Source organism: Pseudomonas sp. SED1 (assembly GCF_034044025.1).
In the GTDB taxonomy this organism is placed as follows: Bacteria; Pseudomonadota; Gammaproteobacteria; order Pseudomonadales; family Pseudomonadaceae; genus Aquipseudomonas.
In genome coordinates, this window is sequence record NZ_JAXCIS010000051.1 from 57,330 (window position 1) to 112,617 (window position 55,288).

General features: G+C 59.4%; 59 protein-coding genes and 1 tRNA gene (2 of these 60 only partly in view). 22 read left to right on the plus strand and 38 right to left on the minus strand.

Annotated features, from left to right (window positions below):
* Positions 1–6, plus strand: the final stretch of a protein-coding gene (locus SNL23_RS07190) for a TerD family protein (RefSeq protein WP_318301917.1). 1,707 nt of this gene lie to the left of the window's left edge; 6 of the gene's 1,713 nt are visible here — the last part of the coding sequence; its start codon lies off the left edge, out of view; it ends in the stop codon at positions 4–6.
* A gap of 161 nt (positions 7–167) precedes the next feature.
* Here SNL23_RS07190 and guaA read toward each other — a convergent pair whose 3' ends face one another.
* The 4 genes from guaA to SNL23_RS07210 form a co-directional block, all read right to left on the minus strand.
* Entirely contained in the window at positions 168–1,745 is a 1,578-nt protein-coding gene (guaA, locus tag SNL23_RS07195) for a glutamine-hydrolyzing GMP synthase (RefSeq protein ID WP_076017532.1), read from the minus strand.
* Positions 1,746–1,827: 82 nt separating this feature from the next.
* Positions 1,828–3,297: an IMP dehydrogenase gene (gene guaB / locus SNL23_RS07200; RefSeq protein ID WP_076017533.1), complete on the minus strand. Its 1,470-nt coding sequence runs from the start codon at positions 3,295–3,297 to the stop codon at positions 1,828–1,830.
* Between the two features lie 250 nt (positions 3,298–3,547).
* The gene (locus SNL23_RS07205; RefSeq protein WP_003209647.1) at positions 3,548–4,096 is read right to left on the minus strand and encodes a hypothetical protein; all 549 of its coding nucleotides are present in this window, start codon (positions 4,094–4,096) and stop codon (positions 3,548–3,550) included.
* Between the two features lie 161 nt (positions 4,097–4,257).
* Positions 4,258–5,025, minus strand: coding sequence for a sulfite exporter TauE/SafE family protein (locus SNL23_RS07210; protein WP_076017534.1), 768 nt, complete (start codon positions 5,023–5,025; stop codon positions 4,258–4,260).
* Between the two features lie 99 nt (positions 5,026–5,124).
* Between SNL23_RS07210 and SNL23_RS07215 the strand changes: the two genes are divergently transcribed.
* The 4 genes from SNL23_RS07215 (at position 5,125) to leuA (ending at position 10,230) form a co-directional block, all read left to right on the plus strand.
* On the plus strand, positions 5,125–6,015 hold the full coding sequence (locus SNL23_RS07215) for a LysR family transcriptional regulator (RefSeq protein ID WP_318301918.1): 891 nt from the start codon (positions 5,125–5,127) through the stop codon (positions 6,013–6,015).
* A 10-nt stretch (positions 6,016–6,025) separates the two neighbouring features.
* A complete protein-coding gene (gene xseA / locus SNL23_RS07220; RefSeq protein WP_318301919.1) occupies positions 6,026–7,405 on the plus strand; it encodes an exodeoxyribonuclease VII large subunit in 1,380 nt (459 codons plus the stop codon).
* Between the two features lie 3 nt (positions 7,406–7,408).
* Complete coding sequence (locus SNL23_RS07225) at positions 7,409–8,230, plus strand: peptidoglycan DD-metalloendopeptidase family protein (protein ID WP_076017537.1); 822 nt, start codon at positions 7,409–7,411, stop codon at positions 8,228–8,230.
* A gap of 320 nt (positions 8,231–8,550) precedes the next feature.
* Positions 8,551–10,230, plus strand: coding sequence for a 2-isopropylmalate synthase (leuA, locus tag SNL23_RS07230; protein WP_076017538.1), 1,680 nt, complete (start codon positions 8,551–8,553; stop codon positions 10,228–10,230).
* A 193-nt stretch (positions 10,231–10,423) separates the two neighbouring features.
* Here the strand turns inward: leuA and SNL23_RS07235 are convergent, their stop codons facing one another.
* The 21 genes from SNL23_RS07235 to trmJ form a co-directional block, all read right to left on the minus strand.
* A complete protein-coding gene (locus tag SNL23_RS07235) occupies positions 10,424–11,215 on the minus strand; it encodes an amidohydrolase (RefSeq protein ID WP_318301920.1) in 792 nt (263 codons plus the stop codon).
* Complete coding sequence (locus SNL23_RS07240; RefSeq protein WP_167664529.1) at positions 11,203–12,351, minus strand: pyridoxal phosphate-dependent aminotransferase; 1,149 nt, start codon at positions 12,349–12,351, stop codon at positions 11,203–11,205. The genes SNL23_RS07235 and SNL23_RS07240 overlap by 13 nt, the downstream gene beginning before the upstream one ends.
* A 108-nt stretch (positions 12,352–12,459) precedes the next feature.
* Positions 12,460–13,929: a ribosome biogenesis GTPase Der gene (der, locus tag SNL23_RS07245; protein WP_076017541.1), complete on the minus strand. Its 1,470-nt coding sequence runs from the start codon at positions 13,927–13,929 to the stop codon at positions 12,460–12,462.
* A gap of 205 nt (positions 13,930–14,134) precedes the next feature.
* On the minus strand, positions 14,135–15,286 hold the full coding sequence (gene bamB / locus SNL23_RS07250; protein WP_167664530.1) for an outer membrane protein assembly factor BamB: 1,152 nt from the start codon (positions 15,284–15,286) through the stop codon (positions 14,135–14,137).
* Complete coding sequence (locus tag SNL23_RS07255) at positions 15,279–15,920, minus strand: YfgM family protein (RefSeq protein ID WP_010176862.1); 642 nt, start codon at positions 15,918–15,920, stop codon at positions 15,279–15,281. The genes bamB and SNL23_RS07255 overlap by 8 nt, the downstream gene beginning before the upstream one ends.
* Before the next feature lie 40 nt (positions 15,921–15,960).
* Positions 15,961–17,250, minus strand: coding sequence for a histidine--tRNA ligase (gene hisS, locus SNL23_RS07260; protein WP_318301921.1), 1,290 nt, complete (start codon positions 17,248–17,250; stop codon positions 15,961–15,963).
* Positions 17,251–17,271: 21 nt separating this feature from the next.
* A complete protein-coding gene (gene ispG, locus SNL23_RS07265; RefSeq protein WP_017478664.1) occupies positions 17,272–18,381 on the minus strand; it encodes a flavodoxin-dependent (E)-4-hydroxy-3-methylbut-2-enyl-diphosphate synthase in 1,110 nt (369 codons plus the stop codon).
* A 4-nt stretch (positions 18,382–18,385) separates the two neighbouring features.
* Entirely contained in the window at positions 18,386–19,369 is a 984-nt protein-coding gene (locus SNL23_RS07270; RefSeq protein ID WP_318301922.1) for a RodZ family helix-turn-helix domain-containing protein, read from the minus strand.
* The gene (gene pilW / locus SNL23_RS07275) at positions 19,369–20,127 is read right to left on the minus strand and encodes a type IV pilus biogenesis/stability protein PilW (protein WP_076017545.1); all 759 of its coding nucleotides are present in this window, start codon (positions 20,125–20,127) and stop codon (positions 19,369–19,371) included. The genes SNL23_RS07270 and pilW overlap by 1 nt, the downstream gene beginning before the upstream one ends.
* 12 nt (positions 20,128–20,139) lie before the next feature.
* Positions 20,140–21,288, minus strand: a complete 1,149-nt coding sequence (gene rlmN, locus SNL23_RS07280; protein ID WP_003209670.1) for a 23S rRNA (adenine(2503)-C(2))-methyltransferase RlmN — start codon at positions 21,286–21,288, stop codon at positions 20,140–20,142.
* A gap of 30 nt (positions 21,289–21,318) precedes the next feature.
* Entirely contained in the window at positions 21,319–21,744 is a 426-nt protein-coding gene (gene ndk, locus SNL23_RS07285; RefSeq protein ID WP_003175956.1) for a nucleoside-diphosphate kinase, read from the minus strand.
* A 91-nt stretch (positions 21,745–21,835) separates the two neighbouring features.
* Positions 21,836–22,036, minus strand: a complete 201-nt coding sequence (gene iscX / locus SNL23_RS07290; RefSeq protein WP_076017546.1) for a Fe-S cluster assembly protein IscX — start codon at positions 22,034–22,036, stop codon at positions 21,836–21,838.
* A gap of 14 nt (positions 22,037–22,050) precedes the next feature.
* Positions 22,051–22,392 carry an ISC system 2Fe-2S type ferredoxin gene (gene fdx, locus SNL23_RS07295; RefSeq protein ID WP_167664532.1) on the minus strand — a complete coding sequence of 114 codons (342 nt, stop codon included), beginning with the start codon at positions 22,390–22,392 and terminating at the stop codon, positions 22,051–22,053.
* A 3-nt stretch (positions 22,393–22,395) separates the two neighbouring features.
* Complete coding sequence (hscA, locus tag SNL23_RS07300) at positions 22,396–24,258, minus strand: Fe-S protein assembly chaperone HscA (RefSeq protein ID WP_318301923.1); 1,863 nt, start codon at positions 24,256–24,258, stop codon at positions 22,396–22,398.
* A gap of 51 nt (positions 24,259–24,309) precedes the next feature.
* Positions 24,310–24,831 carry a co-chaperone HscB gene (hscB, locus tag SNL23_RS07305; RefSeq protein WP_008438289.1) on the minus strand — a complete coding sequence of 174 codons (522 nt, stop codon included), beginning with the start codon at positions 24,829–24,831 and terminating at the stop codon, positions 24,310–24,312.
* A gap of 8 nt (positions 24,832–24,839) precedes the next feature.
* A complete protein-coding gene (gene iscA, locus SNL23_RS07310; RefSeq protein WP_003209680.1) occupies positions 24,840–25,163 on the minus strand; it encodes an iron-sulfur cluster assembly protein IscA in 324 nt (107 codons plus the stop codon).
* A 28-nt stretch (positions 25,164–25,191) separates the two neighbouring features.
* Positions 25,192–25,578: a Fe-S cluster assembly scaffold IscU gene (gene iscU, locus SNL23_RS07315; protein WP_003209682.1), complete on the minus strand. Its 387-nt coding sequence runs from the start codon at positions 25,576–25,578 to the stop codon at positions 25,192–25,194.
* A gap of 102 nt (positions 25,579–25,680) precedes the next feature.
* Positions 25,681–26,895, minus strand: coding sequence for an IscS subfamily cysteine desulfurase (locus tag SNL23_RS07320; protein ID WP_088423701.1), 1,215 nt, complete (start codon positions 26,893–26,895; stop codon positions 25,681–25,683).
* Between the two features lie 50 nt (positions 26,896–26,945).
* Entirely contained in the window at positions 26,946–27,437 is a 492-nt protein-coding gene (gene iscR, locus SNL23_RS07325) for a Fe-S cluster assembly transcriptional regulator IscR (protein WP_003210305.1), read from the minus strand.
* A 303-nt stretch (positions 27,438–27,740) separates the two neighbouring features.
* Entirely contained in the window at positions 27,741–28,526 is a 786-nt protein-coding gene (gene cysE, locus SNL23_RS07330) for a serine O-acetyltransferase (protein ID WP_318301924.1), read from the minus strand.
* A 2-nt stretch (positions 28,527–28,528) separates the two neighbouring features.
* Positions 28,529–29,299: a tRNA (cytosine(32)/uridine(32)-2'-O)-methyltransferase TrmJ gene (trmJ, locus tag SNL23_RS07335; RefSeq protein ID WP_010565226.1), complete on the minus strand. Its 771-nt coding sequence runs from the start codon at positions 29,297–29,299 to the stop codon at positions 28,529–28,531.
* A gap of 145 nt (positions 29,300–29,444) precedes the next feature.
* Between trmJ and suhB the strand changes: the two genes are divergently transcribed.
* Positions 29,445–30,260 (plus strand): type III secretion system regulator SuhB, encoded by an 816-nt coding sequence (gene suhB / locus SNL23_RS07340; RefSeq protein ID WP_003175971.1) that lies wholly within the window; start codon positions 29,445–29,447, stop codon positions 30,258–30,260.
* A 51-nt stretch (positions 30,261–30,311) separates the two neighbouring features.
* Here suhB and SNL23_RS07345 read toward each other — a convergent pair whose 3' ends face one another.
* From SNL23_RS07345 to queA, 6 genes are all read right to left on the minus strand, one after another.
* Positions 30,312–30,860, minus strand: coding sequence for a glycine zipper 2TM domain-containing protein (locus SNL23_RS07345; protein WP_003210309.1), 549 nt, complete (start codon positions 30,858–30,860; stop codon positions 30,312–30,314).
* 123 nt (positions 30,861–30,983) lie between these two features.
* Positions 30,984–31,898 (minus strand): protein translocase subunit SecF, encoded by a 915-nt coding sequence (secF, locus tag SNL23_RS07350; protein WP_003210311.1) that lies wholly within the window; start codon positions 31,896–31,898, stop codon positions 30,984–30,986.
* Between the two features lie 9 nt (positions 31,899–31,907).
* Positions 31,908–33,776, minus strand: a complete 1,869-nt coding sequence (gene secD / locus SNL23_RS07355; RefSeq protein ID WP_076017552.1) for a protein translocase subunit SecD — start codon at positions 33,774–33,776, stop codon at positions 31,908–31,910.
* A gap of 62 nt (positions 33,777–33,838) precedes the next feature.
* Positions 33,839–34,177, minus strand: a complete 339-nt coding sequence (gene yajC / locus SNL23_RS07360; protein WP_076017553.1) for a preprotein translocase subunit YajC — start codon at positions 34,175–34,177, stop codon at positions 33,839–33,841.
* A gap of 43 nt (positions 34,178–34,220) precedes the next feature.
* Complete coding sequence (gene tgt, locus SNL23_RS07365) at positions 34,221–35,336, minus strand: tRNA guanosine(34) transglycosylase Tgt (RefSeq protein WP_010176873.1); 1,116 nt, start codon at positions 35,334–35,336, stop codon at positions 34,221–34,223.
* Between the two features lie 5 nt (positions 35,337–35,341).
* Entirely contained in the window at positions 35,342–36,391 is a 1,050-nt protein-coding gene (queA, locus tag SNL23_RS07370; protein ID WP_167664535.1) for a tRNA preQ1(34) S-adenosylmethionine ribosyltransferase-isomerase QueA, read from the minus strand.
* Positions 36,392–36,499: 108 nt separating this feature from the next.
* Here queA and SNL23_RS07375 point away from each other — a divergent pair.
* Positions 36,500–36,584 (plus strand) — tRNA-Leu (locus SNL23_RS07375).
* A gap of 94 nt (positions 36,585–36,678) precedes the next feature.
* Positions 36,679–37,008, plus strand: coding sequence for a hypothetical protein (locus SNL23_RS07380; protein ID WP_318301925.1), 330 nt, complete (start codon positions 36,679–36,681; stop codon positions 37,006–37,008).
* An 8-nt stretch (positions 37,009–37,016) separates the two neighbouring features.
* On the opposite strand, the gene SNL23_RS07385 is transcribed toward SNL23_RS07380, so the two are convergent.
* The gene (locus SNL23_RS07385) at positions 37,017–37,652 is read right to left on the minus strand and encodes a LysE family translocator (RefSeq protein ID WP_318301926.1); all 636 of its coding nucleotides are present in this window, start codon (positions 37,650–37,652) and stop codon (positions 37,017–37,019) included.
* Positions 37,653–37,809: 157 nt separating this feature from the next.
* On the opposite strand from SNL23_RS07385, the gene SNL23_RS07390 reads away from it, so the two are divergent.
* A complete protein-coding gene (locus SNL23_RS07390) occupies positions 37,810–38,178 on the plus strand; it encodes a PH domain-containing protein (RefSeq protein ID WP_003210321.1) in 369 nt (122 codons plus the stop codon).
* A 105-nt stretch (positions 38,179–38,283) separates the two neighbouring features.
* Here SNL23_RS07390 and SNL23_RS07395 read toward each other — a convergent pair whose 3' ends face one another.
* The gene (locus SNL23_RS07395) at positions 38,284–40,038 is read right to left on the minus strand and encodes a hypothetical protein (RefSeq protein ID WP_318301927.1); all 1,755 of its coding nucleotides are present in this window, start codon (positions 40,036–40,038) and stop codon (positions 38,284–38,286) included.
* Positions 40,039–40,293: 255 nt separating this feature from the next.
* Here SNL23_RS07395 and SNL23_RS07400 point away from each other — a divergent pair, with 255 nt between their 5' ends.
* Genes SNL23_RS07400 through SNL23_RS07410 form a run of 3 tightly spaced genes read left to right on the plus strand, consistent with a single transcriptional unit; the run spans position 40,294 to position 42,315 of the window.
* Positions 40,294–41,430 (plus strand): colicin E3/pyocin S6 family cytotoxin, encoded by a 1,137-nt coding sequence (locus SNL23_RS07400; RefSeq protein ID WP_076017557.1) that lies wholly within the window; start codon positions 40,294–40,296, stop codon positions 41,428–41,430.
* Positions 41,427–41,651 (plus strand): hypothetical protein, encoded by a 225-nt coding sequence (locus tag SNL23_RS07405; RefSeq protein WP_076017558.1) that lies wholly within the window; start codon positions 41,427–41,429, stop codon positions 41,649–41,651. Before SNL23_RS07400 ends, SNL23_RS07405 begins: the two co-directional genes overlap by 4 nt.
* A 40-nt stretch (positions 41,652–41,691) precedes the next feature.
* Positions 41,692–42,315 carry a DUF3916 domain-containing protein gene (locus SNL23_RS07410; RefSeq protein ID WP_076017559.1) on the plus strand — a complete coding sequence of 208 codons (624 nt, stop codon included), beginning with the start codon at positions 41,692–41,694 and terminating at the stop codon, positions 42,313–42,315.
* A gap of 38 nt (positions 42,316–42,353) precedes the next feature.
* On the opposite strand, the gene SNL23_RS07415 is transcribed toward SNL23_RS07410, so the two are convergent.
* Entirely contained in the window at positions 42,354–43,727 is a 1,374-nt protein-coding gene (locus SNL23_RS07415) for a sensor histidine kinase (protein ID WP_076017560.1), read from the minus strand.
* Complete coding sequence (locus tag SNL23_RS07420) at positions 43,724–44,386, minus strand: response regulator (protein WP_076017561.1); 663 nt, start codon at positions 44,384–44,386, stop codon at positions 43,724–43,726. The genes SNL23_RS07415 and SNL23_RS07420 overlap by 4 nt, the downstream gene beginning before the upstream one ends.
* Positions 44,387–44,566: 180 nt before the next feature.
* Between SNL23_RS07420 and SNL23_RS07425 the strand changes: the two genes are divergently transcribed.
* The 7 genes from SNL23_RS07425 to phnX all read left to right on the plus strand — a co-directional run bounded on the left by SNL23_RS07425 (position 44,567) and on the right by phnX (position 52,884).
* Positions 44,567–45,835: a sialidase family protein gene (locus SNL23_RS07425; RefSeq protein WP_076017734.1), complete on the plus strand. Its 1,269-nt coding sequence runs from the start codon at positions 44,567–44,569 to the stop codon at positions 45,833–45,835.
* Positions 45,835–46,434, plus strand: coding sequence for a hypothetical protein (locus tag SNL23_RS07430; protein WP_076017562.1), 600 nt, complete (start codon positions 45,835–45,837; stop codon positions 46,432–46,434). Before SNL23_RS07425 ends, SNL23_RS07430 begins: the two co-directional genes overlap by 1 nt.
* The gene (locus tag SNL23_RS07435) at positions 46,434–48,452 is read left to right on the plus strand and encodes an LTA synthase family protein (RefSeq protein ID WP_318301928.1); all 2,019 of its coding nucleotides are present in this window, start codon (positions 46,434–46,436) and stop codon (positions 48,450–48,452) included. Before SNL23_RS07430 ends, SNL23_RS07435 begins: the two co-directional genes overlap by 1 nt.
* A 126-nt stretch (positions 48,453–48,578) precedes the next feature.
* Positions 48,579–49,670, plus strand: a complete 1,092-nt coding sequence (gene psrA / locus SNL23_RS07440; RefSeq protein ID WP_318301929.1) for an iron-containing alcohol dehydrogenase PsrA — start codon at positions 48,579–48,581, stop codon at positions 49,668–49,670.
* Between the two features lie 93 nt (positions 49,671–49,763).
* Complete coding sequence (locus SNL23_RS07445) at positions 49,764–51,059, plus strand: MFS transporter (RefSeq protein ID WP_076017565.1); 1,296 nt, start codon at positions 49,764–49,766, stop codon at positions 51,057–51,059.
* 36 nt (positions 51,060–51,095) lie between these two features.
* The gene (locus SNL23_RS07450; protein WP_017476113.1) at positions 51,096–51,968 is read left to right on the plus strand and encodes a LysR substrate-binding domain-containing protein; all 873 of its coding nucleotides are present in this window, start codon (positions 51,096–51,098) and stop codon (positions 51,966–51,968) included.
* A gap of 88 nt (positions 51,969–52,056) precedes the next feature.
* Positions 52,057–52,884: a phosphonoacetaldehyde hydrolase gene (gene phnX / locus SNL23_RS07455; protein ID WP_318301930.1), complete on the plus strand. Its 828-nt coding sequence runs from the start codon at positions 52,057–52,059 to the stop codon at positions 52,882–52,884.
* 50 nt (positions 52,885–52,934) lie between these two features.
* Here phnX and SNL23_RS07460 read toward each other — a convergent pair whose 3' ends face one another.
* The 3 genes from SNL23_RS07460 to SNL23_RS07470 are packed head-to-tail and all read right to left on the minus strand — an operon-like array spanning position 52,935 to position 54,226.
* Entirely contained in the window at positions 52,935–53,381 is a 447-nt protein-coding gene (locus SNL23_RS07460; RefSeq protein WP_318301931.1) for an NUDIX hydrolase, read from the minus strand.
* Between the two features lie 30 nt (positions 53,382–53,411).
* Entirely contained in the window at positions 53,412–53,795 is a 384-nt protein-coding gene (locus tag SNL23_RS07465) for a c-type cytochrome (RefSeq protein ID WP_076017570.1), read from the minus strand.
* Complete coding sequence (locus SNL23_RS07470; protein WP_167664552.1) at positions 53,792–54,226, minus strand: bleomycin resistance protein; 435 nt, start codon at positions 54,224–54,226, stop codon at positions 53,792–53,794. The genes SNL23_RS07465 and SNL23_RS07470 overlap by 4 nt, the downstream gene beginning before the upstream one ends.
* A 78-nt stretch (positions 54,227–54,304) precedes the next feature.
* Here SNL23_RS07470 and SNL23_RS07475 point away from each other — a divergent pair, with 78 nt between their 5' ends.
* The 3 genes from SNL23_RS07475 to SNL23_RS07485 all read left to right on the plus strand — a co-directional run.
* Positions 54,305–54,514, plus strand: a complete 210-nt coding sequence (locus SNL23_RS07475; RefSeq protein WP_318301932.1) for a hypothetical protein — start codon at positions 54,305–54,307, stop codon at positions 54,512–54,514.
* Positions 54,515–54,647: 133 nt separating this feature from the next.
* Positions 54,648–55,025 (plus strand): response regulator, encoded by a 378-nt coding sequence (locus tag SNL23_RS07480; protein WP_076017572.1) that lies wholly within the window; start codon positions 54,648–54,650, stop codon positions 55,023–55,025.
* Positions 55,026–55,126: 101 nt separating this feature from the next.
* Positions 55,127–55,288: the beginning of a biliverdin-producing heme oxygenase gene (locus SNL23_RS07485; RefSeq protein WP_076017573.1), read on the plus strand. 453 nt of this gene lie beyond the right edge of the window; 162 of the gene's 615 nt are visible here — the first part of the coding sequence; it begins with the start codon at positions 55,127–55,129; its stop codon lies off the right edge, out of view.

Below are 55,288 nucleotides of genomic sequence, written 5' to 3' on the forward strand. Positions count from 1 at the left end.
CTCTAATACCTCCGCCAGCCCAGCCGTACATTGAAAACGACGGCTCTTGCTTCGGAGCTTTCTACCCAAAAACAAAAATGCCAGTCAGCATAACTGACTGGCATTGGCCAAACCCCTAACTGCGCTACGAATCTAGCGCTGGACACTATTAAGTGCCGGGCGCCCTGTTACTCCCACTCAATCGTCGCCGGCGGCTTGCTCGACACGTCATAAGTCACGCGCGAAATACCTTCGATCTCATTGATGATACGACCGCTGACAGTCTCCAGCAGTTCGTACGGCAGGTGTGCCCAACGGGCGGTCATGAAGTCGATGGTTTCCACCGCACGCAGGGCAACAACCCATGCATAACGACGGCCATCACCGACCACGCCAACCGATTTCACCGGCTGGAACACCACGAATGCCTGGCTGACCTTGTGGTACCAGTCGGCCTTGCGCAGTTCTTCGATGAAGATGTGGTCGGCGCGACGCAGCAGGTCGGCGTATTCCTTCTTCACTTCACCCAGGATCCGCACGCCCAGGCCCGGGCCCGGGAAGGGGTGGCGGTAGACCATGTCGTATGGCAGGCCCAGCTCCAGACCCAGACGACGGACTTCGTCCTTGAACAGTTCGCGCAGTGGTTCTACCAGCTTGAGGTTCATTTCCTCAGGCAGGCCGCCCACGTTGTGGTGGGACTTGATCACGTGGGCCTTGCCGCTCTTGGCGCCAGCCGACTCGATCACGTCCGGGTAGATGGTGCCTTGGGCGAGGTACTTGATGTTGTCCAGGCTGTTGGACTGGGCATCGAATACGTCGATGAAGGTGCGACCGATGATCTTGCGCTTCTTCTCCGGGTCGGACTCGCCAGCCAGGTTGTTCAGGAACTGCTCCTCAGCGTTGGCGCGAATCACCTTGACGCCCATGTTCTCGGCGAACATGGCCATCACTTGCTCGCCTTCGTGCAAGCGCAGCAGGCCGTTGTCGACGAATACACAGGTCAGTTGGTCGCCGATGGCCTTGTGCAGCAGAGCCGCAACCACGGAGGAGTCCACACCGCCGGACAGGCCCAGCAGGACGTTGTCGGTGCCGACCTGGGCACGGATGTTGGCGATGGCGTCTTCAGCGATTTTCGACGGGGTCCACAGCGCTTCACAGCCGCAAATGTCGAGGATGAAGCGCGACAGGATGCGACCGCCTTGCTTGGTGTGGGTCACTTCCGGGTGGAACTGCACGCCGTAGTAGCCGCGCTCGTCGTTGAACATACCGGCGATCGGGCAGCTCGGGGTGCTGGCCAGGATGTGGAAGTCTTGCGGCATCTTGGTGACCTTGTCACCGTGGCTCATCCACACGTCGAGGCCGAACAGGCCGTCGGCGTCGATGTGGTCTTCGATGCCGTCCAGCAGGCGGCTCTTGCCGACTACGTCGACACGGGCGTAACCGAATTCACGCAGCTCGGAACCTTCAACCTTGCCGCCCAGTTGCTCGGCCATGGTCTGCATGCCATAGCAGATACCGAAGACCGGCACGCCCAGGTCAAACACCGCCTGCGGGCAACGCGGGCTGTTGGCTTCGTGCACGGACTCGGGGCCGCCGGCGAGAATGACGCCTTTTGGAGCGAATTCGCGAATCGCTTCGTCGTCCATGTCGAACGGATGCAGTTCGCAGTACACGCCGATTTCACGCACGCGGCGGGCGATCAGCTGGGTGTACTGGGAACCGAAGTCGAGGATCAGGATGCGGTGGGCGTGAATGTCGAGGGCCATGAGATCAGTCTCGTCTAATGAATCAGAAACAACTCGGGGCTGAATAAGACAGCCCCGGTTACTTAACTATTTGCTGGAAGCATCAACCTACGCGGTAGTTTGGCGCTTCCTTGGTGATCTGTACGTCGTGGACGTGGGACTCGGCCATACCGGCACCGGTGATCCGCACGAACTCAGGCTTGGTGCGCATTTCTTCGATGTCGGCGCTGCCGGTGTAGCCCATCGAGGAACGCAGGCCGCCCATCAGTTGATGGATGATGGCGCTCAGGGTGCCCTTGTACGGAACACGCCCTTCAATGCCTTCCGGTACCAGCTTCTCGGCGCCCGCGGAGGAGTCCTGGAAGTAACGGTCGGAAGAGCCTTGAGCCTGGGACATGGCGCCCAGGGAACCCATGCCACGGTAAGCCTTGTACGAACGACCCTGGAACAGTTCGATCTCGCCTGGTGCTTCTTCAGTACCGGCGAACATCGAGCCCATCATCACGCAGGAAGCACCCGCTACGATGGCCTTGGACAGGTCACCGGAGAAACGGATGCCGCCGTCGGCGATCAACGGTACGCCGGTGCCTTCAAGGGCAGCGGCGACGTTGGCGATGGCGCTGATTTGCGGCACGCCTACACCGGCCACGATACGGGTGGTGCAGATCGAACCAGGGCCGATACCGACCTTGACTGCATCAGCACCGGCTTCGGCCAGGGCCTTGGCGGCAGCGCCGGTGGCAATGTTGCCGCCGATCACTTGCACGTCAGGGAAGTTTTGTTTGACCCAGCGAACGCGGTCGATCACGCCTTTGGAGTGACCGTGGGCAGTGTCGACCACCACCACGTCAACACCGGCAGCCACCAGGGCCGCTACACGGTCACCGGTGTCTTTACCGGTACCGACCGCAGCGCCTACGCGCAGACGACCTTGGTCATCCTTGCTGGCCAGCGGGTAAGCCTTGGCTTTTTCGATGTCGTTGACGGTCATCATGCCCTTGAGGGCGAATTTGTCGTCGACGATCAGTACGCGTTCAATGCGGTGCTTGTGCAACAGCTCACGAGCGTCGTCCTTGTCCGCGCCTTCCATGACAGTGACCAGGCGCTCTTTAGGCGTCATCACTTCGCGGACGGTGATTTCAAGACGGTTCTCGAAACGCACGTCACGGGAAGTGACGATGCCGACCAGGTCGCCATCGTGCAGTACCGGAACGCCGGAGATGTTGTGCAGGCGGGTCAGGTCGAACAGGTCACGAACGGTGGCATCGGCCTCGATGGTGATCGGGTCCTTGACCACACCGGCTTCGTAACGCTTGACCTTGCGAACTTCGGCAGCTTGCTGCTCGATGGTCATGTTCTTGTGGATGATGCCGATGCCGCCTTCCTGAGCCATGGCAATTGCCAAACGGGCTTCGGTGACGGTGTCCATGGCAGCGGAAACCAGAGGAATATTCAGCTCGATGCCACGGGTTAGGCGGGTCTTGAGACTGACTTCGTTAGGAAGCACCTCGGAATAACCGGGCACTAGGAGAATGTCGTCGAATGTCAGAGCTTCTTGGCTGATACGCAGCATCGCGGGGGCTCCCGAGCGGGAAAATGGAAGCGCGCCATTATAGTCAGACACCCCCTCGGGTTCAATGTAAAACTCTGACAAACTTGGTAATACTGATAGATGGATGATTTTTTCAACACTGATCGTTCCCACGCTCTGCGTGGGAATGCCGCTTTGGGCGCTCCGCGTCCTGCAGGCGCTGCATGCCAGGGCGACGCGGAGCGTCACGGGAAGCGTTCCCACGCGGGAGCGTGGGAACGATCACATCGGATTAAAGTTCGACTTTGACCCAACTCATCTTCTGGTCCAGCCAGTCGGCAAATTCGTCGATAAAACTCTGCTTGAACCCCGCCTCCGCCCAGTTATTGAAGATAAATCCCAGGTTGGAAAAGCCGCACTCCTGCAGGAACAGGAAGCCATTGATGTCGTCTTCATGCCCACACAGCGGGCAGGTGAAGTTATCGGTGTGGCCGGGCATCCAGTCTTCCAGGCTTTCGAACAGTGCTTCGCCGACTTCCTTGAGGCATTCGGGGCAGCCGGCTTCTTCGAGAAAGCCCTTGGCAGGGGTGTAGATGCAGCGCTTGTAGATGATCTCCAGGCCGTTGATCGGCTCGTTGAACGGCAGTGCGTCGGGATGCAGCACCACGGCGCGGGCACCGTCGGCCAGGGCGTAGCCCATGCGGTTGCCGGTGCGCCCGCAGGTGGTGAGTTCTTCCTTGACGATGTTCTTGCGCACCAGCCAGCGCACAATCGCCCGGGCGCGGGGTTCGTGGACGGGCAAGGTGGAGATCTTGGGGACAAGGATGCTTTGGGAGTTCATGGTGCCTGGGTGTCCTGCGGTGTGGCTTCTGACGCCTTCGCGAGCAAGCCCGCTCCCACATTCGACCGCGTTCCTACAGGATAAATGCAGTCGAATGTGGGAGCGGGCTTGCTCGCGAAGAGGCCCTAAAGCCCGGCAGCTTAATCCCTGACACCCACAGGTCAAGTACTCAAGTAACGGGCAATCAGTGCAATGCCGCTGGCCAGCACCAGCCAGGTCACCAACCGCACGAACGCCTCGCGGGACATACGCAGTGTCAGCCGCCGCCCGGCCCACAGCCCGAGCGCCATGGCCGGCAACAGGCACACCGCCAACATCAACAAGGGTAGCTCGGCATACACGCCCGCGATCAAAAACAGGCTCAGGCGCACCACCGTGCTGCAACTGATCAAGGCACTCTGGGTCGCCCGCGCGCCATCCTTGGGTAAACGGCTGTTGAGGTAGATCGCATACAGAAAACCGCCACTGCCGAACAATGCCCCGAACAACCCACCGACAACTCCCATGGGAATCGCCCAACCGGCCGCCAGTTGCGTGGGTTTGGCCTTCACCGCCAGGCTGTAGATCGCATAGGCGCTGATAAACAGCCCCATCAGCAGCAACAATAAATCGGAGTGCAGGTTAAGCAGGAAGATCACCCCCAGGGTGCAGCCAATCGCCATGCACGGCAGCAGCCTCAGTAACTCGGGCTTCACCACATCCCGCCGCGATTGCAGGAGGTTGCCAAAGGCCGCGACAAAATCCAGCAGCACCAGCAACGGGATGATCTTCGACAGCGGCATGAACAGAATCAGGATCGGCCCCGCCACCAGCGCAGTACCAAAACCGGCGATACCAAATACGATATAGGCCAGGGCAATCGCCACGCCGATCACCAGCCAGTCAACACCGCCAAACGACCAATGACTCAACAGTTCGACCGGGCTCATGACGTATTCCTTATTGGAGATGGCCATCACTTTAGCCATTGGCGAGGGTTGCGACTAATATCTTCAAAGCTCGCCACCCATCTCGAAAAGGCATGACTTGTGATTTCTACCCGGCAGTTGCGTTACTTCGTCGAAATCGCCGAGAGCGGCAGCTTCAGCGCGGCGGCCGAGCGGCTGTTTGTAGCGCAATCGGCCCTCAGCCGGCAGATCAAGGAGCTGGAAAACCTGCTGCAAACGCCCTTATTCGAACGCACCGCACGCCAGCCACGGCTAACGGTTGCGGGCGAGGCGTTTTATCCACGGGCACGCAACCTGCTGGGCGAACTGCTCAAGGCCAGTGAAATGGCGACGCAAGTGGGCAATGGCCAACTCGGCACGCTGCGGATGAGCCATTCGAGCACGGTGCCGATGAGTGGCCGCCTGCTGCGCGGCATCGGTGCCTGGCTGGAGCAATGCCCGGGCGTGTCGATGGACATCGTCAAACTGTCCTCCGAAGCCCAGCTGGAAGAAATCGCCGACGGTCGGCTGGAGATCGGGCTGTTGCGCTTGCCGGTGTTGCGCCAGCGCGAAGGCGTGCGCATCGTGCCGTTATATAGCGAGCGGGTGTTGCTGGCCGTGCCGCCGAATCACCGGTTGGCCGGGCACACATCCGGTATCGATTTGGCGCAACTGAAGAACGAAGCGTTTATCTCGATCCCTCACCCACAGCGCGGAGGGCTGAGTTACCTGTCAGCCGAGTTGTGCATGCGTGCAGGATTTTTCCCCAAGGCCGCCCGAGTGATGTCGCGCAAGACCACGCAGTTACAGCTGATCCAGGCCGGATTCGGGATCGCCTTGCTGCCGGAGTCGATGCAGGACATTGCGCCGGCCAACATCCATTTTTTACCCCTGGCCGATCCCGATTGCCAAAGCACCGTCGCCCTCGCCTGCCAGCAAACGCCGAGCGCGCTGGTGGAGCAGTTCTGTCAAACCCTGCACGAATGCCTATAAACTGCCGCCCATGATTAAAGATCCCTTTGCCCGTCTGGGCCTGGACCGCGAAGTCCTGACTGTCAGCCAGCTCAACGGCCGCGCGCGGGTGTTGCTGGAAGACGTGTTCACCAATATCTGGGTCGAAGGCGAGATCTCCAACCTTGCCCGCCCGGCCTCCGGCCACGTGTATTTCACCCTCAAGGACAGTGGCGCCCAAGTGCGTTGTGCGCTGTTCCGGCAGAATGCCGCACGGGTGCGCCAGGCGTTGAAAGACGGCCTGGCGGTGAAGGTACGGGGCAAGGTCTCGCTGTTTGAGGGCCGTGGCGACTATCAGCTGATTCTCGACACGGTGGAGCCGGCCGGTGACGGCGCACTGCGCCTGGCCTTCGACGCGCTGAAGGAAAAACTCAGCGCCGAAGGTTTGTTCAGTGCCGAGCGCAAGGTGCCGCTGCCCGCGCACCCACGGCGCATCGGGATTATCAGCTCACCCACCGGCGCGGTGATTCGCGACATCATCAGCGTGTTCCGCCGCCGGGCACCCAACGTGGAACTGACGCTGATCCCGACAGCCGTGCAAGGTCGTGAAGCCGTGGCGCAGATCGTCCGCGCACTGAAGCTGGCCGATGCACGCGGCTTCGACGCGCTGATCCTGGCCCGTGGCGGCGGCTCGCTGGAAGACCTCTGGTGCTTCAACGAAGAAGCCGTGGCGCGTGCCGTGGACGCCTGCGTGACGCCCATCGTCAGCGCCGTTGGCCATGAGACCGATGTGTCGATCAGCGACTTTGTCGCCGACGTACGCGCCCCTACCCCCTCCGCCGCTGCCGAGCTGTTAGCGCCGGACTCCAGTCACCTGGCTCGCCAAGTAGAGAATCTGCACCGCCGCCTGGTGATGCTGATGCGCAACCGCCTGACCCACGACCGCCTGCGCCTGGAAGGCATGGCCCGTCGCCTGCGTCACCCGGGCGAACGTCTGCGCCAGCAAGCCCAGCGCCTCGACGACCTGGACATGCGCCTGCGCCGAGCCTTCGAACACAGCCTCAACACCCGTCGCGAACGGCTGATCCGCCTCGAAACCCGCCTCGCCGGCCAGCACCCTGGGCGTCAATTGGCGCTGCTGCGCCAACGCCTGGACAGCCTCGCCGAACGCCTGCCCCGCGCCATGCGCGAAGGCCTCAAGGCCCGTCGCCTGCAACTGCAAAGCCAGGTGCAAACGCTGCACGTGGTCAGCCCGCTGGCTACTCTCGGACGCGGCTACAGCATCCTGCTCGACGAGCGCGGCCAGGCAATACGCAACGCCGCGCAAACCCACACCGGCCAGCGCCTGACCGCGCGCCTCGGTGAAGGCCAATTGCAAGTGCGGGTGGAAGACAACCACCTGACGCCCGTCACCCTCTCGTTACTGGATTGATTGATGCCACGCTTTTTAAGTTTGTTGATGCTGTTGTGCCTGACCTTCAATGCCCATGCCGATAGCTACATCACTCGCTTGCTGAACAAGCCGGTACCCGGTGGCGTCGCAGTGGTCGACCTCGGCACTTCGGCGACGGCGCCCAAAGCCACCTACCTGAACCGGCCAGTGCTGGTGGTGAAGGAACAGAACAACTGGCTGGCGATTGTCGGTATCCCGCTGACGGTCAAACCCGGCACCCAACGAATCACCAGCGGTGCGCAGAACCTGCCGTTTGTCGTGGGGTTCAAGAAATACCCCGAGCAGCACATCACCCTGAAGAACAAAAGCCAGGTGAACCCGGACCCGGCGCAGCTCAAACGCATCGAGGGCGAGCTGGCGGTCCAGCTCAAGGCCTATCGCAGCTTCAGCCCGAACACGCCGAGCAACCTGCTGCTGGACAAGCCGGTGAACGGGCCGCTGTCGAGCAAGTTCGGCGTACGACGTTTCTTCAATGGCGAGGAGCGTAATCCGCATTCGGGCCTGGACTTTGCCGTGGGCGCCGGAACGCCGATCAAGACCCCGGCGGCGGGCAAGGTGATTCTGACCGGTAACTACTTCTTCAACGGCAACACCGTGTTTGTCGACCATGGCCAGGGCTTTATCAGCATGTTCTGCCATATGTCGAAGATAGATGTGAGCGTTGGCCAGCAACTGGCCCGTGGTGCGGTAGTGGGCAAGGTCGGTTCCACCGGCCGGGCGACCGGGCCGCATATGCATTGGAACATCAGCCTGAACGACGCACGGGTGGATCCGGCGATCTTTATCGGCGCGTTTCAGCCCTGACGTTCAATTGCGCACCCGGCAACGGGTGCGCAAACAAAACAACCCTGCGCACAATTATCAACCATAAAATCTCGTTTTCTTAGCCGATAGAAGAACTTCTCTCAATTTTTTTCGACTGCTTGCCATCTTTCACCCCGGCGGTTAGGGTTGGACCTATGAAAACCTCTCACACCCTCATTCAGCTCCGCCAGCACCGCAGCCTGTGCCTCGTCAGCGCACGACTGCCAGGCTGAATCGATCTGCCTCGTCTTCTGCTTTATTCCCAATAACAGTTTTACGGCAGGCCGCCTCTTCTCGGCCCCTAAACAAAGGATTTCCCGATGAGCATGCTCAAAGACCCGTCTTCGAAGTACCGCGCGTTCCCGACCATTGATATCCCGGACCGCACCTGGCCGTCGAAGACCATTACCGCCGCGCCGATCTGGTGCAGTTCCGACTTGCGCGACGGCAACCAGTCGCTGATCGAGCCGATGGACGCGGTGAAAAAGCTGCGCTTCTGGAAGACCTTGGTCGCCGTCGGTGTGAAGGAAATCGAAGCCTCCTTCCCGGCCGCGTCGCAAACCGATTTCGACTTCGTGCGTACCCTGATCGAAGACAATCACATCCCCGAGGACACCACCATCCAGGTGCTGACCCAGGGCCGTGAAGACTTGATCGCACGCACCTTCGAATCCCTGCGCGGGGCGAAGAAAGCCATCGTTCACTTGTACAACGCCACCTCGCCGTCGTTCCGCCGCATCGTGTTCAACCAAGACAAGGACGGCATCAAGGCCATCGCGGTCAACGCCGCCAAGCTGTTCGTCAAATACGCCGCCCAGCAGCCGGAAACCCAGTGGACCTTCGAGTACTCGCCAGAGACCTTCAGCGCCACTGAGCTTGAGTTCGCCAAGGAAGTCTGTGATGCGGTGATCGAGGTCTGGAACCCGACCCCTGAGCACAAGGTGATTCTCAACCTGCCAGCTACCGTTGAATGCGCCACCCCGAACATCTATGCCGACCAGATCGAGTGGTTCGGTCGCCATATCAACCGTCGTGACAGCGTGATCATCAGCCTGCACACCCACAACGACCGTGGCACCGGCGTGGCCGCTACCGAATTGGGCCTGATGGCTGGCGCCGACCGTGTCGAAGGCTGCCTGTTCGGCAACGGCGAGCGTACCGGTAACGTCGACCTGGTGACCGTGGCGTTGAACATGTACACCCAGGGCCTCGACCCTCAGTTGGACTTCTCCGACATCGACGGCATCCGCAAAGTCGTGGAAGAGTGCAACCAGATCCCGGTGCACCCGCGTCACCCGTACGTCGGCGACCTGGTTCACACCGCGTTCTCCGGCTCCCACCAGGACGCGATCCGCAAGGGCTTCACCCAGCAGAAAGACGATACCCTGTGGGAAGTGCCGTACTTGCCGATCGACCCGGCGGACATCGGCCGCAGCTACGAGGCAGTGATTCGCGTCAACAGCCAGTCGGGCAAAGGCGGTATCGCCTACCTGCTGGAGCAGGAATACGGCATCAGCTTGCCGCGCCGCATGCAGATCGAGTTCAGCCAAGTGGTACAGGCCGAAACCGACCGCGTGGGCCTGGAGATGACCGCCTCGCAGATCTACAGCTTGTTGCAGCGTGAATACCTGCAGGCCAACATTCCTTACGCGCTGGTCAGCCATCGCTTGCAGGAAGAGAACGGCAACAGCTCGGTGGAAGTTGAAGTCTCCGGCAAGGGCCAGGGCGAAACCAACCTGCGCTGGCACGGTAAAGGCAACGGCGCCCTGGAAGCGCTGGTGGCCGGCCTGCCGATTGGTGTTGAGATCATGGACTACAACGAACACGCGATTGGAGCCGGCACCAATGCCAAGGCCGCTGCTTACATTGAGCTGCGAGTGAACGGTGAGCGTCCGGTGCACGGCGTGGGTATTGATGAGAACATCACCACGGCGAGCTTCAAGGCGGTGTTCAGTGCGCTGAACCGCTCGTTGAGCCAGCTGGAAGCGAAAGCGGCGTAAACACTGACCGCAAAATGCAAAAGGCCCCGGGATGAGAATCCAGGGGCTTTTTTATTAGAGTTTGTGGTGATTTTCAGGGCCTCTTCGCGAGCAAGCCCGCTCCCACATTTTGACCGCGTTCTTTCAGGTGGCGCAGGTCGAATGTGGGAGCGGGCTTGCTCGCGAAGGCAATTTATAAGGCGACGAAAATCCTTCAGGTGAACTCGAAGCTGTCCGCATCCAGGTTCGCCGGGAAGCGTGTGCGGTAATCCGCCAATTCCGCTGCGTCCAGGCACACTTGGAACACCCCGTCCGCCTCCCCTGCGCTCAGCAGGCTTTCTCCCTGGAAGTCCACGACCTGGCTGTCGCCGGTGTAGGCAAAACCCTTCCCGTCCGTGCCAACCCGATTTACTGCCGCCACGTAGCACAGGTTTTCAATTGCCCGTGCCGGCAACAAGCGGTTCCAGTGCTGGCGCCGAGCACCCGGCCAGTTCGCGGTGTACAGCAGCAGGTCCGTGTCACGGGCGTCACGGCTCCACACCGGGAAGCGCAGGTCGTAGCAAATCAACGGACGAATCCGCCAGCCCTTGAGTTCGAACTGCACCTGGCGCTCGCCGGGGGTGTAGTGATCGTGCTCACCGGCCATGCGGAACAGGTGACGCTTATCGTAGTGCAGCACCTCGCCATCCGGGCGCGCCCACAGCAGGCGATTGCGGTGGCTGCCGTCGGCGGCCTGGATGATCACGCTGCCGGTGATCACCGCGTTGTACTTCTTCGCCTGGGCCTGCAGCCATTGATGAGTGGGGCCGTTTTCGGGCTCGGCGAGGGTTTCCGATTCCATCGAGAAACCGGTGGTGAACATCTCCGGCAACACGATCAGGTCGGCGCCCTGGGCCTGGTCCAGCAGCAGTTCGAAATGCTCCAGGTTGGCCTGGCGGTCGTGCCAGGCCAGGGTGGTTTGCACCAGGGCAATGTTCAGGTTTGGCAGTGCACTCAGATCACGCATAGTTTCTCGGCTGCTTGGCGCAGCGTCTCCTCGCGTTTGGCAAAGCACAGTCGCACCAGGCGCTGGCCCTGCGGTGGGTTCTGGTAGAACACCGAGACCGGAATGGTCGCCACGCCATGTTCGCGGGTCATCCATAGCGACATGGCGACGTCATCCAGGTCCGGGCGAATCTGTGAGTAATCCACCAGTTGGAAGTAAGTACCGGCCACCCGGGTAAAGCTGAAACGCGACGGTTCCAGCAGGTCGCAGAACAGGTCGCGCTTGGCTTGATAGAAAGCCGGCAATTGCTCTACGTGTTCCGGGTGTTCGGCCATGAAGTCTGCCAAAGCGTACTGCAATGGGGTCACGCCGCAAAAGTTGACATATTGATGCACCTTGCGCAGCTCGGCACTGAGGGCCGGTGGCGCGACTACATAGCCGGTTTTCCAGCCGGTGACGTGGTAGGTCTTGCCGAAGGAGCTGACCACGAAGGCGCGCTGGTACAGCTCTTCGTGGGCCAGCACGCTGACATGGGGCACCCCGTCGAATACCAGATGCTCGTAGACCTCGTCGCTGACCAGGTAGATGTCGCGGTCGCGGATCAACTCGGCCAACTGGTCCAGCTCGGCGCGGCTGATCAGGGCACCCGTAGGGTTGTGCGGGCTGTTAAGGATGATCATGCGGGTGCGCGGGGACAGCGCCGCCTTGATCTGTTCGAAGTCGAGGGAGAAGTCATTCAGGCCCAGTTGCACATGTATGCAGCGACCGCCCGCCAGCTCAACCGAGGGCTCATAGCTGTCGTAGGCCGGATCGAACACGATCACTTCATCACCGCTGCGGATCACCGCCTGAATCGCGCAGAAGATCGCTTCAGTCGCGCCAGGGGTGATGGTTACTTCGCTGTCGGCATTCACCGTGGCCCCATAGCTGCGGGCGATCTTGGCCGCCACTTGCTGACGCAGCACCGGTAGGCCGGTCATGGGTGCGTACTGGTTATGGCCGAGGGCAATGTGCTTGCCCACCGCATCAAGCAAACCCTGAGGCCCATTGAAGTCGGGAAAACCCTGGGACAGGTTGAGCGCACCGGTTTCGGCGGCGAGTTGCGACATGGTGGTGAAGATGGTGGTGCCGACATTCGGCAGCTTGCTGGTGATCATCGGTGCGCCCCTTGCGGTGAGCCCCAAGTTTTAAGCTGCATGCCGCGAAGGGTCAACCGCCAGGCACAAAAAAGGGCTCTATAAGAGCCCTTTTTCAACCGATCAGGATCAGCGCTTGTCGCGGCGCTTTTTGTCGGCTTTCTTGTGGTGCGTCATCATCCGGCGCTTTTTGTTTACCTGGCGGTCGGTGAGGCTGTTCTTGTTACCTTCGTACGGGTTCTCGCCCCCCTTGAACTCGATACGGATCGGCGTACCGACCAGTTTCAAGACACGGCGATAGGTGTTTTCCAGGTAACGCACGTAGGACTTCGGCACCTTCTCCAACTGGTTACCGTGAATCACGATAATCGGCGGGTTGGCACCACCCAAGTGAGCGTAACGCAGCTTGATCCTACGGTTGTTGACCATCGGCGGCGCGTGCTCGCTGACCGCATCTTCCAGAATCTGGGTCAGGCGGTTGGTCGGCCAGCGGGTAACCGCGGACTTGAACGAGTTCTGCACCGAAGCGTAGAGGTTGCCCACGCCGGTACCGTGCAGTGCCGAGATAAAGTGGATATCGGCAAACTCGACGAAGAACAGGCGACGCTGCAGCTCGATCTTGACGAAATCGCGCTCGCTCGGCGTCATGCCGTCCCACTTGTTGATAGCGATCACCAGGGCGCGACCGGCTTCCAGGGCAAAGCCCAGCAAGTTCAGGTCGTGGTCTACCACGCCTTCGCGGGCGTCCATGACGAAGATCACCACGTTGGCGTCTTTGATGGCCTGCAGGGTTTTCACCACGGAGAACTTTTCAACTTCCTCGTGGATCTTGCCGCGCTTGCGCACACCGGCGGTGTCGATCAGCGTGTACTTCTCGTCGTTACGCTCGAACGGGATGTAGATACTGTCGCGGGTGGTGCCGGGCTCGTCGTAGACGATTACCCGATCTTCACCGAGCATGCGGTTGACCAGCGTCGACTTGCCGACGTTCGGGCGGCCGATGATCGCGATCTTGATACCGTCTTTTTCGCTTGGGCCAGGAATGCGCTTGGCTTCCTCGCCTTCGGCAACGATCTCTTCTTCGCCCTCTTCTTCCTCGTCGTCATCCTTGGGAAAGGTGCTGAGGGCGATTTCCAGCATCTGGGTGATGCCGCGACCATGGGCACCGGCAACCGGGATCGCATCACCCAGGCCCATCGGGCTGAATTCGGCACGGGCCGCCTCAGGATCGATGTTGTCGATCTTGTTGGCGACCAGATAGGAACGCTTGTTGCGCTTGCGCAGGTGCTCGCCAATCATCTGGTCAGCAGCGGTGTAGCCCGCGCGGGCGTCCACCAGGAACAACACGACGTCGGCTTCTTCAATGGCCAGCAGCGACTGCTCGGCCATCTTTTCGTCCATGCCATGCTCGTCACCGGAGATACCACCGGTGTCGACAATAATGTAGGAGCGCCCTTGCCACTTTGCCTCACCGTATTGGCGATCACGGGTCAGACCGGACAAGTCGCCGACGATAGCGTCGCGAGTCCTGGTCAGGCGGTTGAACAAGGTGGACTTGCCGACGTTAGGTCGGCCCACCAGGGCGATTACGGGAACCATGCGGCTCTCCACTTCGTTATTTCAGAAAATACAAAAGCCGCTGCAAGGCAGCGGCTGGTGCTCGACTGTAGGAGCGAGCTTGCTCGCGAAAAACGCAAAGGCACCGCGTTTATCCAGACTGCTCGCGTTATCGTTGACGATTTTCGCGAGCAAGCTTGCTCCTACAGGTGAAGCTGCCTGAGGGTTAGCCCCCCAAGCATAGTTCTTACTTGATGGTCAGCGCTTCCAGTTTGCCGCTGTTGCCATACACGTAAAGCATGTTACCCACTACCAGCGGACGAGCACGCAGGCCGTCGCTGTCGATACGCTCGCGACCGACGAAGCGACCGTCCACCTGGCTCAGCAGGTGCAGGTAGCCTTCAAAGTCGCCTACCGCTACGTAGCTGGAGAACACTTCTGGTGCCGACAACTGACGGCGAGCCAGGGAGTCGTTGCTCCACAATGCAGTGGTGGAACGCTCGTCGACACTTTCAACCGTGCCAGACGCCAGGCTTACGTAGACGCTGCCAAACCCTTGGGCGACACCGGCGTAGCTGGAAGCATCACGCTGCCAGTTGATCCGGCCGCTCTGCACGTCCAGCGCCGCAACACGGCCCTGGTAAGTGGCGACGTAAAGGGTTTCACCCGACAGCAGCAAGCCACCGTCGATGTCCACTACGCGGTCCAGTTCCGAACGACCCTGAGGAATAGCAACCCGGGTTTCCCAGGCCGGTACGCCGTTCTGGGTGTCCAGGGCGACCACTTTACCGGTCGACAGGCCTGCCAGTGCGAGGTTGCTGGTCACAACCGGACCGCTGGTACCGCGCAAGGTCAGGACCGCCGGCGTGCTGTCGTACAACCAGCGCTGGTTACCGGTGGCGGCGTCGAGGCCGATCACACGGTCATCCTGGGTTTGCACGACAACGATGTCACCGTTGGTAGCCGGTGGCGAGAGCACTTCACTGGTCACGCGAGCGCGCCATTTCTCTTCACCGGTGCTCTCGTCCAGCGCCACCACATCGCCTTTCAGCGTGCCGAGCAGCACCATGCCGGAACCCACGCCTACGGCGCCGGACACAGGCAGTTCGAGATCTTTCTTCCATTTGACGTCGCCGTTCATGCGATCCATGGAGACCACAACGCCGGTGGAGTCAGCAGCGAAGATGGTGTCACCGTCGATAGCCGGAACCATCAGGTTGTACAGATCGCCCTGACCGTCACCAATGGAGCGGCTCCACTGCTTTTGCAGGACCACTTCTTCCTTGAAGCTGGTCAGCTCGGCCGGAGGCAGTTCTTTTTTGCTGTTGCTGCTGCAACCCGCGGCCAAAACGGCCAGAGCCAGCAATGCTGCATGTTTCCAACGGATCACGTCACGCATCCCCTTTGGCCAAGTCGTCGAGCTTGATTTGTAAGCCACCGACCGCCGCTTCATCAGACAGCGCCGCCTTGGCTTTTTGGTACGCAGCATTGGCTTCGTCGGTACGACCCAATTGGACCAGCAGGTCGCCCTTGAGCTCTTCACGAGTAGCCAGGAATGCCTTGTCAGCATCGCCGTCGAGCAGTTTCAGTGCGTCGTCAGCCTTGTTCTGTGCCGCGAGTACCTGAGCCAGACGCTGACGTGCGATTTCACCCAGTGTCGGGTTGGCCGGCTTGTCGGTGATGGCTTTCAGCTCGGAGGCTGCGTCATCCAGCTTGCCGTTGTCGACCGCAACTTTTGCGACGAACAGGCTGCCGTATTGCGCGTATGTGCTACCGCCAAATTCGCTCTTCAGCTTGCCGGCCAGGTCTGCCACTTGGGCGAGGTCAGGCTTGCCGTTGGGCGTCAGCGTGGTTTCCAGCAATTGCTGATAGATAATCGAGGCGCCTTGCGACTGGTTAGCCTGATACTTGTGCCAGGCTTGCCAGCCGAACACCACTACTAAAGCCAGCAAACCGCCAGTGACCAGGGGCTTGCCGTTGCGCTGCCACCAGTCTTTGAACTCGGCCAGCTGGTCATCATCAGTACTCGACACCCCAATACTCCTTAATCGCTAAATCGGCTGTTTGACAGCTTCAACCCTGCACGATGCAGGTGGCCAGGTGCGCTGCAAGCGCATCAAAGGCAATGCTTTGTTGTTCACCCTGACCACGCAGGGGTTTGAAACTTACCACTTGCTGGGCCAATTCATCATCACCCAGGATCAGTGCATACAACGCACCGCTTTTGTCGGCTTTCTTGAACTGGCTTTTGAAGCTGCCGGCGCCGGCATTGACTTGCAGGCGCAGGTTCGGCAGTTGGTCTCGCAGCTTCTCGCTCAGGGCCAGGGCAGCCAGTTCGGCCGCCTCGCCGAAGACACAGAAGTACACGTCCACCTGACGGGAGATTTCTTCGGGGACCTGCTCCAGGGTTTCCAGCAGCAGGATCAGCCGCTCGATGCCCATGGCGAAACCAACACCAGTGGTCGGCTTGCCGCCCATCTGCTCGACCAGGCCGTCGTAACGGCCACCGGCACACACGGTGCCCTGGGCGCCGAGCTTGTCAGTGACCCACTCGAACACGGTCTTGCTGTAGTAATCGAGGCCACGCACCAGTTTCGGATTGATGACGTATGGAATACCGGCTGCATCCAGACGAGCCTTGAGGCCCTCGAAGTGGATGCGGGACTCGTCGTCCAGGTAGTCGGCCATTTTCGGCGCGTCCACGAGTACGGCCTGGGTCTCGGCGTTCTTGGTGTCCAGTACCCGAAGCGGGTTGGTTTTCAGGCGACGCTGACTGTCTTCGTCCAGCTTGTCCAGGTGGCCCGACAGGAATTCCACCAGGGCTTCACGGTAGCGGCCCCGGGATTCGCTGGTGCCCAGGCTGTTGAGCTCAAGCTTGACCGCGTCGCGAATACCCAGCATGCCCCACAGGCGCCAGGTCAGCACGATCAGCTCGGCGTCGATGTCCGGACCGTCGAGGTTGAACACTTCGAGGCCAATCTGGTGGAACTGGCGATAACGACCTTTCTGCGGACGCTCGTGGCGGAACATCGGGCCGATGTACCAGAGCTTCTGCGGCTGGCCACCGCCGGTAAGGCCATGCTCGAGCACTGCACGCACGCACGCGGCAGTGCCTTCCGGACGCAGGGTCAGGGAGTCGCCGTTGCGGTCTTCGAAGGTGTACATCTCTTTTTCGACGATGTCGGTCACTTCACCGATGGAGCGCTTGAACAGCTCGGTGAACTCGACGATCGGCATGCGGATCTGCTTGTAACCGTAGTTATCCAGCAGGCGCGCGACAGTGCCCTCGAAGTAGCGCCACAGGGGCGTCTGCTCAGGCAGGATGTCGTTCATGCCACGAATGGCTTGCAGAGACTTGCTCACATCTAATCCTTAAATTCGTTCTTAGCCGCGCGCGATCAGCGCTGCGTCAGCCGCGACTTTTTCGGCCGCTTTCTGGCGGATCAGCCGTTCCAGCTCATCCACCAGATTGTCATTCGTCAGTTTCTGCGACGGCTTGCCGTCGATGTAAATCAGGTTTGGCGTACCGCCGGTCAGGCCCACATGGGCTTCTTTAGCCTCACCCGGCCCGTTGACCACGCAACCAATCACTGCAACATCCAGCGGCACCAGCAGATCTTCGAGGCGTACTTCCAGTTCGTTCATGGTTTTCACCACGTCGAAGTTCTGCCGCGAGCAGCTCGGGCAGGCAATGAAGTTGATGCCACGGGAACGCAAATGCAGGGATTTGAGAATGTCGTAACCGACTTTCACTTCCTCTACCGGGTCTGCCGCGAGGGAGATGCGAATAGTATCGCCAATCCCGTCGGCCAGCAGCATACCGAGACCCACCGCAGATTTCACTGTGCCTGAGCGTAAACCGCCGGCTTCGGTGATACCCAAGTGCAATGGCTGGACAATTTCCTTGGCCAGCAGGCGGTACGCTTCTACCGCCATGAACACGTCGGAAGCCTTTACGCTGACCTTGAAGTCCTGGAAATTCAGGCGCTCAAGGTGTTCAACGTGGCGCAACGCGGACTCGACCAGGGCGGCCGGCGTCGGCTCGCCGTATTTCTTTTGCAGGTCTTTTTCCAGGGAACCGGCGTTGACGCCGATGCGGATTGGAATCCCGCGATCACGGGCGGCATCCACCACGGCGCGAACCCGGTCTTCACGACCGATGTTGCCCGGGTTGATCCGCAGGCAATCGACGCCCAGTTCGGCCACGCGCAAAGCGATCTTGTAGTCGAAGTGGATATCGGCGACCAGCGGCACCTTGACCAGTTGCTTGATGCGGCCAAAGGCTTCGGCAGCGTCCATGTCCGGTACGGAAACCCGCACGATGTCGACGCCCGCCGCTTCCAGGCGATTGATCTGGGCGACAGTGGCCGCCACATCATTGGTGTCGCTGTTGGTCATGCTCTGTACTGCGATGGGGGCATCGCCGCCCACCGGCACCGAGCCGACCCAGATCTTGCGCGATACGCGACGTTTGATTGGAGATTCGCCGTGCATGACTTTATTGTCCCAACTTCAGGCGAGCAGTCTCGCCACTGGTGAACGGCGCCACGTCCACAGGCTGGCCGTTGTAGGCCACTTGCGCGCCACGGGCATAGCCCAGACGCAGCGTCAAAGGAGGCTTGCCGCCCTGGTCAAGTGTATCTCCCTTACGCTTCAGACCACTGAACAGCACCTTGCCGTTGCCATCGGAGACTTGCGTCCAGCAGTCAGCGACGTAGGTAATTTGTACTCGGCCATCACCGGCGATCAGCGCCGGGGTGGTTGGCGCGGAAACCGCCGGGGCAGCCGGAGCGGTTGGCGCCGGAGCCTGCGCCGGTACCACCGGGGTGTGCGCTGGAGCGGTTGGCGTGGCGGCAACGGCAGGAGCCGGGGCCACCGGAGTCACTGCCGGGGCAGTACCCGCTTCCGGAGCAGGCTGCTCGGCGCCAGGCTCTGCCTCAGGTGCCGCCTGGCCCTCGGCCACGGCCTGGTCTTCCGGTTCGTCCAATGGATGAATCTGGGTGGTGCCGTCGGCGCTTTCGACTTCGACGTGCTCCATGGCGTTGCTGGACAGGTCCTTGCCGCGTTGGGAGGTCTGGTCCTGCCACCATACAAAACCACCGCCGATCACGGCGATCAGCAGCAACAGGCTGACAATTCGCAAAATGGTGTGGGAAACACGCACAGGCTCTTCAATGCGGCCCAGGCCATGGACATTGCTGCCCTGGGAATCGGTACCGGTGATCTGGTCGAATTGCTGGACCAATGCGGCCTGGTCAATACCGAGCAACTTGGCGTAGGCGCGGATATAGCCGCGGGCGAAGGTATGCCCTGGCAGCTTGTCGAACGCGCCAGCTTCAAGGTTGCCCAATGAAGTCGTGGTCAAATTGAGCTTGAGGGCCACTTCTGCCAGCGACCAACCATTGCTTTCGCGGGCCTGACGCAAGGTCTCGCCTGGGTTTCCACGATTAGCTGCTACAACTTCCGGGTGCGCCGCTTTCATCATTGCTCCGACAGGTATTGCTGATATTCCGGCGTACCGGGATAGAGTCGTTCGAGTTGCTGGCCAAAACGTGCGGCCTTGTCGCGTTCTTCATGAACCGTCGCCAGGCGCACACCGAGCAATAGACTACGTGCATTTTGCCCGCTCAGCAGGCTAAAACGCTCGTAATAGTCACGTGCCGGCACATAATGCCTGTCTTCAAAGGACAACTCAGCCATTTCGAGCAAGGCTCGTGGCTGGCGCTGGTTCAGGTGCAGGGCTTTTTCCAGTTGCTGGCGGGCGGTGTCGCGCTGGCCGAGAAGCATTGAGGTCACCCCAAGGTTCTCGAAAACCCGCGAGCGCTCAGGATAAAGGGTATCGGCCGCAGCCTGCTGGAAATATTCGGACGCCTGGTCATAACGTTTCTGCGCAAACAAAAAACTGCCGTAGTTATTCAGCAGTCTTGGGTCGCCAGGACGTGAGGCCAGGGCCTTGTGGAAATATTGATCGGCCAATTCAGGCTCGGCCTGGGCCTGGAACACCAAGGCCAACGCAGCATTGGCGTCGGCGTCGCTGCCATCCAGCTCGAGGGCCTTCTTCAGCGGCACCTTGGCCCGTTCGGCCATTCCTTGCTGCAAGTACCCCAAGCCCAACTGCACATAGGCAGCACGCGCCTCGTCACGGCCCTTGCCGGTTTGCAGCGGGCTGTCATGGCCCGATGAAACACAGCCAGCCGCGAGGCTGGCAACAAGCAAAAGCAGCGCAAGGCGCAAGGGCATAGAGATCCTCTCTCAGGTTCGAGTCGCGGCGCTTTGCGGCATATCGTCGGCGGCACTCAGTTCACGCACGGCAATATAACGTTCGCTGCGACGGGTGCGATCCAGCACCTGTCCTACCAATTGGCCACATGCCGCATCGATGTCTTCGCCGCGTGTAGTGCGTACGGTGACATTGAAGCCTGCATGGTGCAGTTGATCCTGGAAACGGCGGATGGCGTTGTTGCTCGGCCGCTCGTAGCCAGAATGGGGAAACGGGTTAAACGGAATCAGGTTGATCTTGCACGGTACATTCTTGAGCAACTCGATCATCTCGACCGCGTGCTCGACCTTGTCGTTGATGTCCTTGAGCATGGTGTACTCGATGGTCAACACACGTTTCTCACCCAAGGTCGCCATATAACGCTGGCAAGATTCGAGCAGCATCTTAAGCGGATACTTCTTGTTGATCGGCACCAATTGGTTACGCAATGCGTCATTCGGTGCGTGCAGCGACAACGCCAGGGAGACGTCGATGTGCTTGGCCAGCTCATCGATCATCGGTACCACGCCGGAGGTCGACAGGGTCACACGGCGCTTGGAAATGCCGTAGCCCAGGTCGTCCATCATCAAATGCATGGCCGCAACAACGTTGTCGAAGTTCAGCAGCGGCTCGCCCATGCCCATCATCACCACGTTGGTGATGGCACGGTCGGCGGTTGCCGGGATGCTGCCGAACGATTTATTGGCAATCCACACCTGGCCGATGACTTCGGCGGCGGTGAGGTTGCTGTTGAAACCTTGCTTGCCGGTGGAGCAGAAACTGCAGTCCAGGGCACAGCCTGCCTGGGACGAAACGCACAGAGTGCCGCGCTTGCCCTGGGGAATGTACACGGTCTCGACGCAGCTGCCGGACGCCACGCGCACCACCCATTTACGGGTGCCGTCGGTGGAAATGTCTTCGCTGACCACTTCGGGGCCGCGAACTTCGGCAATGGCCTTGAGCTTGTCGCGCAGGGCCTTGCTGACGTTCGTCATGGCGTCGAAATCATCGACGCCAAGATGGTGAATCCACTTCATTACCTGAGCGGCACGAAAACGCTTCTCCCCGATTGAGTCGAAGAATTTTTCCATTTCCTGTTGAGTCAGACCCAGCAGGTTGGTTTTTGCAGTCAATGTAGTCATGGATTCACCTTCGCTCTTTTAAGCCAATGCTTAGCGAGCGGTTACTTCAGTAGCAGCGAAAAAGTACGAGATTTCGCGGGCAGCAGCGGCTTCGGAGTCCGAACCGTGAACGGCGTTGGCGTCGATCGATTCAGCGAAGTCAGCACGGATGGTGCCGGCAGCAGCTTCTTTAGGGTTGGTAGCGCCCATCAGCTCACGGTTCAGAGCGATAGCGTTTTCGCCTTCCAGAACCTGAACAACAACAGGGCCGGAGATCATGAAGGCAACCAGGTCGCCGAAGAAACCACGAGCGCTGTGCTCAGCGTAGAAGCCTTCAGCTTCAGCTTTGGACAGTTGCTTGAGTTTCGAAGCTACAACCTTCAGGCCGGCTTTTTCGAAACGAGTGGTGATCTCGCCGATGACGTTTTTTGCAACAGCGTCAGGCTTGATGATGGAGAAAGTACGTTGAACAGCCATGGTGTAACTCCAGAAACGGTAATTTGCGAAAAATTAAACCCGCGAATTATACGCGGGTTCTTGGGTATTGCCTAACTGCGTAAGGGAGGCTTCAGTCCTGCTCTTCTTTCCAGGCAGTCTGAATAGCTTCAAGCACCTTTTCACCGCCGCGTTCCCGGTCATCTTCGAACCCTGGCAAGGCCATGACCATGTCACGCAAAGCTACAAAGTTCAGCGAATAAGGGTTCACGTCCGGGTGACCATCGGCCAGCAGGATAGCGATTTCTTGTACATCAACCCATTTAAGACTCATGACACTTCCTTGAATCAGTGCGGCGCTTCAGCGGCATGGTTGAGCGAATATTTCGGAATCTCGACGGTGAGGTCTTCTGTTCCCACTTTTGCCTGACAGCTCAAGCGCGACGTCGGCTCAAGGCCCCACGCCCTATCAAGATAGTCCTCTTCCAGCTCATCAGCCTCTTCCAGGCTGTTGAAACCTTCACGAATCACACAGTGACAGGTGGTACAGGCGTTAACGCCGCCGCAGGCGCTTTCGATCTCGATGTGGTGGTCGTGAGCGACTTCGAGAATGGACTTGCCGGTCTCAGCCTCCACAACCATACCGTCCGGGCAATGCTCGGCGTGTGGCAGAAAAATGATCTGCGGCATCAGTTAATCCTCAAGTTCATTCAAGTTGCGGCCCGCCAGGGCGGCTTTTACCGTCTGGTCCATGCGACGGGCGGCAAAGGCATCGGTCACTTGCGACAGGCGCTTGGTCTGTTGCTCGATGGCGTAACCATCGGTGCCTTTCATCAATTCAGCCAGTTCCTGCATTTGCAGGTCGATAACCATGCGCTCTTCGGCATCCAGCAAACGCTCGCCGTCGGCTTCAAGGGCGCCCTGCACGGCTTCGAGCAGGCGCTGGGCGTCGACTTGCTGCTCACGCAGCACGCGGGCGACCTTGTCGTCACCGGCGTACTGGAACGAATCCTTGAGCATCTTGGCGATTTCGCCATCGGTCAGGCCGTAGGACGGCTTGACCTGGATGCTGGCTTCAACGCCGGAGGCCAATTCGCGAGCGGCAACGCTGAGCAAGCCGTCGGCGTCGACCTGGAAGGTCACGCGAATCTTCGCCGCACCGGCCACCATCGCCGGAATGCCGCGCAATTCGAAGCGCGCCAGGGAACGGCAGTCGCTGATCAGCTCACGCTCGCCCTGCAGCACATGAATCATCATGGCCGTCTGGCCATCTTTGTACGTGGTGAAGTCCTGAGCGCGGGCAACGGGAATGGTGGTGTTGCGTGGAATCACCTTCTCCATCAAGCCGCCCATGGTTTCCAGCCCCAGGGACAACGGGATCACGTCGAGCAGAAGCAGTTCGCCACCATCGCGCTTGTTACCGGCGAGGGTATCAGCCTGGATCGCAGCACCAATGGCCACCACTTGATCCGGGTCGATTTCAGTCAGCGGCTGGCGGCCAAAGGCTTCGGCAACGGCTTCGCGGACACGTGGCACGCGGGTCGAACCACCCACCATCACCACGGCGGCGACGTCTTCCAGCTCGATACCGGAGTCGCGCACCGCACGGCGGCAGGCTTTCAGGCTGCGGGCGACCATCGGCTCGATCAACGAATCGAAGGCTTCACGGGTCAGTTGGGCCGACCAGTTACCGTAGGAAACTTCAACCGACGCAGCGTCAGTGAGTGCTTCTTTGGCGGCACAGGCGGTTTGCAGCAGATTTCGTTGTGCGCCCGGATCCAGGTCGGCAGACAAGCCCGCGCTGGTGATGATCCAGCCAGCAATGGCGTGATCGAAGTCATCGCCGCCCAGGGCCGTGTCGCCACCGGTAGCCAGCACCTCGAAGACTCCGCCGGTCAGGCGCAGAATCGAAATATCAAAGGTACCGCCGCCCAGGTCGTAAATAGCCACCAGGCCTTCGGCGTGCTGGTCCAGGCCGTAAGCCACAGCCGCTGCAGTCGGCTCGTTGAGCAGGCGCAACACGTTCAGGCCGGCAAGTTTCGCCGCATCCTTGGTGGCTTGGCGCTGAGCATCATCGAAATACGCAGGAACAGTAATCACCGCCCCCACCAGTTCGCCGCCCAAGGTGGTTTCCGCACGCTGGCGTAGCACTTTAAGGATATCGGCCGACACTTCCACCGGGCTTTTCGGGCCCTGGATGGTGTCGATGAACGGCATATGGGATTCGCCGCCGACAAAGCGGTACGGCAGTTGGTCGCCCAGTTGCTTGACGTCGGAAAGACCACGACCCATCAAGCGCTTGACCGACAGCACGGTGTTCAGCGGGTCGGCAGACGCCGCCAGCTTGGCCGACTCGCCCACTTCGGTACGGTCAGCGTGATAGCGCACGGCAGACGGCAGGATGACTTGGCCATCCGCGTCGGGCAGCGGCTCGGAAAGACCGCTGCGCAATGCAGCGACCAGCGAATTGGTAGTGCCCAAGTCAATCCCGACCGCCAGGCGACGCTGGTGCGGTTGAGGACTTTGACCGGGTTCGGCGATCTGCAGTAGGGCCATGGTAATCAGGACTTATCTGTATATCAGGCGTGCAACCTGGGCGGCACTGGGTTAATCGTCGAGGCGCTCTTCTAACTGGCGCACTTCGTAGGTGAGCTTGTCGAGGAACTGCATGCGCCGCATCAGGCGTTCGGCCTGTTCACGTTGCGCTGCATCATCCCAACAGGCTGCGAAGCTTTCGTTGAGTTCATCCTGGGCCACTTTCAGACGGCGCTTGAACACTGCGACTCCGGCCAGATCAGCCTCGTCCTGCAGTTCTTCAAGCTCCTCGCGCCATTGCATCTGCTGCATCAGGAAATCAGGGTCCTGGACCGTGACTTCAAGCGGCAGCTCGCGACCGCCCATGGCGAGCAGGTAGCGCGCGCGTTTGGGAGGGTTCTTGAGCGTCTGATAGGCTTCGTTGAGGCTGGCTGATTGCTCCAGCGCCAAGCGTTGCTCACGCTCGGAAGCGTCAGCAAAACGGTCCGGATGCACTCCACGCGCCAGTTCACGGTAGCGCGTGGCAAGCTGTTCAAGGTCCAGTCGAAAACTCGGCTGCAGCTCGAACAAAGCGAAATGACAAGGAGTACCCACGATCAGCCTCAGATGTTGAAGCTTTCGCCGCAGCCACATTCACCGCGTACGTTGGGGTTGTTGAACTTGAAGCCTTCGTTCAACCCTTCCTTGACAAAATCGAGTTCGGTGCCGTCCAGGTAAGTCAGGCTTTTCGGGTCGATAATCACTTTTTCGCCGTGACTCTCGAACACCTGATCTTCCTCGACCACCTCGTCGACAAACTCCAGCACGTAGGCAAGGCCGGAACAGCCCGTGGTGCGAACACCCAGACGAATCCCCTCACCTTTACCGCGCCCATTCAGGGAGCGGCGAATGTGCTGCGCAGCCGCTTCTGTCATGCTGATAGCCATCGTGACTCCTTACTCGTCGCCAAATTGCTTAGATCAAGCCTTTCTTCTGCTTGTAGTCGCGAACAGCCGCCTTGATAGCGTCTTCTGCGAGTACCGAGCAGTGGATTTTCACTGGCGGCAAGGCCAGTTCTTCGGCCAGCTGGGTGTTGCTGATAGTCACAGCCTCATCCAGCGTCTTGCCTTTCATCCATTCGGTCGCCAGGGAGCTGGAGGCGATGGCCGAACCGCAACCATATGTCTTGAACTTGGCGTCTTCGATAACGCCAGCTTCGTTGACCTTGATCTGCAGGCGCATAACGTCGCCGCACGCCGGAGCGCCGACCATGCCGGTGCCGACATCAGGGTCTTCCGCGTTCATCTTGCCGACGTTGCGCGGGTTTTCGTAGTGGTCGATGACCTTTTCGCTGTAAGCCATGGTACTGAATCCTCACTCATCAGGGCCGCTCTGGAACCCTGTAAACACGCCTGCGTTTTCCGCCACGTCTTTACAGAGCCTTTTGGGTGGCGGCTTCTATAGTTAGTGTGCCGCCCACTCGATCTTGGAAATATCGACACCGTCTTTGTACATGTCCCACAGAGGCGACAAGGTACGCAGCTTGGTGACGGCCTCGCAGACTTTCTGCGCGGCGTAGTCGACTTCTTCTTCGGTGGTGAAACGGCCGAACGTAAAGCGGATCGAGCTGTGAGCCAGTTCGTCGTTGCGGCCCAGGGCGCGCAGGACGTAGGACGGCTCAAGGGAAGCCGAGGTGCAGGCCGAACCGGACGAAACCGCCAGGTCCTTGAGCGCCATGATCAGCGACTCGCCTTCGACGTAGTTGAAGCTCAAATTCAGGTTGTGCGGTACACGGGCGGTCATGCTGCCGTTGATGTACAGCTCTTCAAGGTGCTCGACCTGCTTGTAGAAACGATCGCTCAAGGCCTTGATGCGCACGTTTTCAGCAGCCATGTCTTCCTTGGCCACACGGAACGCTTCGCCGATGCCAACGATCTGGTGGGTCGCCAGGGTGCCGGAACGCATGCCACGCTCGTGACCGCCGCCGTGCATGGTGGCTTCGATACGCACACGAGGCTTGCGGCTTACGTACAGCGCGCCAATGCCTTTAGGGCCGTAGGTCTTGTGGGCAGAGAACGACATCAGGTCGACTTTCAGTTTCGACAGGTCGATATCGACCTTGCCGGTGGACTGAGCAGCGTCGACGTGCAGCAACACGCCCTTGGAGCGGGTCAGCTCGCCGATGGCGGCGATGTCGTTGATGGTGCCGATTTCGTTGTTCACGTGGATCACGGAAACCAGGATGGTGTCTTCACGCATCGCAGCTTCGATCATCGCAGGGGTCACGATACCGTCGGTGGTTGGCTCGAGGTAGGTGATCTCGAAACCTTCACGCTCCAGTTGGCGCATGGTGTCGAGGACAGCCTTGTGCTCAATCTTGGTGGTGATCAGGTGCTTGCCTTTGGTCGCGTAGAAATGCGCCGCACCCTTGATTGCCAGGTTATCGGACTCGGTGGCACCGGAGGTCCAGACGATCTCACGCGGGTCGGCATTCACCAGGTCAGCGACCTGGCGACGAGCGTTTTCTACTGCTTCTTCAGCTTTCCAGCCGAAAACGTGGGAACGGGACGCCGGGTTACCGAAGTTTCCGTCAACCAGCAGGCATTCGCTCATCTTTTGCGCGACACGCGGATCAACCGGGGTGGTCGCTGAGTAATCAAGGTAAATCGGCAATTTCATGGACTTTCTCCTAAATCAGGCTGGCTGGCGTGCCGTTAGCTCTTCGGCTGTCACTCGACGGCGGACGCTTCAATCTTGTCCAGACGCGGCGCCTTGGTGTTGCAACGGCGCTGGTCCTGACGCTGGGCTACTTCTTGCACCTCACGGCGAGTCACAAGATCAGCCAAGCTGATACCACTCAAAAACTCATGGATCTGCAGGCTCAGGTCACACCACAAGTGGTGTGTGAGGCAGGTGTCGCCGGCGTGGCAATCACCCAGGCCCTGGCATTTGGTGGCATCGACGGATTCATTCACCGCATCGATCACCTGGGCTACCTGGATGCCCTGCATGTCGCGGGACAGTTGATAGCCGCCGCCTGGACCACGAACGCTGGAAACCAGATTGCTGCGGCGCAACTTGGCGAACAACTGCTCGAGGTAAGACAGGGAAATGCCTTGGCGCTCGGAGATATCGGCCAGGGACACCGGCCCATTTTGCGCGTGCAAGGCCAGATCAAGCATGGCGGTTACCGCGTATCGGCCTTTTGTAGTCAGTCTCATGGACAAGTACCAAGGTGTTTCAGAATGGGAGCAAGTATGCGATTCCCGAGTATTTAAGTCAACTATAAGACCTAGTACTTTAGTCAGGATTACCCGTAAAAAGGGCGCGCGAATCATAGCAGGGCGGGACGGGATGGACCAGCGGGAACAGGGCCAAGCCGGGAATGCGGGACCAATGGAGGTCAAAATGTGGGAGCGGGCTTGCTCGCGAATGCGGTGGATCAGTCAATATATTCGGCGACTGACACGCAGCTTTCGCGAGCAAGCCCGCTCCCACATGGGTTTTGCAGTGATTGCGAGACTTCAGCCCGCCTTGGTGGCGGCACCTTCGTCCTTGACCTCGGCAAAGTCTTCGGTGCGCAGCTCAGGCAAGTCCTTGGCGCAGTAGTTGCTGCCAAGTTCTTTCAGGGCACCGCACATACCGTCCAGCTTGCCATCCACCGCTTGCAGGTGATCCAACAACTGGCCGATAGCACGCGCCACCGGGTCAGGCATGTCTTCGCTGACGCCATAGGCATCGAAACCGATTTTCTCGGCCATGGCCTTGCGCTTGGCTTCCTGTTCATCACCGACTTCCGGCTTGACGATGATCCGCCCCGGAATACCGACAACCGTTGCGCCAGGCGGTACGGCCTTGGTCACCACGGCGTTGGAGCCGACCTTGGCGCCCGCACCGACGGTAAACGGGCCAAGCACCTTGGCGCCCGCCCCCACTACAACGCCATCTTCCAGCGTCGGGTGACGCTTGCCTTTGTTCCAGGTGGTGCCACCCAGGGTCACGCCCTGATACAGGGTCACGTCATCGCCGATCTCGGCGGTCTCGCCAATAACGATGCCCATGCCGTGATCAATAAAGAAGCGACGACCGACCTTGGCGCCCGGATGGATCTCGATCCCGGTCAGCCAGCGGCCAAAGTTGGAGACCAGCCGCGCCAGCCACTTCCAGCCCATATGCCACAAGGCGCCGGACAGGCGGTGGATCCAGATCGCGTGCATGCCCGGGTAGCAGGTCAGCACTTCAAAGGCGTTGCGCGCCGCCGGGTCACGGTGGAAAACACTCTGGATATCTTCTCGCAAACGCTCGAACATTTTTAATCCTTCCGCTTAAGAAGCTCGCCACGGGCCGCTTTCTGGGTTTCCGTGAGGATGCCACGCAATATATTCATTTCCGCCCGGCTGACCGAGCTGCGTCCGTACAACCGACGCAGGCGCGCCATCAAGTGCCGTGGTTTTTCCGGGTCGAGGAATTCGATGGCCACCAGGGTTTGCTCCAGGTGCTCATAGAACCGCTCCAGCTCGTCCATGGTGGCCAGCTCGCCACTCTTGGTCGATGCAACCTCATCCTTTTCAACCTTGCTTGGCTGACCTTCAGCGGCCAGCCAGGCCATGCGCACTTCATAACTCAACACCTGCACCGCCGCCCCGAGGTTCAGCGAACTGAACTCAGGGTCTGATGGGATGTGCACGTGATAATGACATCGCTGCAGCTCCTCATTGGTCAGGCCGGAATCTTCACGGCCGAACACCAAGGCGATTTCAGCGCCGCCAGCGGCCTCTTCCACGACTTTGGTCCCGCATTCGCGAGGATCCAGCAGCGGCCAGGGGATGCGACGGTCGCGAGCACTGGTGCCGAGCACCAGGTTGCAGCCGACAAGGGCGTCTTCCAGGGTGGCAACGACCTGGGCTTTTTCGAGGATGTCATTGGCGCCGGACGCGCGGGCATCGGCCTCGTGGTGCGGAAACAGACGCGGCTCGACCAGCACCAGGCGCGTCAGCCCCATGTTCTTCATGGCTCGCGCCACGCCGCCGATATTGCCGGGATGACTGGTGTTGACGAGGACGACACGGATGTTTTGCAGCAAGGGAGGCGCTCTCGGACACGGGAAAGGGGAGCAAATCTTACAGAACAGCCTAAGGTTATGCCATGAAAGGTAACGTCGTCCTTCACCTGAAGAAAGTTTCTGCTAGAATGCTCGGCTTTCTTTAACAACCTTAGGTGACACATCCATGCAGCCCATGCTGAATATCGCGCTGCGCGCCGCCCGCAGCGCCAGTGAATTGATCTTCCGCTCCATCGAGCGCCTGGATACCATCAAGGTCGACGAAAAAGACGCCAAGGATTACGTATCCGAGGTGGATCGCGCCGCCGAGCAGAAAATCATCGACGCGCTGCGCAAGGCCTACCCTACCCACGGCATCCTCGGTGAAGAAACCGGCCTGCACAAAGGTAGCGGCGAAGGCGAAGACTACCTGTGGATCATCGACCCACTGGATGGCACCACCAACTTCCTGCGCGGCATCCCGCACTTTGCCGTGAGCATTGCCTGCAAATACCGTGGCCGCCTGGAGCACGCTGTGGTTCTGGACCCGGTCCGCCAGGAAGAATTCACCGCCAGCCGTGGCCGTGGCGCCCAACTGAACGGTCGCCGCCTGCGTGTCAGCGGTCGCACCAGCCTGGACGGCGCCCTGCTGGGCACCGGCTTTCCGTTCCGTGATGACCAGATGGACAACCTGGAAAACTACCTGGGCATGTTCCGCGCCCTGGTTGGCCAGACCGCCGGCATCCGTCGCGCCGGTGCAGCCAGCCTGGACCTGGCTTATGTCGCTGCCGGTCGTTTTGACGCGTTCTGGGAGTCGGGCCTGTCCGAGTGGGACATGGCTGCAGGCGCACTGCTGATTCAAGAAGCGGGCGGCCTGGTGAGCGACTTCACCGGCGGTCACGACTTCCTGGAGAAGGGACACGTAGTTGCCGGCAACACCAAATGCTTCAAGGCAGTACTGACGGCGATCCAGCCGCACCTGCCGGCTTCGCTGAAGCGCTAAGCGAGCGGGCACAAAAAAGCACCCCTCGGGGTGCTTTTTTTATACCTGAAATTACTGCTGCGGCTGGTTCTGACCGATAACCAGGCGCCCTTCCTTGTCGACCGGGATCTGGTTGCCTGGATCACGATCCATGCGCACGGAGCCTTCCTTGCCGTCCAGGGTGTAGCGCACGTCGTACCCGACAACCTTGTCGCTGATGTCGTTAACGGTGTTACAACGGGTTTGCGTAGTGGTGTAGGTATCGCGGTTCTGCATGCCTTCCTGAACCTTGTTACCGGCATAACCGCCACCGACCGCACCGGCCACCGTGGCCAGCTTCTTGCCATTACCGCCACCGACCTGATTACCCAACAGGCCGCCCGCCAGCGCACCGACCACCGTACCGACGATCTGGTGCTGATCCTGCACAGGCTTTTGCCGGGTTACGGCAACGTCCTTGCAGACTTCACGCGGGGTTTTAATCTGGGTTTTCACCGGCTGCACCGCCAGCACTTGCGCATACTCAGGGCCGCTTTTTACCAGGCTGTAGGTGGCAACAGCACCCCCGGCAGTCACACCGACAGCACCCAATACCGCACCAACCAGTAACGACTTGTTCACGTGAACCTCCTGACCATCACAAACGGACCGAACGATCCGCGCTATACCCAGCCTTGGAGCAAAAAAAAAGGCGCGAGTTCAATACTCGCGCCTTTTTTGTAACAGCAGATCAACAATCACCCATCAAGGGCGGTCGTCGACCTCCTTGCCGGTGCTGGCAGGAGGGATCAGGTCTTCGCTGTTGAGGTTCAGCCAGATCAGCACCACGTTGGCGATGTAGATCGACGAGTAGGTACCCGCCAGTACGCCGATGAACAGCGACAGCGAGAAGCCCCACAGGTTGTCACCACCGAACACCATCAATGCCGCAATCGCCAGCAAGGTGGAGATCGAAGTTGCCATGGTGCGCAGCAGGGTCTGAGTGGTGGAGATGTTGATGTTCTCGATCAACGTCGCCTTGCGCAGTACCCGGAAGTTCTCACGAACCCGGTCGAATACCACGATGGTGTCGTTGAGGGAGTAACCAATGATCGCCAGCACCGCCGCCAATACAGTCAGGTCGAAGGTGATCTGGAAGTACGCCAGGATACCCACGGTCACGATCACGTCGTGGATCAGCGACACAATGGCGCCGACACCGAACTTCCACTGAAAGCGGAAAGCCAGATAGATCATGATGCCGACCAGCGCCATCAGCATGCCGAGGCCGCCCTGGTCGCGCAGCTCTTCACCTACTTGCGGGCCTACGAACTCGACGCGCTTGACCGACGCAGGGTTATCACCACCGACCTTCTGCAAGGCCTCGGCTACCTGGTGACCCAGTTGCGGGTCTTCGCCCGGCATACGCACCAGCAGGTCAGTGGTTGCACCAAAGCTCTGCACGATGGCTTCGTGATAGCCGGCCTTGACCAGCTCGTTGCGCACCAGGCTAACGTCGGCCGGCTTCTCGTAGGTCAGCTCGATGAGCGTACCGCCGGTGAAGTCCAGACCGTAGTTCAGGCCCTTATGGAACCAGCTGAACAACGCCAGAACGGTAAGGAGCATGGTGAAGCCGAACGCAACGTTGCGAACGCCCATGAAGTTGATTGTACGTAACATGGCAGCCCCTTAAATCCACAACTTCTTGAAGTCACGTCCGCCAAAGATCAGGTTGACCATTGCGCGGGTCACCATGATGGCCGTGAACATCGAGGTAAAGATACCGAGGGACATGGTCACCGCAAAACCTTTGACCGGGCCGGTGCCCATGGCAAAGAGAATCCCGCCGACCAACAGAGTGGTCAGGTTGGAGTCGAGAATCGCGGTAAATGCCCGGCCGAAGCCTTCGTTGATTGCCCGCTGTACGGTCATGCCCGCAGCGATCTCTTCACGAATACGCGAGAAGATCAGTACGTTGGCGTCTACCGCCATACCCATGGTGAGTACGATACCGGCGATACCTGGCAGGGTCAGCGTTGCACCCAACAGCGACATCAGGGCCAACAGCATCACCATGTTGCCCGCCAGTGCGACGGTAGCGATGATGCCGAAGAAGCGGTAGATGGCGATGATGAACAAGGAGACGAACAGCATGCCCCACAGTGCAGCGTCGATACCCTTGGTGATGTTGTCAGCACCCAGGCTCGGGCCGATGGTACGTTCTTCAGCGAAGTACATCGGGGCCGCCAGGCCACCGGCACGCAGCAGCAGCGCCAGTTCAGACGACTCACCCTGGCCGTTCAGGCCAGTGATGCGGAACTGAGCACCCAGTGGCGACTGGATGGTCGCCAGGCTGATGATCTTCTTCTCTTCTTTAAAGGTTTGTACCGGTACGTCTTTCTCTACGCCGTCGACCACTTGCTTGGTGTAGGTGGTGACAGGACGCTGTTCGATGAAGATCACCGCCATGCTGCGACCGACGTTGCTGCGGGTTGCGCGGCTCATCAGTTCGCCGCCATGACCATCCAGACGGATGTTCACTTCTGGCGTGCCGTGCTCGCCAAAACCAGCCTTGGCGTCGGTTACCTGGTCACCGGTGATGATCAAGCCACGCTCGATCAGCGCAGGTGGGCGACCACCTTCACGGAATTCGAATTCCTCGGCAGTGGCGCGGGTGGCACCCGGCTCAGCCGCCAGGCGGAATTCAAGGTTGGCTGTTTTACCCAGGATACGCTTGGCTTCAGCAGTGTCCTGCACGCCCGGCAGTTCAACCACGATGCGGTTGGCACCCTGGCGCTGAACGATCGGCTCGGCCACACCCAGCTCGTTGACGCGGTTACGTACCGTGGTCAAGTTCTGCTTGATGGAGTATTCACGGATTTCCGCCAGCTTGGCCGGGGTCATCGCCAGACGCAGTACCGCCTGACCATTGAGGTCGGCCGGAACAATGTCGAAATCGTTGAAGTTCTTGCGGATCAGTGCACGGGCCTGTTCGCGGGTTGCTTCGTCAGCAAAGCCCAGCTGGATGGCGCCGTTGAGCTGCGGCAGGCTGCGATAACGCAGGCGCTCTTTACGCAGCAGGCTCTTCACATCGCCTTCGTAGACTTTCAGGCGAGCGTCGAGGGCCTTGTCCATGTCCACTTCCAGCAGGAAGTGCACACCACCGGACAAGTCCAGACCCAGCTTCATCGGGTGCGCGCCAATCGCGCGCAGCCATTTTGGCGTGGTCTGTGCCAGGTTCAGCGCGACGACGTAGTCATCACCCATGACCTTGCGCACAACGTCTTTGGCCGGCAATTGGTCTTCTTGCTTGGTCAGGCGCAACAAACCGCCCTTACCGTCAGCTGCCAAGGTTGCCGCTTTAACCTGGATGCCCGCGTCGGTGAGCGCTTTGCTCGTGCGGTCCAGATCAGCCTGATTGACCTGCAACGCAGTGCTGGCACCCGTGATCTGGATCGCCGGGTCATCAGGATAGAGATTGGGAGCGGAATAAATAAAACCGATCGCCAGCACCGCCAGGATCAGTACGTATTTCCACAGAGGGTATTTGTTCAGCATCACGCCGCCCGCTTATAACGCGGGGCGCCTTGCGCGCCCCGTCGATTGGTAAAGGTTGGAACTTAGATCGCTTTCAGCGTGCCTTTTGGCAGCGTGGCGGCGATGGCGCCCTTCTGGAACTTCATTTCTACGGTGTCGGAGACTTCCAGGACCACGAAAGCGTCGGACACTTTAGTGATCTTGCCGGCGATGCCGCCAGTGGTCACGACTTCGTCGCCTTTCTGCAAGCTGCCCAGCAGGTTCTTCTGCTCTTTGGCGCGCTTGGCCTGTGGACGCCAGATCATCAGGTAGAAGATGACCAGGAAGCCGACCAGGAAAATCCACTCAAAACCACCGCCCAATGGGCCGGCAGCGGCCGGTGCAGCGGCATCAGCCATGGCATTAGAGATAAAAAAGCTCATTTAGCACTCCAGTTGCAAATAGTGAATCTTAGGGTCGGAAAACTCAGTCCAAGGGCGGCACAGGCAGCCCGCGCTTGGCATAGAAGGCATCGACGAAGGCGGCCAATGTACCCTGTTGAATAGCCTCGCGCAAACCAGCCATCAGGACTTGGTAGTGACGCAAATTGTGGATGGTATTCAACATGCTACCCAGCATTTCCCCACACTTGTCCAGATGGTGCAGATAAGCGCGCGAGAAGTTCTGGCAGGTGTAGCAGTCACAGGTAGGATCCAGCGGCGATTCATCATGGCGATGGAACGCGTTACGGATCTTCAGCACGCCTGTATCGATGAACAGATGCCCATTGCGGGCATTACGGGTTGGCATCACGCAATCGAACATGTCCACACCGCGGCGCACACCCTCTACGAGATCTTCCGGTTTGCCAACGCCCATAAGGTAACGAGGTTTGTCAGCCGGCATCAGGCCCGGCAGGTAGTCCAGCACCTTGATCATCTCGTGCTTGGGCTCGCCCACCGACAGACCGCCGATGGCCAGGCCGTCGAAACCGATCTTGTCCAGGCCTTCCAGCGAGCGCTTGCGCAAGCTTTCATGCATGCCGCCCTGCACGATACCGAACAGGGCAGCGGTGTTATCGCCATGGGCATTCTTCGAACGCTGGGCCCAGCGCAACGACAGCTCCATCGACACCCGCGCCACATCTTCATCGGCCGGGTACGGCGTGCATTCGTCAAAAATCATCACGATGTCGGAGCCCAGGTCACGCTGGACCTGCATCGACTCTTCCGGCCCCATGAACACCTTGGCGCCGTCCACCGGGGAGGCGAAGGTCACGCCCTCCTCCTTGATCTTGCGCATGGCGCCCAGGCTGAACACCTGGAAACCGCCGGAGTCAGTCAGGATCGGGCCTTTCCACTGCATGAAGTCATGCAGGTCGCCGTGCTTCTTGATCACTTCGGTGCCCGGGCGCAGCCACAGGTGGAAGGTATTGCCCAGGATGATCTCGGCGCCGGTGGCGACGATGTCCCGTGGCAGCATGCCTTTTACCGTGCCGTAGGTACCGACCGGCATAAAGGCCGGGGTCTCGACGGTACCGCGAGGGAAAGTCAAACGGCCGCGGCGAGCTTTACCATCCGTGGCCAGCAATTCAAACGACATACGACTCATGATTGTTCCTCTGGGCCGCGCGGCGCCGGATTACGGGTGATAAACATCGCATCACCGTAGCTGAAAAAACGGTATCCGTTATCGATGGCGGCTTGATAAGCGGCCATGGTTTCGGGATAACCGGCAAATGCCGACACCAGCATCAACAGCGTGGATTCCGGCAAATGGAAATTGGTTACCAGGGCATCGACCACGTGAAACGGGCGGCCCGGGTAGATAAAGATATCGGTGTCGCCACTGAACGGCTTGAGCACGCCATCGCGCGCCGCACTTTCCAGCGACCGCACGCTGGTGGTACCGACCGCCACCACACGCCCGCCGCGCGCCTTGCACGCAGTGACCGCGTCCACGACCGCCTGACTGACTTCCAGCCATTCGCTGTGCATGTGATGGTCTTCAATGTTATCCACACGCACCGGCTGAAACGTGCCGGCCCCCACGTGCAGGGTCACAAAGGCCGACTCGATGCCCTTGGCGGCAATCGCTTCCAGCAGCGGCTGATCGAAATGCAACCCCGCCGTCGGTGCGGCCACCGCGCCAAGACGCTCGGAATACACCGTCTGATAGCGCTCGCGGTCCGAGTCTTCATCCGGACGGTCTATATAAGGAGGCAGCGGCATGTGGCCGACACGCTCCAGCAGCGGCAACACTTCCTCGGCAAAACCCAGCTCGAACAACGCATCGTGACGGGCCAGCATTTCAGCTTCACCTCCGCCATCGATAAGAATCTTCGAACCCGGTTTCGGCGACTTGCTGGAGCGCACATGGGCCAGCACGCGATGGCTGTCCAGCACCCGCTCCACCAGAATTTCCAGCTTGCCGCCGGACGCTTTCTGGCCAAACAGCCGTGCCGGAATCACCCGGGTATTGTTGAAAACCATCAAGTCGCCCGGGCGTAAATGCTCAAGCAAATCAGTGAATTGACGGTGTGCGAGGGCACCGCTGACCCCGTCCAGGGTCAGCAGTCGACTGGCGCGACGCTCGGCCAAAGGATGGCGAGCGATCAGCGAATCAGGGAGCTCAAAAGTAAAGTCAGCAACGCGCATGATGGGGTTCGTCTAGCAGGGCCGGGAAGTCTAGCGGAAATAGTGAAAATTGACCATGAAACGTGATTGACCAACGGTAATCTCATCTCTATACTTCGCCGCCATTGAGCCCTGATGGCGGAATTGGTAGACGCGGCGGATTCAAAATCCGTTTTCGAAAGGAGTGGGAGTTCGAGTCTCCCTCGGGGCACCATCTTAAAAAAAGACCTTGAAATTCAAGGTCTTTTTTTTCGCCTGCAGGAAAGTGATGATGGGCGGGCGAACGCGAGAGAAGAGGAACCTTGACCATGGAACTGACGCTGGAAGCTGTTGCGCTTTTTGCGCTCAAGCTGGTGCACGAGACCGAAGGCGCAAGCCCGATTCTGCGGGATGACCCGGTCATGGACGGCTATGAGCGGGAAGTGTTTGGCTTGCTGGTGCGCAAGGGCGATATCAAGGCCATCCAGCAAAAAATCGACGAGTGCCTGCTATTGGCGCTCGAATCCCTGGGCGGTGCAAACACCGTGATGGGCCGCGAGCTGCAACGGCTCGCGGTGGGTGTGCGCCAAGCGACGACACTTGAAGCACTCAATGCTCCGCTCAACGCACTCAAGGATTACCTGAAAGCCATCCTGTAACGCGCAAGTCAGCGTCGCCCTTCGACTGCCATGCGCACGGCCAGGCCCATCAGAACCGAGCCCATCAACCAGCGCTGCACGGTTTGCCAGACGGGTTTGCGGATGAAAAGTCCTGCAATCGAGCCTGCCATAACGGCAATCAGCGCGTTGACGCTCACGCTGATCATAATCTGCGTAAAGCCCAGTACCAGGGATTGCGAGAGCACACTGGCGTGGCCGTCAGGGTCGATAAACTGAGGCAGCAACGACAAGTACATCACCGCGACTTTGGGATTCAGCAGGTTGGTGACAAAGCCCATCATGAACAGCTTGCGCGGGCTGTCTTTGGGCAGGTCGCGAATCTGGAACGGCGAACGGCCGCCTGGTTTGACTGCCTGCCAGGCCAGGTACACCAGATACAACGCCCCGCCGAGTCGCAGCGCGTCGTAGGCATAGGGAACCGCCATCACCAACGCCGTGATGCCCAATGCCGCGCAGAACATATAAACGACAAACCCCAATGCAACGCCGCCCAGGGAAATCAGCCCGGCCATTCGGCCCTGGCAGATCGACCGCGAAATGAGGTAAATCATGTTCGGGCCGGGCGTCAGTACCATGCCGAGCGAAATCAGGCCGTAGGCGAGCAGACTGGACATCTCGGGCATGGTGTAACTCCTTGGCGACGTAAAACTTTGTAATGGCCTGCGGGTTGTTGGCGCCATGGTAGGGCGATAAAAGGAAGGCCGTTAGATACAGATCCGCGAGCAAAACGTCATACACCGGCGCGTACGTTTACCGCACCGCTCACCCAAGGAAAGGCAAATGATCGACTTCAACAACAAAGGCTTCTTCAAACTCAAACAAAACAACGAATACGCCGAACGCGTTTCGTCCCTGCTGCTGGATGATGAGCAGGTCATCGATTCCTACAAGGCCATGCGCGATGGGGTGGTGTTCACCACCAAGCGCATCATCGCGGTGAACGTGCAAGGGATTACCGGCAGCAAGAAGGATTTCACCTCCCTGCCGTACAAAAACATCGTCGCGTATTCAGTGGAAACGTCCGGGACGTTTGATCTGGATTCGGAGCTGGAGATTTACTTTTCGGCGGTGGGGAAAGTGAAGTTTGAGTTCACGGGGAAGACGTCGATTGTTGAGATATCGAGGGTGATTTCAAGGCATGTGCTCTGAGCTAATACCCTGCTCAGGACTACCTGAAAAAACCATTGAAGGAGCCAGCCTTGCCCGTGATTGGACGTAAACAATCACGCCTGCTCAGGGGCAAACCACTGGACCTCATAACAGTTTGCAGATCACGTCCAGCTCATCGAAAACAAAGCGCGTATTAGCCCTGCAATAGACATCATAGTGCTCGGTCATCTGCCTTCCGCTCTGCGACTCGTTGAAGTAAGCGTCTACCATCTCCTGAGGCCGGTGCATCCGTGGCTTGCTCAACACTCGCTCTTCGGTAATGTGTTGATCTTTTCGAACCTGCACCCGCCCATCACGGAGAATATTCCGAAGCAGGTTCCACTCATAAAAGAAAATACCATCCAGCTCATAAAAGTTCAGGAAGGGGATATTGTGCAACAACACGAAGTGACTATTACCCGCATGAGCACCGGCCAAGCCATGCTGGCTCAGTTTCTGGCGAATACTTTCGTCGGAAAGAGTGTCCCTGAGCACGGCCAACTGTCTGACGAATCCGGTACGAAAATTAGCATTTAGAAATAGCTGGCACTGCTCCGAAAGATAGGTTGGAATTTCCGACAATTGATATTTAACCTGAATAAAGTAATAAATATCATCCTCCACGTCCCGAACTATCAAATCAATATCATACCCCTTGATTTTCGCATTATTGCCCGGCTTGAACTCCCCAAACACTTCCAGGCGCGGGTCATTAAGTTTTTTAATGTAATTTAAAACGTAGTCTTTTTCGAAGCCGGCTCCGAGCAATTGGCCAAAGTCCGCCTCTTTTCCGTTGACGGTTGCCGTACCCAGCAAATACCTGACGAACTTTCTCAACCCATACTTAAAGTTTAGCGCTCCCCGCACATACATGCCGCCCTTGTATTCTATGAAACTGCTGGCGGAGTCCAACGTTGGTGCGCGTCCGGCCAAGGCACTGTTGATCATATCCACCGTGGCAGGACTGACAATAGTCCTCAGGTAAGCTTCGTCGGTTGTACGTTCGCCCGACATCACACGCAGCTCCAGGTGAACGGCAAAATCGACTATTTCTCGCAAGTAATGATACTTGGGATGCCGGGTCATGGCGGCGGACAAGTACTCCGAATGTATAGACAGGCACTTATCGATAGTCTGATCCACCAAAAGCCCACGCAAAGCCGGAGTCAAACGGCCATGTTTCTGCAACAGCTCCGCCATGTCATACAGTGTGCGTGTGTCACTGATTTTAGAATTAGCCTCAGTAACCTCCGCCAGCCAATATCCCTTGATCCGTCGCTGTAGTTTAGCAGTAGGTACAATATGGAGAGTACGGCCAACCAACCTGGCTGTCAGAAGTCCATGCCCCATAAGAAAATAGATTTCACTCAGGTAATAACACAACCACAAGTTAGCATTCTTCAGGATGGATAAGTTATGTACGGCTCGCAGCTGCAGGTTTTCGGCAATCCTGTTGCACGTATATTCAAGCGCCGCCCATGTGTAGGCCTTACTAAAATCAGCGTACGTATCACTTCCCGGCGCTGATGACGCACCATGACCTGCAGACGCCACCTCAATTCTGAAATAGCTGCCCAGTTGATCTGTGAACCGGTGCACCGTATTAGGGTTGAGCGGTGTGTTGTCTTCGAAGAGATACTGCGGCAGCGATTGTCGAGCCTGTTCCAGGTTTGCCTTAAGTTTTTCCCAGAGTATTGCCTGAACCTGTTCGGGACAAATCAGCCGACGCAGTGCGGGTATTTTGTAAATCATTCGACTGCGCCAGGTGAGGCGTTTGCCAGCTGGCGGGAGGGCAGTCGTGTTCGCCATAGGGTTATGCAAAAAGGCGAGTAGTTGCGGGTCTACATCTTCATAAATCATCAACTGGCGTCCTGTCCAATTTCCACTGAGGGCAGGCACTCGCCTTATCCCTATCGTTTATGGCGCACGACCGTAGCATATCGACACACCGGTTTTTCGACGCCTGCACACGAACTGGAAGCTTCCTACACCTGATTAGGAGGTGAGCACCCGTTCAGAAAGTGAGTTTTCCCACGCACACCATCGAACAACGGGAATTTCAGGTTCGCCTCCGCTCTCATAGGCTCGCTTCCTTGCACAGGGAAGTGAGCCGTCATGACAGAGCGCGCGTATCCAATTACTGAAGAAGAGCAGCTGAAGCGGCGAATCCTGACTCCGCAGCCGATGCGAGTGCCGTATTCACCGTTTATTGATTTGTATGAAGCGCCTCCCCCGCCATCGCCTGAACCCGCTAGGATTCCAGGCCATGTATTCGCCAAGTCGTGCCAGTTGCCCGACGGGATCATCAGCTACAACAACCCCACCGGTTATGTGCCGCTTGAGCTGATCAAGGACTACGGCCACTTCACGCTGTTAGGCGGACGGGAGGTCGACAGCCACGGCGGCGTGTCCCTCAGGAAGATCAGTGGCAGTGCCCTGCCCGCTGGGCTTGGCCAGCTTGTATTGCGCACAGCCGTGTTGGAATCCGCGGCTGCGGCGGTAGGTGCCGCCGCTGGGGGTTTGCTTGCAGGGCTGGTGGCGCTGGCCTGGCCGTCGGAGCTTGGCGACAGTGCGCTCTATAGCGAAGAACAACTTCGTCACCTGCAAAAAGCCCGCTCGCGGATGCGTTTGCATATCGAGCAACGCGGCGATGGGACGCTGAAGGGGTATGGGTTTTACACCGATAAAAATACCGACTGGCAGATGATCGATGTGGTGCAGTTTCAGAGTCGTGACAGTCAGTTCGTTGCGGATCTTGGCGAGGGTGTGGAGCTGATTTGGACGCCGGCCATTAATCCTGGCGACACCCTTGGCATACCGGCATTGGAGGCTGCACCGCAAGCACCAGTGATGTGGATTTATCCGCCGACTGAGGCGGCCAAACAGATTTTGGTGAACCCGATTTATCCGCCGGAGTATCGGGATTTTATTCTGGTGTTTCCGGTGGAGTCGGGGGTTCGGCCGCTGTATGTGGTTGTTAGCGTTCGGCCGGGTGATCATATGTACCACCCAAAACCAAAATTCCTGCCCGCTTTTCCTAATACTGTTCGTGCTAAAGCCAAGACGCCAATAAAGGGTGGCGGAGGACTTAGGCCTCGATGGAAAGAGGCCAATAGCTACATTTATGAATGGGACTTCGAACGAGGAAAGGTCGAAAAATATAACCACCGAGGGAAACACTTGGGCGAATTCGACCCGATAACAGGCGAACAAACCAAAGACGCAGACGACACGCGAAGGATAGAGCCATGAGGCACTTGATATATGTGGTACCCACTGGAAGCGACGAAATCTCGGCTGAAATCCCCCTCAATGTGAAAGCTGAAGATTTGCGACCCATCATAGGCTGGCAAACAGAGAGTGACGGCCTCTACGACTATCTGCTTACAGCGAAACAGATCAAAGACATTGAAGACCTCACTTCACAGGTTTTTCCAAAAAAAGCGTCGCTCTACCTCGCCTGTGACGAGTGAAACCAATCTCAACATTAGAAATAACAGAAGGTCATAGCTCATGCGTCGTCTTGCACTGTCAGACAAAAAACTCCGCAACATCCCCAGGCGCCTGCGCGCAATCAGCCGATGGGCAGACAATTTCGAAGGCTGGTTTTTAGAACACTTCCCGGTGAGGCGAGGGTTTGAAAACTTCAAAATTCCCGTCATAGAAACCCTGGTCGAAGGCAAGCAAACCACCCCGGCGATCCAGGCACACTGCGCCCAACAATTGATCAACGCCGCCGCTCACTTGATTCAAGCCCGGCCCGATGACACACCTGAATGCTGGGTCGTGGCAGCCATTCTGGTGCCCGACATGTTCTCAAGCGAAGTCTGCGTCTACATCGACAAAAACCGCTACCTCGGCTCCACCCTGCCCTTCGACTACGACTACTTCCGCCAAACCCGAATAACGGGCAGAAGCCTTGCAAGCGAGTGGGGATTGATCATCCCCCCAGGCCTACAAGAGGTGGGCTTTCACTTCACCCACGAAGATGAGGACGGAGAACAGTTTGAGTCAGAGCATTGGTATTTCGGCGAGGTCAGTTCATCGGATGAAGATCCAGGCGGCGATCGCTGGAAGTACAAGACGTTCAAAGCATTCCAGACAGAGCATCCGCATTTATTCAGCACGACAACATAGTCTTGCCTTAACAGCTGTGCTGCTAACGACGGCCTTTTTCAAACCGCCCTGTCGCTAAAACTCAACCGCGCACACAACCCACCCACCTCCCGGTTATACAACTCCAACCGCCCCCCAATCTTCCCCACGATCATCTGCACAATCGCCAGCCCCAACCCCGCTCCATTCGCATTCCCGCGACTATAAAACCGCTCGAACAACCGCCCAATCTCCCCTTCATCAATCCCAGGCCCCGCATCCTCCACACACAGCTGCACCCCTCCCGAATCCGTCCCCCGCACCAACACCCGCACCTCGCTCCCCGCCGGCGAGAAATTCAGCGCATTGGTCACCAGGTTCTGCAAAGCAATCGCCAACGCTACCGGATCCGTTTCAATCCAGCATTCCTCATCCCCTTCCAACACCAGTTCAACGCCCTTCTCCATCGCCAGGGGCGTCAGTTCCGCAAGTTCTTCGCGTACCAACTCCGTCAGAGGCACACGAACGCGAACGGTGTTGTTCAACTGCGGCTCGATCCGCGCCATGGTCAGCAACTGACTGCCGACCCGAGTCGCGCGGTCCACGCCACTCACCAGGAAATCCAGCGCTTCCTGACGCTGTTCCAATGTCCCGGCGCTCTGGGCGTTTTGTGCATGGATGCGCAATATCGCCAACGGCGTGCGCAGCTCGTGGGCCGCATCCGCAATAAACCGTCGCTCGCGCTCCAGCAACTCATCCACCTGCACCAGCAGGCGGTTCAGCGCGGTTTGCATTGGTTCCAGGTCCGCCGGCAACGGTTCAAGTTGCAGCGGGCGCAATGTCTCGCTATCCCGCCCGCGTATTGCCTGGGCCATGGCGCGAAGGGGCTTGAGGCCCCAGCCGATGGTCAGCCAGATCAACACCGCCAGCAGCGGGACGCCAATCAGGATCGGCCAGAGGGTGTGGCGAATGATGCGCTGGATCACGTCCTGGCGAATGTCGTCGCGCTCGCCCACCCAGATCAGCAGGCCTTGTTGCATGTCGGCAAGCATGAACGCGCACCAGTCGTTGCCGTTCTCCATCAGGTCGTGAGCCCCGAGGGTGGTGGGCGGTGTGTTGAGGATCGGCGCGTCGGTGGAGCGCACCAGCAGTTGGCCATCGGTGCGCCATACCTGGAAGGTCAGGCGAGTTTCATAAGGGTGCGCAGCGCCGTCTTCGCCGACGCGGCTCATGGCCTGGTCGAAAGCCTGGTAGAGGCGGTCCAAGTCGGCATCGCCGGGGTCGCGCTGGCGCAATACGCCTTGCAATAAACGGGCACTTTGGGCGAGTTGGGCGTCGTAGACTTCTTCGATTTCGTGGTGGCTGTCCCGCAGGACGAGCCAGCTGATCAGGCCATCGCCCAACAGGATCAACACCAGTACCGGGATGAGGATGCGCGCGCGGACCGAGTTCATGCCTTGAGTTCCACCACGTAGCCAACGCCGCGCACGGTGCGGATCAGTTCGGTGGAGAGTTTTTTGCGCAGGTTGTGGATAAGGACTTCGAGGGTGTTGCTTTCGACGCGGTCCTGCCAGCCATAAAGCGCGCGGGACAGCCGTTCGCGGGTGACGACTTTGCCGGGGCGCACCATCAGTTGATGCAGCAGTTGGTATTCCATCGGCGTGACCACAATGTCCTGGCCCTGATAGCTGACCTGCTGGGTCGCCGGGTCCAGGCTGACGCCCGCATGCTCCAGCAACGGCTGCGCGCGGCCCTGGCTGCGGCGCAACAGGGCGCGGACGCGTGCCTTGAACTCTTCGACGTCGAAGGGTTTGACCAGGTAGTCGTCGGCGCCGGCATCCAGGCCGGCGATACGTTCGGTGGTGTCGTCGCGGGCGGTGAGGATCATCACCGGCAGGTCATATTGCTCGGCGCGCAGGGTTTGCAGCAGTGTGAGGCCGTCAAGGCGCGGCAGGCCGAGGTCGAGCAATAGCAGATCGAAGCTTTCGCTGCGCAACGCGTGCAGGGCACTGACGCCGTCTTGCAGCCAGTCCAGGGTGTAGCCTTCGGCGCTAAGGGCCACGCGGATACCTTGGGCGAGGGCACGATCATCTTCTACCAGCAGCAGGCGCATGAGAGATTCTCTGTAGAAACCGGCCGCATCATGCAGGGTTCTGCCGACGTCTATTCCCGGAAAGATGTTACGGGTCGTTGCCAACTAAGCTTTCGCTAAGGTTGGTTTTGCACAGTGAAACCTCCTATGCCTGTTGAGAGTGTTTCTGTGCGCAACAAGCCTTTTTCCGACACGTTTTCGATACGCGCGCCTTTAACGATCTGCAGTCTGCTACTGGTGTTTCTAGCTGCCTGGACCAGTCACCCGCCCCACGTGCTGGCGCCGTTTGCCCAAGCTGGCAAGGACACGTCCCCCGCGGCGGCCGCCCCACAATACAGCAGCCGCTTCGTCTCCTCGCAGCTCAATGACTTTGTGCACTCCTCCTCGGTCACTGCCCTGCCCGGCGGCGACCTGATGGCCGTGTGGTTTGCCGGTTCCCGCGAAGGTGCCGCCGATGTGCAGGTACGCACCGCGCGCTTTGACGCGAAAAGCGCCGAATGGGGCCCGGAGCAAGTACTCGCCACCCGCGAAAGCACCCGCGACGGCACCCACCGCTACATCCGTAAGTTGGGCAACCCGGTGATCGCCCTGGCACCGGACAATCGCCTGTGGATGTTCTACGTCTCGGTATCGGTGGGCGGCTGGGCCACCAGCGCGATCAATGTGATGGTCTCGGACGACCTCGGCACAAACTGGTCGGCACCTCGCCAACTGATCACCTCGCCTTTCTTCAACATCAGCACCCTGGTGCGCGCCGCACCGGTGTTCCATGCCGACGGCTCCATCGGCCTGCCGGTGTACCACGAGTTCATGGGCAAATTCGCCGAGTACCTGTACTTGAGCGCCGACGGTGCGGTGATCGATAAATTCCGTATCAGCCGTGGGAAAAACTCGCTGCAACCGACCATCGTCCCGCAGGACGGCCAGCGCGCCATCGCCATGTTGCGTTACGCCGGCGAAACCCATCACCGCGTGCTCGCCAGCCGCACCGAAGACGCCGGGCAAACCTGGAGCGAGCCTTATCCGCTGGAGCCCTCCAATCCCAACTCCTCGCTGGCGGCAGTCAGCACCGAAGGCGACGGTTTGCTGGTGGCCCTCAACGACCTGCAGGACGGCCGCTTCAAGCTCAGCCTGTACGGCACCGATGCCAATCTCAACCATTGGCGCACGGTGGTGGAACTGGACCAATCCCCCGACCCATTGGGGCAGCCGTTCTCCCCCGCGGCCTACAAAGAAATCATCGGCGAAGGCTTCCGCGAATCCAGCGGTGCCCGGCGCCTGCCGCTGGAGCAACGCTTCCTCAGCAGCCTGGATTACCGGGTGTGCAAACCCCGTGGCTGCGATTTCGAATACGAGTACCCGTACTTCAGCCGCAGCCCGGACGGCATGTACCACCTGGTGTACTCGTGGAATAACACCTTTATCAAACATGTCAGCTTCAACGAAGCCTGGCTGTCGGAGCGCCTGTGATGTTTTCTATATGGCAAGCGCATTTGAGTTTTGTGTTGTTGGGTTTTGTACTGCTCAGCCTGTTGCGCGTGACCGCGCCCTGGCGGCCGTGGTTGCTGCCGGTGTTGGTGGTGGTAAGTTTTATCCCGGTCAACGAACTGCCGCTGGCGGCGTATGTGCGCAGCTTCACCGACGACCTGGCCATCAGCACCCTGGTGTTGTTGGCGTGGGTCAGCCTGTGCCGTTTGGGCGTGGTGCAGCCGCTCCAGCGCCCGCAGAAGGTCCAGTTGTTGCTGCTGTTTGGCGCACTCAGCCTGGCGCTGTACCCCGCGACGATGGGCCTGACCTACTTCGATCCGTACCGCTGGGGTTTCAATCCCCGGCCGATGATTGTGCTGATCGGCATGGCAGCGCTGTTGATGCTCTGGCTGCGTAATACCTTGGCCGTGTGGATGCTCGCGGCGGGCACTTTGGCTTTTGCGCTGCGGCTCAAGGCCTCGGAAAACTACTGGGACTATCTGATCGACCCACTGCTGACGGGCTACTGCCTGGTGGCCGGGTTGTGGATGCTGGCGCTGGCTGCCTGGCGCCCTCTTTTAAAACTGCACAGAGGTCAATGATGGGATGGTTGTACTCGCGCCGCCTGCGCTACGGCGTGGGCGCGATCGGTTTGGTATTTGCGTTGCTGGCCGCACTGCGGCTGGTGTTTGTACTGGCGTTTTCCGGAGTCGATCTCCGGGAAGATGCACTGCTGGAAACCCTCGGCATCGGCCTGCGTTTCGACCTGCGCCTGGCGGTGCTGATCCTGTTACCGCTGGCACTGCTTGCCTGGCTACCGCGCTGGAACCTGCTGACTGTGCCGGCATTGCGCTGGCTGGCACGGGGTTATCTGCTGCTGGCATTGGGCATCGTCGGGCTGGTGTACATCATCGACTTCGGCCACTACGCCTACCTCGGTGTGCGCATCAACGCCACGGTGCTGCGTTATCTGGAAGACGCGCAGATTTCCCAGCAGATGGTGTGGGAAACCTACCCGGTGCTGTGGATAACCTTGAGTTGGCTTACCGCAGTCGGCCTGTGGACCTATGCACTGGTTCGCCTTGAACGCATCACCCTGGATGACGAACGCAAACCCATCGGCAAGCTGACCATTGCATCCGTGGCCACCCTCGGCGTGATTGCGATCTTGCTGGCCCTGCTCGGCCGCGTCGCCAACCTCAATCTCGAAAACCCGGTGCCCCTGCGCTGGAGCGACGCGTTCTTTTCCGGCAATAACCAGATCGCCGCCGTGGGCCTCAACCCGGTGCTGTTTTTGTACGACACCCTCAAGGTTGGCCAGTCGCAATTCGATGAGGCGCGGGTGCGCGAGCATTATCCGCAAGTTGCCGATTACCTGGGTGTCAGCCAACCCGATCCCGAGCAATTGAGCTTCGCCCGCGAACAAGCCGTGCAGCCTTATCGGCTCAAGGCTGAGCGCCCGCCGAACGTGATTTTCGTGATGCTCGAATCCCTCGGCACCAGCGCTGTGGGCGCCTACGGCAACCCGCTGAACCCCACGCCGAACCTCGATAAGCTGGCGAAGGACAGCTGGTTCTTCAAACACTTCTACGTGCCCGTCACCGGCACCGCCAAAACCGTATGGGCAAGCATCACCGGCGTGCCCGACGTCACGCGCCAGGAGACCGCGACCCGCAACCCGTTGATCACCCGGCAACACACCTTGATCAATGCGTTCGAGGAGTATCAGAAGCTCTACATGATCGGCGGCAATGCCGGTTGGGCGAACATCAACGCGCTGATCCGCCAGAGCATCGACGGCGTGAAGCTCTATGACGAAAGCCACTGGCGCTCGCCACGGGTGGATGTGTGGGGCGTTTCCGACCTGGACCTGTTCAAGGAAGGCGACGAACTGCTGCGCGCCATCCCCAAGGACCAACCGTTCTTCGCCTACCTGCAAACCTCCGGCAACCACCGCCCGTTCACCATCCCCAAGAACAACGACGGCTTCGTGGTGCATGACCTGACCGTGGAACAAGTCCAGGCCGCGGGCAGTCGCAGCGTCGAGCAATACAACGCCGTACGCCTGCTGGACTTCAACATTGGCCGCCTGATGGAAATCGCCAAGGCCGGCGGTTACTACGACAACACCATCTTCGTGTTCTTTGGCGACCACAACACCCGCATCAGCCAGATCCCGCACATGGCACCGGCGTTCGAGCAGCTTGGCCTGGAAAGCAACAACGTGCCGATGATGATCCACGCGCCCGGGCTACAACCCCGAGTGATCGAAGAAGCCGTCGGCCTGGCAGACCTGCTGCCGACCGTCGCCGGCATGGCGGGCATTCCGTTTCGCAATGGCGCAATGGGCCGGGATATCCAGCAGCCTGCGCCGGAGGGCGAGCGCGTGGTGCCGTTGGTATTACGCGAAGGCACCTTCCCGCTGATCGGTGGCGTGACCAAGGACTTCCTGCTGCAAATGGAACACGACGGCAGCTCGCCCACCCTGCATGACCTGGCGTCGCAAACACCAAGGGAAGATGTGGCCCAGGAATACCCGGAAGAGTTCCAGCGTTTGCAGGGACTGACGCGCGGGCTGCATGAGAGTGCGCGGTTGATGTTGTTCCGCAACGTGCGCTGAAGGCACTTGGCGGCTGGGCCTTACTATCGGCCCAGCCAATCCATCCCCCCAATCTATCGATTTGAGGTCAACCTCACCCTCCCCGACTATGGCGGCACTTCCAATAACAAAAACCAGGAACCCGCCATGACTGCCCGATTCCACAACCCGGTAGACACCCGCTTCGGCTGGGGCTGCCTGCAAGAACTCGCCGTCCTTACCGAAGGCCAGAGCGTCGCCCTCGTGACCTTCCCCGAAGCACGCGGGCTCGGCTTGGTTGACCGCATCCAGGACCTGCTGGGTGAACGCCTGGTGTACGTGATCGAAGACGTGCAGCCCAACCCCGACGTGGCTCAACTGCGCGACACCTACGAGCGTTTCTGGCAGCAGGCCGGTGATTGCCAGGTGGTGGTCGCCGTCGGCGGTGGCAGCGCGATTGATACGGCCAAGGCGTTGATCGTCGGCACCGAATCGGGGGATTTCGACGAGTTGCTGGCGTTGCTGGCCACCGGAAAACCTTTCGTACCGGCGCGTCACAAGCAACTGATTGCCGCACCGACCACCGCCGGCACCGGCAGCGAAGTCACGCCATGGGCGACGATCTGGGATTCCGCGAGCCTCAAGAAGTATTCGCTGCATCTGGACTGCACCTGGCCGAAAGTGGCGATCATCGACCCGCAGTTGATGCTGACGGTGCCGGCCGGAGTCACGGTGTCCACCGGGCTGGATGCCTTGTCCCATGCGCTGGAGTCGATCTGGAACATCAACGCCAACCCGGTCTCGGACACCTTCGCCATCTCCGCCATCGAAGACATCCTGGAATGCCTGCCGCGCTTGCGGCGAGACCTCGGCAATCAAGAACTTCGTTCGCGGATGGCGCTGGCGGCCCTGAAAGCCGGCCTGGCCTTTTCCAATACCAAGACCGCCCTCGCCCACTCCATCTCCTACGAAATGACCTTGCACCACGGCTTGCCCCACGGCATCGCCTGCTCCTTCACCTTACCGCTGGTGCTGGGCCTGGCATGGGGGCATGACGCCGCGCGGGACCGCACCCTGCAACAGGTATTCGGTACCGACCTGCACCAGGCCCAGGCGCAGTTGCGCGACTTCCTCCACAGCCTGGACGTGAAGACCGAGTTTGCCGACTACGGCGTGAATGCCAGCGAGGCCGAGGCGATGATCCGCTTCGCCCTGCAAGGCGCACGCGGCAAGAACTTCATCGGCGCGCAAGCGGCCTAGACTCATCGTAATTCAGTCGTTTCCTGTTGCACCTATCAAGAGTGCCCCCCTGCGGCTGCGGTCGCCGGGGCGAATAACAATAAGGAAAACATCATGAATCGTGCACACGTGCTGCCTGTTCCTGCCGTCCGTACCTCATCGTTCCGCGTTGCCCAGTGGCGCATGCTGCTGGCCGCGATGTTTTGTTATCTGTTTTTCTACACCGGTCGCCAGACTTTCGGGTTTGCGATCCCCGGGATCCAGGCCGAGTTCGGCCTGACCAAGGAAACCCTCGGCTGGGCCTCGGCCGCGATGCTCTGGGCCTATGCGATTGGCCAGGCCATCAACGGCAACCTCGCCGACAAATTCGGCGGGCGCCGCATCATGACCCTCGGCGCGGTGCTGTCCTGCGGGGCCAACTGGGTCACCAGTTTCGCCAGCGGCTTTGCCGGGTTGATCCTGCCATGGGGCATCAACGGTTACTTCCAGGCCCTCGGTTGGGCGCCCGGCAGCCGGCTGATTTCCAATTGGTGGAGCGCCGGCGAACGCGGCAAGGTGTATGGCTTTTATGTATTCGCCGCCGGATGCGCCTCAGTCCTGTCGTACGTGACCTCGATCGTGGTACTGGAAGTGTTCCAACTGGAATGGCGCTGGATCTTCCGCCTGCCGGTGCTGTTGATGTTGGCGGGCGGCATCATTTTCTACCTGGTCGCCCGCGAACGGCCTCAGGACCTGGGCTTTGAACCGTTGGCCGATACCGGCGTGGCCAATGCCGAAGACAAGAATCATGAAGTGGCCCACGGCGAAGTCGAAACCTCGGCGCAGCGCTACAAGGCGGTACTGAAAAACCCCCGACTGATCATCGCCGCCCTCTCCCTGGGCTTCCAGAACGCCGCCCGCTACGGCCTGATCGTCTGGGTGCCGGTGCATTTCCTGGGCGCCAACTGGAAAAGCGGCGACAGCATGATCGACCCCAAGTGGATCACCGTGGCCCTGCCGGTGGGCATGGCCATCGGCGCCCTGAGCAACGGCTGGGTCTCGGACAAGTTGTTCGGCTCCAAACGCTACCTGGCGATCATGCTGTACATGTTCCTCGGCGCCGCCACCAGCCTGTGGATGTGGAGCCTGCCGCCCCACAGCGCAATCGGCCTGGTCGCCTTGTTCCTTTGCGGGTTCTTCGTGTACGGCCCGGCCTCGAGTTTCTGGGCGCTGTGCCCGGACCTGGTGGGCGCCAAACGTGCGGGTACGGCCACGGGCGTGATGAACTTCTCATCCTATCTGTTCGCCGGCCTGGCGGAACCGCTGATCGGCAGTATGCTCGACAGTACCGGCAACACCTCGCTGATCTTCATCGTCGTGACCTCGGCCTGCCTGTGCAGCGCGGTGGTGGCGTTGTTTATCCGACGTTGATGACCGGCCCGGCGGACCTCAGGAACAGGACTTTTTATGTACCAGTACCACAAGTGGCTGCGCTCGTTTCATGCAGTGGCGAAGACCGGCAGTTTCACCCTCGCCGCCGAGTACCTGAGCGTCGGCCAGCCGACGGTCAGCGAGCAGGTCAATGGGCTGGAGAAGCAGTTCTCGGTGGAGCTGTTCCACCGTCGCGGGCGGTTTATCGAGATGAGCGCGGCCGGGCACGCCCTTTACGGAATCACCCAAGGGCTGTTCGGCCAGGAGGATGAAGCCATGCAACTGTTGCAGAGTTTCAAGCAGCGCAAGACCGGGCTGCTGCGCCTGGGCGCGGTGTCGCCGCCGATCGCGATGAACCTGACCTACGAGCTGATGCAGCGCCACCCGGACATCGAACTGGAGACCTCGTTTTCCCCGGAAAAGGAAACCCTGGACCGGCTCTTCAACTTCGATATCGACGTGGCGATCCTGGCCCTCTCGGAATTCGACCAGCGCTTCGATACCCAGCTTTACCGACGCTATCCGATCATTGCAGTGGTGCGCGATGACCATCCATGGGCCCAACAGAAAGAGGTGCACGTGGAACAGATCAGCCGCGAAAAGTGGGTGATGCGCGAGAAAAGCTCACGCACCCGGCAACTGGTGGAAGAAAGCTGCAAGCGCCAGGGCGTCGCCGTGAACTGCGTGATGCAGTTGAACAGTCGCGAAGCCATCGTGCACGCGATCACCAAGGGCATCGGCATCGGTTTTGTGTCCGCGGTGGAATACGCCGAAACCCCGGGCACCACGCCAATCACCTTCGTCGACCACCCGTTTTTTATCGACTACCACCTGTGTTGCCTGGGCATCCGGCGCAACCGACCGATGATCGCGGAGTTGTTCGAGGCCAGCCCGATCCCGGTTACCTGATCGCCTTAACCGTTTAAACCCTCACCAGGCACTTACCTCTTCTTCGACAGAGGGACGGCCTGCTCACACCTGAAAATGGAGACTTGCCATGAACTACCAACAACCTTCCCAGCTGCAAGCCGTGGTCCTGGATTGGGCCGGCACCGTCGTCGACTTCGGCTCCTTCGCCCCCACGCAGATTTTTGTCGAGGCATTCGGCGAATTCGGCGTCGCCGTATCCCTGGAAGAAGCGCGCGGCCCGATGGGCATGGGCAAGTGGGACCACATCCGCACCCTGTGCAACCTGCCGCAGATTGCCGAGCGTTATCGGGCGGTATTTGATCGCTTGCCAACCGACGCGGATGTCACCGCACTGTATGAACGCTTCATGCCGTTGCAGATCGAGAAAATTGCGCTGCATTCGGCGGTTATTCCCGGCGCTCTTGAGGCGATCAAAAACCTGCGCGAACAGGGTTTGAAGATCGGCTCCTGCTCCGGGTACCCGGCGGTGGTGATGGCCAAGGTGGTCGAGCTGGCGCGGCAGAATGGCTACGTCGCCGACCACGTGGTGGCGACCGATGAGGTGCCCTATGGGCGTCCACATCCGGCGCAGGCCTTGGCCAACGTGATTGCGTTGGGCATCAGTGATGTGGCCGCGTGCGTGAAAGTCGACGACACCTGGCCCGGGATTCTGGAAGGCCGCAGCGCAGGCATGTGGACAGTCGCGCTGACCTGCTCCGGCAATGCGCTGGGTTTGACCTACGAGCAATACAAGGCCCTGCCCGCTGATGAGCTGGTGCTGGAGCGTGCACGTATTACCCAGATGTTCGAAGGCTCACGGCCGCATTACCTGATCGACACCATTGTCGAACTGCCCGCGGTGATCGAAGACATCAATGCGCGTTTGGCGCGCGGGGAAACACCGCAAAGCTGCTAAACGTTCACCTGTGGCGAGGGAGTAGGCTCGCTCGCTACAGGGAGTATCGGTCAATCCAGCAAAGCCGCGTTCTTGAGGAGTTCGTAGAGCCCTTCCGGCACCAATGGCGACTGCGCAGTAAAGCTTGAACTGTCCTTCCAACTCACCTTGAACGCAAAACCGTTGCTTTCGGCACCGTCGAGGTACGGATGCTCGTACAGGCTCTGGTCCGCAAATTGGCCATCGTAGACCTGGACGATCTCGTGCCCGGGGTTGCCGTCGTAGGTGAAGATACTTTCAAGCGTGCCGAGCAGCCGCAGGCTGTGAATAGGCTGCGCCAGTTCTTCCTGCACTTCTCGTACGATCGCCTCGGCGCTGTGTTCACCGAATTCGATGCCGCCACCGATGGGACGAAATACTGTCTGCTGTTTCACCGCATCCTGGAATTCGTGAACCAGAATTCGGCCGTTGCGGTGGAAGATGCAGAGCGCGAGCGCCCGGATATGCGGTGCGACCATGGAGTGAAATCCTTGTCTTGGGATCGGTGTTTATTGCGCCTGAAAGGTCGCAAGGTACGCCAGCAAGTTGTCGATCTTCTCCTGATCGCTGATCCCCCAGAAAATCATCCGGGTGCCGCTCACCACCTTTTTCGGTGCCTCGATATAGGCGGCCAGCTTGTCCCGCGTCCAGACCACGCCTGAATTCCTCATCGCATCTGAATACTGGTAATCAGTGGTGGTGCCAGCCGGCCGGCCAATAATGCCGTTGAGCTGCGGCCCGAAACCGCCCCGGGCGTTCTCACCGACGCTATGGCAACCGCCGCAGGTTTTGCTGAACAGCTTTCCACCGGCTTCGGCATCGCCTTCTGCGACGGCCTGGAGACTGAAGGCCCCACCGATGAAGGCAATGGCCAGTAACGCGGCGTATTTCATGAATGGCTCCCCACAGGTCGTTCGCCCAACCGCTGCACCAGACGCACCAGATAGCCATCCGGGTCTTGCACGATGAATTGCCGTTGGCCCGCCTCCACGTCACCCGCCCGATACCAGACGTCTTCGACCTCGCGGAACAGCGGCCAGCCGATGGCAGCCAGACGCTGCAAGACAGGCGCCACGGCAGGCACATCGATTTGCAGGTTGATGCCTCGTCCCAGAGGTTTTTCCAGCGGTGCGGTCAACCACTGGCCGGCATCCGGATCGTATTGCTCCAGCATGATTTGCGCGCCTTGCAGGTCGAGGTAGGCAAAGCCTTCTTCGGGGCGCTGATAGGCGATGTCGAATCCCAACTGAGTGACCCAGAAGTCGAGGCTGCTCGTGAGGGCCGTCACGATGAGTTCGGGGACGAGGGGGTTTCGGATAAACATGAGAATCCTTGGGGTGGCTTTTACTTAACACGCGACAACTTGCCACGACATGGCACAGCGACTGCCCGGCGCAAAACCGTGACGATACTCCTCACGCAGAGCCTCTGCCAAACGGTGACCCGGCGCCAGGGCAAGCGCTTGCTGAAATCCCAGCCACTGGTAAAACGGGGCATTCCAGGGCACATCGCCAAATGTGGTCAAGGTGACTGCCCGCAACTGGCGCAATCATGCCTCACTCATCACGGCTTCATCGCGCAGCGCATCGTGGCGGATGCCTCACACGGTTAGCAAGCGGGGCGCCCTGCCCTGTCGCAACTTAAAGCTAACCAAATGACCACCCATCGCAAAAAATACATTCAATCGAACCTAATCAACGGCGCCTCACTCCACCTTACTTAACCCGGATGGTGGAGTAAGGATCATGGCTCAGCCATCGATATTGGTGCTGGAAGACGACGAAATCATTCGCTCGTTGATGGTGGATGTACTGGAGGATTTCGGTGCAGTCGTGACGTCATTTCCCTCAGCAGACGAAGGGATGATTTTTCTTGAGCGCACCAGTGACCCGGTGGACCTGATTGTCAGCGATATCCAGATGCCCGGCCTGCTCAATGGCTACGACTTGAGCAAGGTGGTCGCCCATCGCTGGCCGTCACTGCCCGTGCTGCTGACCTCGGGTAACACCGCCATGGCGTCACAGCTGGGCAGCACCGTGCGGTTCTTGCCCAAACCGTGGAGTGCGGAGCGCCTGCTCGACTGCGTGCAATCGGCTTTGCTAAAGGGCCCGCCCTTGCACTGATAGCGTCGCGATATCAACTGCAGCGAACTTCGCGGCAGCTCCTGCGGTCAGTTGTTACGCAACCCTACATGGCCAGCAGGCCCCCAGTTCGAGTTTACTGAATGCATTCACAGGTCCATGACGTTGGTGCGCCCCCCGTACTTGAAGCCTTGCGCTCGGGTACAGCTTTACTGCACGTCGCCCTGGAAAAACGCTTGCCGTTTTTCTCTCCGCAACTGGATGATAATGGCTACAGACGCCTGCTTCAGGCGTACTACGGGTTC

Excerpts from the sequence above, each read along its gene's own strand:
- leuA (WP_076017538.1), top strand. The coding sequence starts at position 8,551 with ATGAGCATGCTCAAAGACCCGTCTTCGAAGTACCGCGCGTTCCCGACC.
- psrA (WP_318301929.1), top strand. The coding sequence starts at position 48,579 with ATGACTGCCCGATTCCACAACCCGGTAGACACCCGCTTCGGCTGGGGC.
- yajC (WP_076017553.1), bottom strand. The coding sequence starts at position 34,177 with ATGAGCTTTTTTATCTCTAATGCCATGGCTGATGCCGCTGCACCGGCC.
- SNL23_RS07205 (WP_003209647.1), bottom strand. The coding sequence starts at position 4,096 with ATGAACTCCCAAAGCATCCTTGTCCCCAAGATCTCCACCTTGCCCGTC.
- SNL23_RS07445 (WP_076017565.1), top strand. The coding sequence starts at position 49,764 with ATGAATCGTGCACACGTGCTGCCTGTTCCTGCCGTCCGTACCTCATCG.
- iscA (WP_003209680.1), bottom strand. The coding sequence starts at position 25,163 with ATGGCTATCAGCATGACAGAAGCGGCTGCGCAGCACATTCGCCGCTCC.
- SNL23_RS07270 (WP_318301922.1), bottom strand. The coding sequence starts at position 19,369 with ATGAAAGCGGCGCACCCGGAAGTTGTAGCAGCTAATCGTGGAAACCCA.
- SNL23_RS07465 (WP_076017570.1), bottom strand. The coding sequence starts at position 53,795 with ATGAAATACGCCGCGTTACTGGCCATTGCCTTCATCGGTGGGGCCTTC.
- iscX (WP_076017546.1), bottom strand. The coding sequence starts at position 22,036 with ATGAGTCTTAAATGGGTTGATGTACAAGAAATCGCTATCCTGCTGGCC.
- SNL23_RS07405 (WP_076017558.1), top strand. The coding sequence starts at position 41,427 with ATGAGGCACTTGATATATGTGGTACCCACTGGAAGCGACGAAATCTCG.
- SNL23_RS07415 (WP_076017560.1), bottom strand. The coding sequence starts at position 43,727 with ATGAACTCGGTCCGCGCGCGCATCCTCATCCCGGTACTGGTGTTGATC.
- SNL23_RS07470 (WP_167664552.1), bottom strand. The coding sequence starts at position 54,226 with ATGTTTATCCGAAACCCCCTCGTCCCCGAACTCATCGTGACGGCCCTC.
- SNL23_RS07385 (WP_318301926.1), bottom strand. The coding sequence starts at position 37,652 with ATGCCCGAGATGTCCAGTCTGCTCGCCTACGGCCTGATTTCGCTCGGC.
- xseA (WP_318301919.1), top strand. The coding sequence starts at position 6,026 with ATGATTAAAGATCCCTTTGCCCGTCTGGGCCTGGACCGCGAAGTCCTG.
- secD (WP_076017552.1), bottom strand. The coding sequence starts at position 33,776 with ATGCTGAACAAATACCCTCTGTGGAAATACGTACTGATCCTGGCGGTG.
- SNL23_RS07235 (WP_318301920.1), bottom strand. The coding sequence starts at position 11,215 with ATGCGTGATCTGAGTGCACTGCCAAACCTGAACATTGCCCTGGTGCAA.
- SNL23_RS07430 (WP_076017562.1), top strand. The coding sequence starts at position 45,835 with ATGTTTTCTATATGGCAAGCGCATTTGAGTTTTGTGTTGTTGGGTTTT.
- suhB (WP_003175971.1), top strand. The coding sequence starts at position 29,445 with ATGCAGCCCATGCTGAATATCGCGCTGCGCGCCGCCCGCAGCGCCAGT.
- ispG (WP_017478664.1), bottom strand. The coding sequence starts at position 18,381 with ATGCACGGCGAATCTCCAATCAAACGTCGCGTATCGCGCAAGATCTGG.
- der (WP_076017541.1), bottom strand. The coding sequence starts at position 13,929 with ATGGTTCCCGTAATCGCCCTGGTGGGCCGACCTAACGTCGGCAAGTCC.
- SNL23_RS07320 (WP_088423701.1), bottom strand. The coding sequence starts at position 26,895 with ATGAAATTGCCGATTTACCTTGATTACTCAGCGACCACCCCGGTTGAT.
- SNL23_RS07380 (WP_318301925.1), top strand. The coding sequence starts at position 36,679 with ATGGAACTGACGCTGGAAGCTGTTGCGCTTTTTGCGCTCAAGCTGGTG.
- SNL23_RS07225 (WP_076017537.1), top strand. The coding sequence starts at position 7,409 with ATGCCACGCTTTTTAAGTTTGTTGATGCTGTTGTGCCTGACCTTCAAT.
- iscU (WP_003209682.1), bottom strand. The coding sequence starts at position 25,578 with ATGGCTTACAGCGAAAAGGTCATCGACCACTACGAAAACCCGCGCAAC.
- tgt (WP_010176873.1), bottom strand. The coding sequence starts at position 35,336 with ATGTCGTTTGAATTGCTGGCCACGGATGGTAAAGCTCGCCGCGGCCGT.
- iscR (WP_003210305.1), bottom strand. The coding sequence starts at position 27,437 with ATGAGACTGACTACAAAAGGCCGATACGCGGTAACCGCCATGCTTGAT.
- SNL23_RS07450 (WP_017476113.1), top strand. The coding sequence starts at position 51,096 with ATGTACCAGTACCACAAGTGGCTGCGCTCGTTTCATGCAGTGGCGAAG.
- ndk (WP_003175956.1), bottom strand. The coding sequence starts at position 21,744 with ATGGCTGTTCAACGTACTTTCTCCATCATCAAGCCTGACGCTGTTGCA.
- fdx (WP_167664532.1), bottom strand. The coding sequence starts at position 22,392 with ATGCCGCAGATCATTTTTCTGCCACACGCCGAGCATTGCCCGGACGGT.
- SNL23_RS07210 (WP_076017534.1), bottom strand. The coding sequence starts at position 5,025 with ATGAGCCCGGTCGAACTGTTGAGTCATTGGTCGTTTGGCGGTGTTGAC.
- SNL23_RS07390 (WP_003210321.1), top strand. The coding sequence starts at position 37,810 with ATGATCGACTTCAACAACAAAGGCTTCTTCAAACTCAAACAAAACAAC.
- SNL23_RS07480 (WP_076017572.1), top strand. The coding sequence starts at position 54,648 with ATGGCTCAGCCATCGATATTGGTGCTGGAAGACGACGAAATCATTCGC.
- SNL23_RS07395 (WP_318301927.1), bottom strand. The coding sequence starts at position 40,038 with ATGATTTATGAAGATGTAGACCCGCAACTACTCGCCTTTTTGCATAAC.
- guaB (WP_076017533.1), bottom strand. The coding sequence starts at position 3,297 with ATGCTGCGTATCAGCCAAGAAGCTCTGACATTCGACGACATTCTCCTA.
- queA (WP_167664535.1), bottom strand. The coding sequence starts at position 36,391 with ATGCGCGTTGCTGACTTTACTTTTGAGCTCCCTGATTCGCTGATCGCT.
- hscA (WP_318301923.1), bottom strand. The coding sequence starts at position 24,258 with ATGGCCCTACTGCAGATCGCCGAACCCGGTCAAAGTCCTCAACCGCAC.
- SNL23_RS07410 (WP_076017559.1), top strand. The coding sequence starts at position 41,692 with ATGCGTCGTCTTGCACTGTCAGACAAAAAACTCCGCAACATCCCCAGG.
- SNL23_RS07435 (WP_318301928.1), top strand. The coding sequence starts at position 46,434 with ATGGGATGGTTGTACTCGCGCCGCCTGCGCTACGGCGTGGGCGCGATC.
- SNL23_RS07420 (WP_076017561.1), bottom strand. The coding sequence starts at position 44,386 with ATGCGCCTGCTGCTGGTAGAAGATGATCGTGCCCTCGCCCAAGGTATC.
- SNL23_RS07400 (WP_076017557.1), top strand. The coding sequence starts at position 40,294 with ATGACAGAGCGCGCGTATCCAATTACTGAAGAAGAGCAGCTGAAGCGG.
- phnX (WP_318301930.1), top strand. The coding sequence starts at position 52,057 with ATGAACTACCAACAACCTTCCCAGCTGCAAGCCGTGGTCCTGGATTGG.
- cysE (WP_318301924.1), bottom strand. The coding sequence starts at position 28,526 with ATGTTCGAGCGTTTGCGAGAAGATATCCAGAGTGTTTTCCACCGTGAC.
- bamB (WP_167664530.1), bottom strand. The coding sequence starts at position 15,286 with ATGCGTGACGTGATCCGTTGGAAACATGCAGCATTGCTGGCTCTGGCC.
- SNL23_RS07460 (WP_318301931.1), bottom strand. The coding sequence starts at position 53,381 with ATGGTCGCACCGCATATCCGGGCGCTCGCGCTCTGCATCTTCCACCGC.
- pilW (WP_076017545.1), bottom strand. The coding sequence starts at position 20,127 with ATGCCCTTGCGCCTTGCGCTGCTTTTGCTTGTTGCCAGCCTCGCGGCT.
- rlmN (WP_003209670.1), bottom strand. The coding sequence starts at position 21,288 with ATGACTACATTGACTGCAAAAACCAACCTGCTGGGTCTGACTCAACAG.
- SNL23_RS07240 (WP_167664529.1), bottom strand. The coding sequence starts at position 12,351 with ATGATCACCAGCAAGCTGCCGAATGTCGGCACCACCATCTTCACCACC.
- guaA (WP_076017532.1), bottom strand. The coding sequence starts at position 1,745 with ATGGCCCTCGACATTCACGCCCACCGCATCCTGATCCTCGACTTCGGT.
- secF (WP_003210311.1), bottom strand. The coding sequence starts at position 31,898 with ATGTTACGTACAATCAACTTCATGGGCGTTCGCAACGTTGCGTTCGGC.